Genomic DNA, 56,814 nt, shown 5'->3' with positions numbered 1-56,814 from the left:
GGTCCGCATGTTACCCAAGGTTCGCCGCGAAGCCCAAAGGCTAACACGTGACGGTCGCTTTACCGAACGCAGCCATGGGCCACCGGGCGAGCATGCTGTTCGCGCGGCGCGCGGCGAGCGTCACCGCGCCCGAGCCCGCGCCCCTGCGCCGCAGGGCATGGCGAACCGAGCGTGTGCGCGCGTCTCTCGTGATATGTTCGCGTCGACTGGAGAATGCGCCAGGATGGCTGTCCGGGACCACTTTCGCGTTCACGCGAGGCGACGCGTCGATCTTGGGGCGACGCTGCGCGATCGGCAGTCGGTCGAGGAGCACGGCGTTCGCATCCGCGATCTGGGGCTGGGCGGCGCCGGCATCGAGCTGTCCGAGGCCCAGCTCGCGTCGGAGCTCCTGGATCCCGAGGCGTCGGTGACGCTCGAGGTCACCGCCCCGAACCTGTGGGATCCGCTGAGCCTCCGCGGTCGTATCGCCTGGATCCGCCGCGGCGCGGCGGGCCGGCCGGCGCGCGCGGGCGTTCGCTTCGAGCACCACGACGCCGGGTCGCTCTACGGCCTCTACCAGTTGCTCGGCACCGAACACTTCGACCTCTAGCGCGGGGGGGCGCCCGCTTCGGATACGGGCCCATCTCGGCGCTTTCGGTGCTCGGCGTACGTGAGTACGCCTGCGCGCCGAAAACGCCGATCTGGGCCCGTCTCCTGTGCGGGCGACCCCCCGCGCAGCGGCTGGAACGGGGGAACGGGGGCGCAGGGGCTCGGCCTGCGTGAATGCGTCTGCGCGCCGAAATGCCGAGATGGGCCCGTCTCCTGTGCGGGTGGCCCCCGCGCTGCGGCGGCCGGGAGGGGGAGGGGCTCGGGTGTGCGGGAGACGGTGCTAGAAGGCGAACACGGGGCTGACGGTGGGGGCCAGGACGAGGCCGAGCGTTGGCCACATCAGCATCACCTTCATCTCGGCGGACACGCCGAAGTTCTGGGTGATGCCATAGACCACACCGGCGCCTAGCGCCGAGAAGTTCCGCCCGGTGATCTGGTAGGCATCGAGATTCTCGACGTAGCGGGTGTTCGCCGGACACCTGTTGCTGCTGCTGGTGCTCAGAGGATCCCCTTCCTCGGTGCGGCGATCGCACACATCCACAGGCACCGAGGCGTTCACCTGGGCCAGCCCGATGGGCGAGACGAAGGCGTAGGGGCGGAACCCGCCCTTCTCGACAATCCGATCCCCCAGGAGGAAATACGTGGCGCGGAGCTCCGCATGGAGCGGCAGGAAGCTGAGCGCCTGGAGATGCGGGTTCTGCAGCTCATTGCCCGCCCCGTCCGACCACGGGTTCGGACCGTTCTTGGAAGACGGCGAGCCGCCGAACGCGAATCCGACCCGTACGCCGAGGAGCAGCGACAGATCCGAGAACAGCTGCCGATCGTACGACAGCATCACCCGCCATCCAGCGAGGCTCAGGCCGCCCTTGACCCCGTTCGTTCCTTCGAGATCCGCGGGCTCGCCGTAGAACTGCCGGCCGTCGCCGCCCGGATAGAAGCAGGCGTAGGCGGCGTCGCTGCCCGAGCAGACGTAATCCGTGCCGCGCACCAGGAGCAGGTCGAGCTGGCCGGAGACGCCGACCACGTTGCGGTTGCCCTTGCTCTTGCCCTTCGACGCCCCGCCTCCCTCGTCGCTCCCCTGCTCGCAGGTCCCGTTCACGCAGGCGAGCCCCGACTGGCACTCCTCGGTCGCCTCGCAGGCCGCGCCCCAGGTCTTGTCCCCGCGCTTGCCGCCGGCCTCGGGGCAGCCAGGCAGGCCTGGCGGGCAATCCTCCTTCGCGGCGCACCGCTTCGGCGGCTCCTGGCCAGGCAGCGACGGCTCGTGCTCGATCTCGTTCTTGATCGGCACCCGGTGAGGGGCCTGCATCGAGCCGGCGGTGCCCACCGGATCGCCCGCCTCGTCCCTCAGGATGACGAAATACCGGATATCGCCGGTCGTCGTGACATCCTCGCAGGGGATCTCCACGCCGAAGCCGCTCTCGAGGCGCCTCATTTCGAGCGACTTCCACTTGGGCGAGCCGAACGGCTTGTAGCGGACCGTCGCCTTGGACGCGTCGATCTCGTCCGGGATCTCGACATACACGGGCACCGGCGTGTTCACCGCCTGCTCCGCCACCGGCGTGTGGGGAACGTCGCCCGCCGCAGCCTTCGTGGCCTTGCCGCCGCCGTCGCCCGAAGCCTTCCCGGCCTTCCCGGCGGCCTGCGCCTCCTTGAACGCCTGGGCCAGCTCGGTCGTCGTCAGCGCGTCGATGAGCGCCGCCTTCGGATCGGCCTGGAGCGCAAGCACGAACTCGGCCTTGGCCTGATCGAGCTTGTTGCCGCCGCCGTACACCGTGCCGAGCGCGATGTGCAGCTTGCCGACCACCGACTTCGAGCAGGCGTTCTTGTCGCACTTCTTTAGCGCGTCTTTGAGCTTCTTCTCCGCCTTGTCGAACTCGACAGAGAGGTAGTCATCGTCCATCGCCTGGTTGTGCAGCTTCATCGCCTCCGCGTCCTTTTCGCCGGCGGCGCCGGCGACCGCCGGCGCGCCGAGGATCCACAGCGAAGTCAGTGCAGACGCGAGGCGAGCGCGGCGTGAACGACGGAAAAACACGGGTTCTGACCTCCAGGGTGTGCTGGGGAGGGGCTCTTGCTTTCAGGATGAGGGGGCCGGGTCCGGCCCCCTGGACTGCGCGGTCGAGAGCGACCGTACCCCGACACGCCAGGCGGTGCCCCCGTGACGGCTGGACTACTGCGCGCCCTCCGTGCGGACGAACTGCACGCGCCGGTTCAGGGCGCGGTTCTGGTCGGACGTGTTCGGCACGATCGGCTGCTCCATGCCGTACCCCTTCGATGTCAGCCGGGCCTCGTCGATGCCCTTGGCCACCAGGTACTTCTTCACCGAGGCCGCACGCCGATCCGACAGCTTCTTGTTGTAGGCCGCGGCGCCCTTGTTGTCGGTGTGCCCCTGGATCTCGATCTTGATCTTCGGGTTCTGCTGGAGGACCTCCACCACGGCGTCGAGGATCGGGAAGCTCTCGGGCCGGATCTTGTCCTTGTCGAACTCGAAGTGGATCTGCTGCGTGATCTTGATCTCCTTCTCGGTGACGATGACAAGGCTCGGCTTCTTCGGGCAGCCCGGCTTGTCGCCGCCGACCACGCCCGGCTCGTTCGGGCACTGGTCCTCGAGATCGACCACGGTGTCCTGGTCGTTGTCCGGCTCGGGGCAGCCGTCGGCGTCCTCGTAGCCGTCCGGATCCTCCGGATCGTTCGCGCAGTTCTTGCCCGTGCTGTCCTTGTCGTTCGCGTCGAGGATCGTGTCGAGGTCGTTGTCGACCTCGGGGCAGCCGTCCTCGTCGAGGTAGCCGTCCTTGTCCTCGGGCAGGAGCACGCAGCTGTCCTTGCTGTCCGTCAGGCCGTCGCCGTCCGTGTCCGGATCGTCCGGGCAGCCGTCATCGTCCTGGAAGCCGTTCCAGGTCTCGGCGTCGCACGGACACTTCTTGTCGTCCGGATCGAGCAGCCCGTCGCCGTCGCAGTCTCCGGGCTTGGGCGGCGGCGCCTCCTCGACGAACCCGCGCTCGGCGCACTTCTGCGGCGGCGAGAGGTCGTACGCGGCGTGCGTGTTCGCCTTCGCGATGTCGAGGTGCTCCTTGGCCCGGACGAAGAAGCCCTGATCGAGCTCGACCGAGGCGAACGACAGGTGCGACTTCGCCATCGCCAGCTCGCGCGGCGCGCAGCGGAGCGCGCCGTTGCGCTCCGCCTGCTTCGCGATGGTGGTCAGCGCCTCGATGTCGCCGCGCATGACCGGCACCTGCGTGCACGAGAAGGCGGCCCCGGCGATCGCCACGAGAGCGACGGCGCCTGCGCGACGGGCGCGGCGGGAACTGCGGCGCGTCATTCCAATGCTCATCGACCCGCGCCCTCGTGCGCCTGTTTCGCTAGGGTGATCGCCTTGTCCGCGTACTCCTCTGCGACGTCGGCGAAGTCGATCGCGTCGCCGTAGTCGGCGGCCGCGGCCTCTTCCCGAGCCTTCCAGAGGTGCTCGCGCGCGGTGTAGTACTCGTACGGCGCATACTTCTCTGCGCCGAGCGCCTCGGCCGTCTCGAGCTTGCTCGAGGCCGAGTTCGCGGTGAACGCGTAGAGGGTACCGCCGCAGCCGCCCGTGAGGGCCGCCGCGAGCACCATGCCCGCGCCTGAAATCCAAGTCCCGAATCGCCGCCCGTGCGTCGTCACGATCGCGTTCTTTCTGGAGCGGGCACCTAAGACCGTCTGCCCGGCCGTCGCGACGCTATCAAGGCCGCTCGGCGCACGTCAACCGGCTCGGGGAAGGGAAGTGTGAGGTCAGAGCTTCCGGTAGACGCCGACGACCACGCCCAGGAGCATCGCGGGCTTGAAGTCGCTCGCCCGGACCAGGATCGGGGCCATCGCCGCGTTCGCCGGCTGGAAGCGCACGTAGTCCTTCTCGGGGAAGAAGTACTTCACGGTCGCCTCGTCGCCGATCAGCGCCACCACGATGTCGCCGCGCTGCGCGGTGAGCTGCCGGCGCACGAAGATGTAGTCGCCGCTGAAGATGCCCGCCTCGATCATCGAGTCGCCGGTGACGCGCAGGCCGAACACCTCGCGCCCGCCGCGCACGAGCGTGCGCTCGATCCGGACCGTATCGAGGACGTGCTCCTCGGCCAGGACGGGCAGGCCCGCGGCGATCCGGCCGACGACCGCGATCTCGACGAGGTCGTCCTCCTGGTCGTTCGCAGGGGCGTCGTTCCCACCGTTCACGAGCGCGCCGCGGAGATCGGCGCCGCCGCCGGGGCCCGCGCCGTCGAGATCCCGCGGGCGGAGCGCGCGCGACTTCATGTCCTCGCGCGTGAGGTAGCCCTTGCGTTCGAGCGCTCGGAGGTGATCGTTCACCCCGTTCGTCGAGCGAATCCCCATATGCGCGCCGATCTCGCGCAGCGTCGGCGGGTACCCGCGCTCGCTGATCGACTGCCGGATATAGTGAAGCACCTGCTGTTGTCGCTCGGTGAGCCCCTGCATCGGGCGGAACCTACTGAACGGTTGGGTAGATGTCAAAAAAGTGTGGAGCCCTCTCGCCAGGGGCTCGATTTTGCTGCGAATTTCTGGATGCCAGCGGCGCTCGTCCGTCCGTCCGTCCGCCTCCCGCCGCGCCGCGCCGTGAGCCCCGAGGCGCGTCGAGCGTGCAGGGTGAACCGAAGGGCAGGGGCCCGCTGTGGTCAAGGCTGCTTCGGGGCGTTGTTCCGTGAGCTCATCGCCTGACGGGGCTCCAGCATCGCCCGGATCTCGTCGGCGTCGGCGGCCGCGGCGAACGCCTCCTCCATCGTGATCATCCGGCGCTGGTAGAGGGACACGAGCGACTGGGCCATCGTCTGCATGCCGCTGCCGGCCTGCCCCACCTGCATCTGCGAGTAGATCTGGTGGAGCTTGTCCTCGCGGATGAGGTTCCGGATCGCCGCGTTCGGGATCATCACCTCCATCGCCATGACGCGCCCCGGGCCGTTCGCGCGCGGCAGGAGGAGCTGCGTCATCACGGCGACGAGCGTGAACGAGAGCTGCTGGCGCACCTGCGACTGCTGGTGCGGCGGGAAGACGTCGATGATGCGGTTGATCGTCGAGATCGCCGAGTTCGTGTGGAGCGTCGCGAAGACGAGGTGGCCGGTCTCGGCGATCGTCAGCGCCGACTCGACGGTCTCCAGGTCGCGCATCTCACCGACGAGCACGACGTCCGGATCCTGGCGCAGGGCGTACCGCAGGGCGTCCTTGAACGACGCGGTGTCGGAGCCGATCTCGCGCTGGTTCACGAGCGACAGCTTGTGCGGGTGCAGGTACTCGATCGGATCCTCGATCGTGAGGATGTGCAGCCGCTGCTCCGCGTTGATCTTGTCGATGATGCTCGCGAGCGTGGTCGTCTTGCCCGAGCCCGTCGGGCCCGTCACGAGCACGAGGCCGCGCGGCTTGGCCGTGATGTCGAGCACGACCGGCGGCAGGCCCAGCTCGTCGAAGTTCATGATCCGGAAGGGGATCTGCCGGAAGGCGGCCGCGACGGCGCCGCGCTGCATGTAGATGTTGGCGCGGAAGCGGGCGAGCCCCTTCATGCCGAACGAGAGATCGAGCTCGTTGCGCTGCTCGAACGCCGCCACCTGCTCCTCGCTCAGCACCGAGTAGCAGAGCTGCTTCGTGTCGCTCGGCATGAGCGGCGGGAGCTTCAGCGGCACCACCGTGCCGTCGATGCGCAGGAGCGGCGGCGTGCCGCTCGTGATGTGCATGTCGCTCGCGCCCTTCTCCACCATCGCGCGGAGGAGCTGCTGGAGCGTGTACCGGAGGCCTTCCTGCTGTCCGACGAGCTCGGTGGTCATGCGCTCAGTCCCCCATCGTCACGCGGCCGACCTCCTCGGTCGTGGTGACGCCCGCGAGCACCTTCTCGATCCCGCTCATCCGGAGGGTCAGCATCCCGCCCTTGATCGCGGCGGCCTTGAGCTCGGCCGTGGACGCGCCCTGGAGGACCATCTCCTTCAGCGCGTCGGTGAAGCGCATGACCTCGTAGAGCGCGACGCGGCCCTTGTAGCCCGAGCCGTTGCACGTCTTGCAGCCCGCGCCGCGGACGAGCTCCGCGCGCGCCACCTGCTGCTCGGTGAAGCCGAAGTCGAGGAGCACCCTCGCGTCGACCTTCAGCGGGACGCGGCAGTCGGGGCAGATCTTGCGCGCGAGGCGCTGGGCCAGCACGAGGTTCACGCTGGCGGTGATGAGGAACGGCTCCACGCCCATGTTGAGGAGGCGCGAGATCGTCGACGGCGCGTCGTTCGTGTGCAGCGTCGAGAGCACGAGGTGGCCGGTGAGCGCGGCCTTGACCGCGATCTCGGCCGTCTCGAAGTCGCGGATCTCGCCGACCATGATGATGTCCGGGTCCTGCCGGAGGAACGACCGCAGCGACATCGCGAAGTTCAGCCCGATGTCGTCGTGCATCTGCACCTGGTTGATGCCGTGCAGGTTGTACTCGACAGGGTCCTCGGCGGTGCTGATGTTCGAGCCGATCTGGTTGAGCTCCGAGAGCGCCGAGTAGAGGGTCGTCGTCTTGCCGGAGCCGGTCGGGCCGGTGACGAGGACCATGCCCCACGGCTGGCCGATCGCCCACTTGAAGTCCGCGAGCGGCTTCGCATCGAAGCCGAGCTTCGCCATGTCGAGCTGCAGGTTCGACTTGTCGAGGAGGCGGAGGACGATCTTCTCGCCCCAGAGCGTCGGGAGCACCGAGACGCGGAAGTCCATCTCCCGGCCCCTGCCCATCTTCAGCTTGATGCGGCCGTCCTGCGGGAGCCGCCGCTCGGCGATGTCGAGCGAGCTCATGATCTTGAGGCGGCTCGAGATCGCGTTCTTCAGCTTGATCGGCGGCTGCATCTCCTCCATCAGCACGCCGTCGATGCGGTAGCGCACGCGGAGCTTCTTCTCGTACGGCTCGACGTGGATGTCGCTCGCGCCCTTCTTGATGGCGTTCAGGAGGATCGCGTTGACGAGCCGGACCACGGGCGCGCCCTCGGCGGCCTTCTCCAGCTCGAGGACGTTCACGTCGTCGGCCTCGACCTGGAAGCCGACCTCCTCCTCCCCGAACTCGCTCAGCACCTCGTCGTAGGAGGGCCCGACGTTGTAGGCGCGCTCGATCGCCTCCGTGATGCCGGTCTCGGACGCGACGACGGGCTCGACGTTGAAGCCCGTGAGGAACTTGATGTCGTCGATCGCGTGGAGGTTCGTCGGATCGGCCATCGCCACGACGAGCGCCGTCCCCGACCTGGAGATGGGGATGATCTTGTGCTTCTCGCAGACGTCCCGCGAGACGAGGCGCGAGACCTCCGCGTCGATCTCGTACTCGTCGAGGGCGACGGCCGGGACGCGGTACTGCGTCGAGAGGAAGCTCGTGATCTCTCCGTCGGAGATGTACCCGAGCTTGGCGAGCGCGTACCCGAGGTTCTGACCTGTCTTGCGCTGCTCCTCTTGGGCTTGCCTGAGCTGCTGGAGGCTGATGAGCTTTTCGCGGACGAGCAGTTCGCCGAGGCGGTTCGTTGTCGACATCGAGGCGGCAAATCCTGCGGGTGACGAGGAAGGGAGTCAACGCTGGCGGTTGGGGCCGGCGCGCATCAAGGGTAGGATGTCGGATGGTGGCGAGGATGGCGCTGCGTGAGTCTCTTTGAGTGGTTCGGGCTCAGGCGGGGGGACAGCCGACGCAGGGCGGCCGAGGCCAAGGAACTCGCCGGCGATCTCGCGGGGGCGGTCGAGCTGTACCTCGACGCCGGGATGCCGGACGACGCGGCCCGGGTCCTCCTCCTCCGGGCGGACGCCGAGCGGAGCGTCGAGAAGCGGATCGCCTTCTGCGCGTCGGCGTCCCGCATGGCGGAGAGCCCGGAGCTCAAGCGCGCGGCGCTCGGGCGCAAGGCGCTGCTCGCGTTCGACCTGGTGCGCGCGCGGGGCGCGAGCGTGATGCGGAGCGAGGCGCTGGCCGTCGCGCGCGAGCTCGAGGAGGCGGGCGAGCTCGAGCGCGCGGCCGACGCGTACGCCCTGGTGGGCGACACCGAGTCCGAGACGCGGGTGCTGGCCGCGGCGGGCGCGATCGAGCGGCTCGAGGAGCGGCTCCGCTCCGCGATGACCGTCGAGAGGGACCAGCGAGAGCTCGCCGCGGTCCTGCGGTCGATCGCGGATCTCGACCGGATGGCGGAGCGCCGCGAGGCGATCGGGGTGGCCGAGGCCTGGATCGCGGGGAACCGCGGCGGCGAGCAGGTGGCCGACGCCCTGCGCGCGATCCGCGCGCGGCTCCTCTCGGGGCCGATCCTCTCGCTCGAGCTCGGCGGCGCCCTCCTGCGGTGCGCGCTCGGCGACGAGGTCACGATCGGCCGCGGCGAGGCGACCATCGTCATCGCGTCCCGCGCCGTCAGCAGGACGCACGTGCGGATCCGGCGCGGCCCGTCCGGCGTCGAGGTCGAGGATCTCGGGACGCGCAACGGCACGACGCTGGCGGGCGCGCGGCTCACGGGGCCGCTGCCCGTCGGCCGCGGCGTGCAGCTCCTGCTCGGCGGGGAGGTGCCGTGCGCGATCGCGCAGGGGACCGGGGAGGGGTGCGTGGTGGAGATCGCGGGCGATCGCTTCACGGCGCCGCTCGGAGATCTGCCGGTCGGCCCCTGGCGGATCCGCCTCGATCGGGCGGGGGCATCGTCCTTCGTCGCGCTGAAGACGCCGCCGGGGGCGCCGCCGCCGTTCCTCGGCGACTACCAGCTCGCGCCGTCGGTCGAGCTCTGCGCGGGCGACGCGATCGCCTCGGCGCGCGGGGGGACGGCGGTCTTCCGGCTGCCCCCCGCCGGCGAGGCGACGTCGATCCGGCGCGGCGGCGCCGAGGGCGGCCCGGCGTGAGCCTGTGGCGCCGGCTCAAGGAGCGCCTCGGCGGCGCCGCGGCGGACGGCGGTGCGCCGGCGGACGCGAGCGGCGGCGCCGCGCCGGGCGGGGCGGACGTCGGGGGCGGCGCGCATCCGGCGCGAGCGGAGCGGCCGCAGGCGCGCGCGTCGCGCGAAGGCGACGACATCGCGCGCCTGCGGAGCTCCGGCACGCGCGAAGGGCCCTCGACGGACGAGGTGATCGCGGTGCTCCGGCGGGCGCGCGGGACGCTCCGGGAGGCCGAGGCCGTGGCGCACCTCGTCGCGGCGATGGAGGAGCGGGTGCTGCCCGATCCGATCCGCGTGGCCTGCGCGGATCTGCTGGCGGCCCGGGGCGACGAGCAGGGCGCGCTCGCCGTGCTGGAGGGCGCCGCGTCGCGCGAGCGCGGGGGCGCGTCGCGCGCGCAGCCGGTGTCCTCGACCGAAGGCCTCGTCCTCGCGGCCGATCTCTACGCCTCGCTGGGGCAGCTCCCGCGCGCGGTCGGCGCGATCGAGCGGGTGCTCGTCCGGGAGATCGGCGCGCCGGGCGCGCGCGAGCGCCACCAGCGCTGGCGGGCGGCGCTCGGCGCGGATCGGCCCGCCGCGGTCGCCCGCGTGGACGACGCGACCGTGGTCGCGCCCTCGGCGGGCAAGAGCCCGTTCCGCCTGCTCCGCGAGGTGGCGCGCGGCGGCGCTGGCGCGGTGTACGAGGCCGAGGACGAGGCGCTCGGCCGGCGCATCGGGTTCAAGGTCTACCACGGGCGGGGCGGGGACCGGGCGCACCTCACCCGCGAGGTGCGGCTCGCCGCGGCGCTCGCGGGCCCCGGCGTCGTGCGGGTGTTCGACGCGGACCCCGAGGAGGGCTGGATCGCGCTCGAGTGGATCGCGCGGGGGTCGGTGAAAGACGTGCTCCGCGCGGGCGACGCGGCGGCGCTCGCGCCGATCGCGCGGTGGGCGCGTCCGCTCGCGCGCGCGCTCGCCCGCATCCATGAGCGCGGCTACGTCCACGCGGACGTGAAGCCGGCCAACGTGCTCCTGCGCAACCTCGGCGAGCCGGTGCTCACCGATTTCGGGCTGGCCAGGCCCCGTGGCGCGCCGTCGGCCGGCGGCAGCCCAGGGTACGTCTCGCCCGAGCGGCTCGCCGGGCGGGCGAGCGATCCGCGCGATGACGTCTACGGCTTCGGCCGCGTGCTCGAGGACGTCCTCCTCCACCTCGAGCCCCTCGGCGGCGAGGGGCTCGCCCCGTGGAAGGAGCTGTCGCTGCGGTGCCTCGGCCCGGACGACGACCGGCCGCCGGACGGCGCCGCGCTCGTCCGGGCCGCCCGCTGAGCGCAGCGGCGGGCTCAGCAATCTTCGAGGCAGCGCTGGTACCGATCGAACGCGGTCGCGTCGGTTCCATCGAACGCGCCGCAGGGAGCCTCCGCCGCGCACGCCGACGCGCACCGGACGCGGCCGTCGCACGACGCCTCGGCGGAGATGCCGCTGCCGTGGAAGCCGCACTCCTCGGTGTGCTCCGTCGCCTCGTCGCACACGCTCCCGCAGCCGGTCGCGAGGGCGACCGCGAGCGCAATTGACGCGGCTGACGCGGCGCGAGCTGCTCGTGCGCTGCCGGGTGCTTCCGTCCACCAACGACGCCTGCCTTCGCTCATGCCTGCTCTCTGCCGGGCCGATCTCTCGTTCGGGGGACCTCACGCCGCGGCGTGGTGCGGCGCAGGATGGCAACCCGCTTCGCTTCGGGCGCGGCCCTGGGTAGATTGCTCGCCTGCATGCGCGTACGCAACGGGAAGAGGGCGCCCTGATGCGCTTGGCCATCGTCGCCACGCCCAGCCTGCACCGCGATCAGCGGCCGGCGCCCGGCTCGCTGGACGGAGATCTCATCCGGGCCCGCCTCTCGCTGGACGACGCGGGCTTCCGGGTGATCGACGTCGATCCCGCCCGGGATCTCGCGGAGCAGCTCGACGCGCTGTTCGACGAGGTGGTCGCGACGCGGAGGACCCTGGTCGACGCGGAGGACGCCGCGCGCGACGATGCATCCACCCTGTTCCTCTTCTACGCCTCCAGCGCGGTCGCGCTGTCGCCGGACGGGGAGCTCTTCCTCTGCCTCGATCCCGAGAACCCCGGCCTGGGCGACGCGCTGGGCGACATCGCCGCGGTGTTCCGCGATCGCGCGCGCGGCGAGGTGCTGTTCGTCCTCGAGTGCCACCACGGCCCCGGGGCGACCTCGCGCGCCGTCGTCGCCGCCGCGGAGCAGGCGGTGGCGTCTTCCGTGACGGGGGTCGAGCTCCTCGTGGCGGCGCACCCGATCGGCTCGCTCGACGCGGATCTGCCGTCGGTGCTCACCCGCGCCTTCGTCGAGCACCTCGACGAGGCCGAGCCGGAGCGCGGCCTCACCGCGGAGGCGATCTTCCGCCGCGTGGAGGGGAACACCGAGCTCGCCGGCGCCATCCCGTGCTTCGCGCGGACGGGCGGGCAGGGCTCCTTCTCGGTGCTCGTCCCTCGCGGCGGCGCCCCGGGCGCGCCCCCGGCGGAGGGGACCGAGGCCGCGCCGCTGGACATCGCGGACGAGCGGGACGCCGCCACCACGCCGGCGCCGGCGCCGGACGATCCGGTCGCGCAGTACCTCGCGGCCGGCGACATGCTCGCGGCCGCCGGGGACCTGGAGGGCGCGCTCACGGCGTACAGGAAGGCGCTCGCGCTCGTCGGCGTAGCGCACCGGGACGCGCGCGCGGAGGTGCATCTGCGCATCGCCCAGACCAGGTGGCGCCAGGAGCGGCACCGCGAGGCGATCGAGAGCTTCGACAAGGCGCTCGCGCTCGCGCCGGAGCACCGGCCCGCGCTCGAGGCCCTGGTCGAGCTCCACCTCACCGGGCGCGACTTCGTCCGGCTGCGCATCGCGGAGGAGCGGCTGCTCACGCGCGTCGAGGGGGACGGCGATCGCTTCGGGTTCCTCGTCCAGTTCGCAGAGCGCTGGGAGAGCATCGCCGGAGAGCCGGCGCGCGCGCTGGAGCTCCTCGAGCGGGCGCGGGAGCTCCGCCCCGACGACGCCGCTGTCTTGCGCAGCCTGGGCCGGCTCTACCAGGGCGCGGGCGACGTCGATGCGTCGATCGAGGCGCGCCGCTGCCTCATCGAGAGGATAGAGGAGCCGAGGCAGCGGGCGGTCGCGCTCCTGGAGCTCGCGCGCGCCGCGATGCAAGGCGAGGCCCGCGCGACCTTGACCGAGGTCACGCGGGAGCGGGACGGGATCGAGCTGCTCGAGCGCGCGCTGGACGCAGATCCCACGTTCCTCGATCCGCTCTCGCTCATCGCGATCCTCCTCTCGGCGCGGCAGGAGTGGGGCGAGCTTGAGCTCGCGTACCGGCGCATGCTCGATCGGGCGCAGCGCATCCCCGACCTGCGCGTCCGGAGCGACGTCACCTGGGAGCTCTGCCGCCGCCTCGGCATGCTCTTCCGCGATCACCTCGAGGATCCCACCTCCGCGCTGGAGGCGTTCGAGGGCGCGGTGGACGAGCGACCGGACGATGTCCCGGGGCGGCTCAGCGCGGCGTCGCTCGCGCGGACCGCCGGCCGGCTCGAGCGCGCCGCCGCGCACCTCCAGGCCGCTGCGGTGCTCGATCCCGGCAACGTCCAGGTGTTTCACGACCTGTTCGACACGTTCCAGAAGCTGAGGCGGGTCGACCAGGCCTGGTCCGCGGCGAGCGTGGCTGTTTACCTCGGCGCGGCCGAGGCGCGGGAGCGCTTCATCTTCGAGGAGCACCGCCCGGCGGGCCTCGTCCAGCCTGCGCGCGGGCTGAGCGTCGGGACGTGGGACCTCCTGCGAGCGGACGATCGCGATCGCGCCCTTGAGGAGGTCCTCGCGTCGGTCGCCGGCGCGGCGATCCGCGCGCGGTTCGCCCAGCGCGTGCGGGAGAAGCGGGTCCCCCAGCTCGATCCGGCCGCGCGCGCCGACGCGGAGCGGAACGCGGCGGGCGTGGTTCGCCTGTTCTCGTGGGCGAGCCGGTGTCTCGGGATCGCCTCGCCGGCGGTCTACCTCCGCAAGGACGCGCCGATCGCGGTCGCCGCGGTGGCGGTCGAAGAGCCGAGCGTCCTCGTCGGCGGCGAGGCGCTCCGCGGGAGGACGGCGGCCGAGCTCGCGTTCCTGGTGGGCAGCCACGTCGCGTACCACGTCGGCCCGCACCGGCTGCTGCTCCATTTCCCGTCGCTAGAGGAGCTCGGCGTCTGCCTGGCGGCGGCCGTCAAGGTGGCGAGGCCGTCGGAGCTCGTCCCCGCCGATCTCGAGGGCGCGGTGCTCGCGCTGGTGCCCCTCCTCGACGAGCGCCTGACGGAGAGCGAGCGCGACGCCCTGGAGGCCGCTGTGTTCGAGCTCTACGAGATCCGCGCGCCGCTTGATCTCGCGCACTGGGTGGGATCGGTCGAGCGGTGCGCGGCCCGGGTCGGCTATCTGCTGACCGGCGATCTCTCGGTGGCGGCGTCGTCGCTTTCGCGGGGAGACGCGCCGGGCGTGCTGACGGCCGAGGAGAAGATCGGCGATCTCCTCTCGTTCACGGTCTCGGACGCCTACCACGCCTTGCGCGAGGAGCTCGGCGTCGCGATCGAGCCCTGAGCTTTCCCGTCAGGCCTCCGGTCACGGATGGCCGGACCCCTGCGCCGCTCCGCGGCCGAGCCGCCGCTCCGTGGCCGAGCGCTCAGCGCAGGCCTTGGCGTCGCCGAGCCCTGCGTCCGCCCCGCGGCTGGCCCGTTTACTCCTTGCCCTGGAGGTAAGCGAGGTACGCGTCGTGGCTCGGCGGTCGACCGAGGAAGCGGGCGACGAGCGCTCCCGCCTCGACGCCGCCGCCCTTCGCGAGCACCTCGTCGCGGAAGGCGCGCGCGACGGCGGGGTTCAGCAGGCCTTCCTTCTTGAAGCGGGTGAGCACGTCGCGCGAGAGCGACAGCGCCCACTGGTAGCCGTAGTAGCCCGCGTCGTAGGTGATGAGGTGTCCGAAGCTCGACTGGAGGTGCGTCCCCTTCACGAAGGCGAAGGACTCGTTCGCGCGCTGCGCCTGCTCCACGACCAGGGTCGCGTCGAAGCCAGGATCGCGGGTGTGGAGCTCCAGATCGATCGACGCGAGCGTGAGCTGCCGCTGCGTCGCGAGCGCTCGACCGAAGCCTCGCGCGCGGGTCATCGCCTGGAAGAGGGCGTCCGGGATCTTCTCGCCGGTCGCGTGGTGCTTCGCGAACAGATCGAGCACCTCGCGCGACCAAGCCCACTCCTCGAACATCTGGCTCGGCGCCTCGACGAAGTCGCGCACCGTCGCCGTCCCTGAATAGGAGGCCAGCTCCGAGCGCGTCAGGAGGTGGTGCAGCACGTGCCCGAACTCGTGGAAGAACGTCACCACGTCCTCGTGGGACATCAGCGCAGGCTGCGCCCCCGGCTTCGGGAAGTTGCACTCGAGCGCCGCGACGGGGGTCTGCCACGACCCGTCGTCGAGCAGCTTCGCCGTCCGCACGGCGAACATCGCCGCATGTTTGTACTTGTCGGGCCTGCTGTAGAGGTCGAGGTAGAACTTGCCGATCAGCTTGCCCTCGGAGCGCACCTCGTACGCCGTCACGTCGGGGTGCCACGCCTTCGCGGGGACCTCCTTGTACTCGAGGGCGTACATCCTCGCGGTGATGTCCATGAGCCCCTGCTTCACCGCGCCGAGCTCGAGGTAGTCCGAGAGCGCCTGCGAGTCGAACTGGTACGTGGACGCGCGGACACGGTCCTCGAGGAAGTAGCGATCCGAGGGGGGGAGCTTGTCGGTCGGCTTTCCCCCGAGCCGCGCGTGCTCCTTCATCAGCGCGGCGAACTCGGCCTTGGCGGGCTCTTTCAGCGCGGCCCTGACCTGGTCGAGGAAGCCGCGCACGGCGCCGCTCGTCTTGGCCATTCGCGGCTCGATGGCGTAGTCGGCCCAGCTCTTGTAGCCGAGCATCTTCGCCTTCTCGGAGCGGAGCGCGAGGAGGCGATCGATCAGCTTCACGTTCTTCTCGCCGCCGCGGTTGGTGAACAGGACGTAGAGATCGAGCGCGGACTTGCGGTCCTTGGCGTAGGTGACGAACGGGAAGAAGTCGGGGTAGTCGGTGGTGATCTCGACCTTGCCGTTCGCCTTCGGCGCGTGCTTCGCCACGTACTCCTTGGGCAGCCCCTGGAGGGACGCGGGCGCGATCTCGATCGATGCGGTCGACGCGGACAGGTTCGACATGAACTCCTGTCCGATGCGGGTGATCTGCTCGTTCACGTCGCGGAGGCGCTGCTGTCGGTCGACCGGCAGCGACAGCCCGTTGCGGCGGAAGTCGCGGAGGACGTCGGCGAGCAGCCGGGCGCGCTCACCGTTCAACGCCTCGCGCGCGTCGCCTCTCTCGGCGTACGCCTCGATGACGGCGGCGAGATCGGCGTCCAGCCACATCGCGGTCGTGAACCTGTCGACCTTCGGCTCGCAGAGCCTCGCGGCCTCTCGCACCGCCGCGTCCGGGTGCGCGACCCCCATCAAGTATGGGAACTCGCCCGCGCTGTTCACCTCGAGCGCGGCGTCGTCGAACCGCCCGAGCGTCGCGGCGTAGGTGAGCTTCTCCGGCGGCGCGCCTCGGAGCGCCCGGATCGCGGCGAGGTGCCCCTCTGCTGCGCGCAGGTGCTCGTCGCAGAGCTGCTTCACTCCCTCCACGGTGAGCCCCTGCGCCACGGGATCGAACTCGGCGCGCGGCGTCGGCTCGGGCGGCGCGGTCGTCGCCGGCGTCGACGTCGCCCCCTGCGGCGCGGCGCCGCCGGTCCTGGCCGGCGAGGAGACCTCACCGGTCTGGGTGCCAGCGTTGCAGGCGACGAGCAGGAGAAGGGAGAGGAGCCCTGAGCGCGCGGGTGTGGTGCCGACCTTCATGTCGGTCGGGCTATACCACGGGGAGCGCGGAGGCCCGGGGGGAGCCGCCGGCGATCTGCTCCCGCGGGTGTGCCGACGACGGAGCGCGCGGTGCCGGCCTTCGAGCGTGGTCTTGCGCCGCGAGCTGCAGAGCACCCGGTGTGAGCGCCCGGTGGACGGGCGCTCACGCCGCGAGGTGCTTCAGACCCTCAGTTGGTCTCCGGCGGCAGGTAAGCGAAGAGGCAGTTGTACCCTCGGCTCGTCACGTCGGCGGCGGGCGTTCCGGCCGATACCTTGACGAGCAACCGGTCGTTCGCTGCGCCCTCCGGGATCGCGACCCGCTCGACGTACAGGTTTTCGTCTTCGGTCTCCGTGGCCGAGTAGGTGGCGGTGTCGATCGGTGTGCCGTCTCCGTTCAGCACCTCGGCGCTGAGCTCGCGGACCCCGGACCCGTTGCGCTGCGCTTCGCAGATGACCGAGAACGTCCAGTCCGCCTCCACGTCGTCGAGGGGGACCGCATAGATGTCGACGTCTGCGGTCTCTCCATCGGCGATCTTCCCCTCGATCGCGTAGCTGACGCCGCCTCCCCCGTTGGGGAAGGAGACCAAGCCGGCTTCCGGCGTCTCGATGACGCCGTTGGTCTCGTCCTCGGCCTCGAGGGGATCGGAGTTCGTGCGGTTGTGCAGCAGGATGTAGAAGTCGTTCTTTCCTACCTCGCCCGCAGGGCGCTTGACGAAGACGAAGTACTCTTGCCCGGCTTCCACCGGGAGGGCGATATCGCCGCCCGTCGACGGATCCACCTTCGCGTAGGCGTTGGTCAGATCGGTCGAAGCGAACACGGCGATCTCGCTGACGTCCACCGTCGCGCCGTTGCCCTCGATCCCTGTCGGCTGGTCGGCGATCAGCTGGGCGAGGATGGCGTTGTCGACCGCCGGGGTCTCCGGCGGGGTGAACGAATACACATCGACGTCGGTCGCGCTCTCGAAATTGCCGAACGCGAAAGTGGTGAAGTGGCCCGACTCGTCGTCGTTCAGCTCATAGTGCAGCTGCACGGCCTGCTCGGCGTCATTGTTGGGCTCGGTGTCGCCGATGAGGCTATCGGTGTCGCTCTCCGCCACATCGAGCGGGATGAGCCGCAGCCCATAGTCGAAGCTCAGGACGTCCGCCGGGTTGAAGCAACCGTCCGGGAAGGCGAACTGCGGGAAGGCCGCGTTGCAATCCTGGACGACGATGAAGTACTCGCCGTCCGCTGGCAGGACGGTGAGGAGCTCGCTGTCGTTGGTGAAGCCCCGGGCCGGGTCGTCGTTTTGCGCGAGCTGGTTCCCGTCGGCGTCAAGCAACGTGATGACTGTATCGGGGTATGTCGGATCCCGCTCATCATCCTTAGGCCTCGCGTCGCTCAGGATATACACGGGCTGACCCTTGGCTCCAGTGAAGCTGTAGTAGTCAGCGTCCGTGTCCAGCGGCTCGAGCGTCCCCGAAAGCCAATTGTCCTCGGGTCGGATCGGCTCTGCTTCTTCGAGGCTGTCGTTCCCGTCGTCCACTTCGCCTGAGCCCGTGGAGGTGCTGCCGGCGACGGGGCCGGTGGTCGCGGAGGACGTTGTGGTGCTCCCGGCTCCTCCCTCGCCGCCGCCGCCGTCGCCCTCGTTGTCTCCGCCGCAGCCTGCGGCGGTCGCCGCGATCGTGCCGAGCACGAAGAAACCCAGAAAATGCATCGACTTCATGGCACCTCCAACGTTTTCTATCCCACAGCGACCCCTGGTGTAGCGGCGTGGGAAATATACACCTACGCTTCTGCTCGTCCTGCGCGCCATGGGAGCGCACGCTTTTGACGGGCGGAGATCTGGAGCATACGTAATGGTCGGGTGCTGCTCCACAACCGAATGGTCGAGGTCGGATCGGCCTGTAGAGCTCGGTGGCTGGCGAGTCGGATGGCAATGACTCCGGGCATGACTCCCTGAGAAGAGACCCCCATCTTCGCTGGTGCGTTTAACGACTCGGGCGGAACACGAAGTTCGCGGGTGGGCTCACCGGCTCGATTCGCCTCCGGCGGCGCGCGCTTCCAGGAGGGATCCAGGGCAGGGGCGAGCCGGCGCCCCGCGGCCGCCCTCTGCTCGCCTCTCGCCGCCGGCTCGGCCGCGTGCTCCGATGGCCGTCGGAGCTTTCGTTATGCCCCGTCCCGCGCTCGTCTTGGCCCTGCTGCTCTTCGCTCCCATCCCTGGCTGCTCGCCGGACATCGACGCGTGCGACGTCGTCTGCACCAAGAACGCCGAGTGCCAGACCGACAGCCCTGGAAAGGACACGTGCGTCGCGCTGTGCCTCGAGCTGTCCGACCGCGCGTCCTATGCCACGGCCATCGAGCGCACGGCCGAGTGTTACGAGGAGGAGGACCGGCCCTGCGCCGACCTCGCGGGCGGCGTCTGCGACTACTCGCCGGAGGATTGATCGACGAGGCCCGCCGCCTCGTCGGCGCGCGGCGCGCTTCCTACTCGGCCGCCATGAACGGATAGGCGACCGCGCGCGGCGGGGAGAACGTCTCCTTCACGACCCGGGGGGAGACCCAGCGGAGCAGGTTGAACAGGCTGCCCGCCTTGTCGTTCGTGCCGGAGGCGCGCGCGCCGCCGAACGGCTGCTGCCCGACGACGGCGCCGGTCGGCTTGTCGTTGATGTAGAAATTGCCCGCGGCGAAGCGGAGCGCGTCGCTCGCCGCCTCGATGAACGCCCGATCGCGCGCGAACACGGCGCCGGTCAGGCCATACGGCGACGTCTCGTCGCAGAGCGCGAGCGCCTTGTGCTCCTCGCCGTCGGGGTAGACCCAGACCGTGAGCACCGGCCCGAACAGCTCCTCCGCCATCAGCGGGTGGCGCGGATCCGTGGTCTCGATCAGCGTCGGCTCGACGAACCAGCCGTCGCTCCCGTCGTGCGCGCGCGCGCCGCCGCCGCACACGATCGAGCACGCCGCGTCCGCCTTCGCCGCGGCGATCCGCCCCGTGAGCCGCGCGTGCGCTCGCTCGTCGATCACCGCGCCCATGAAGTTGCGGAAGTCGGCGACGTCCCCCACGCGGATCGCCCGGATGTGGCCCACGAGCCGGTCCTTGAGGGCCGGCCAGAGCGAGCGGGGGATGTACGCGCGCGACGCGGCCGAGCACTTCTGCCCCTGGAATTCGTAGGCGCCCCGGACGAGCGCCACGGCGAGCGCGTCGACGTCGGCGCTCGCGTGCGCGAAGACGAAGTCCTTCCCGCCGGTCTCGCCCACGATCCGCGGGTAGCTGCGGTAGCGCCCGATGTTCTCCCCGATGCGGCGCCAGATCGACTGGAAGACCGCGGTCGAGCCGGTGAAGTGGATGCCGGCGAAGTCCGGATGATCGAGGCACGCGTTCGAGACCAGCTCGGGCGGGCCCATGACGAGGTTGATGACGCCGCGCGGGAGGCCCGCCTCGATCATCAGCTCCATCACGAAGTGCGCGGAGTACAGCGCGTTCGCGGACGGCTTCCAGACCACGGTGTTGCCCATCAGCGCCGGGGCCGCGCACAGGTTGCCCGCGATCGCGGTGAAGTTGAACGGCGTCGCCGCGAAGACGAAGCCCTCCAGCGGGCGAGGCTCCGCGAGGTTCCAGACGCCGGGCGCGCTCGCCGGCTGCTCCGCCGCGATCCGGTGGGCGAAGTGGACGTTGTAGCGGAAGAAGTCGATGAGCTCGCAGGCCGAGTCGATCTCGGCCTGGTACGCCGTCTTGCTCTGCCCGAGCATCGTCGCCGCGTTGAGCGTGGGGCGGTACCGGGTCGCGAGCAGCTCGGCCGCCTTGAGGAACACGGCGGCGCGCTCGGTCCACGGCGTCCTCGACCAGGCCGGGTGCGCCCGCCGGGCGGCCTCGATCGCGCGCGCGACGTGCTCGGCGCCACCTTGGTGAGCCCGGGCGAGGAGGAGGTCGCGCCGGTGCGGCGCGCGGACCTCGTCGAGCGCTCCGGTCCGGATCGCCTCGCCGTCGATCACCATCGGGATCTCGATCGTCTCCCGCGCCCGGCGGTCGAGCTCCGCCTTGAGGGCCGCGCGCTCCGGGCTGCCAGGCGCGTACGTGAGGACGGGCTCGTTCAGAGGGCTCGGGGGCGTGGCGATGGCGTCGATCATGACGCGAGTCTAGCGGGGGAGCCGAGGGCGCGCAGGCTCCGGCGCCGCTGCTCTCCGCCGCGGCGTGAGCCAGATGGCCGCGGTGGAGAGCGCTCGGCGCAATCACGCGATTCACGCGATTCACGCGATTCTAACGATGTCAGGTTTCCGGCGTCCCTCGCCTTGGGCAACGACGACGTCGCCGCTACTCTCGTCCGATGCGCGAGCTCATCACGCCGCCCGATGCGATCCTCGACCCGATCACGGGAGCTGCGCGCGTCGGATCGTACCGGGGCGATCTCCCCCGCGTCGACCCGGTGCTCCTCGCGCCGCGCAGGCTCGATCGGCTGCTCAAGCACAAGCGATGGGTCTACGTGGCGATCGCGTCCGACGAGGTCTTCGTCGCCGTCGCGGTCGTGCACCTCGGCTACCTGTCGATCGCGTTCAGCGTCGTCTTCGACAAGGCAGGCCGGCGGCTGCTCGTGGATCGCGCGGCGTTCGGGCCGCCCTTCGCGGCGAGCGTGGGCGAGGCGAGCGGCGAAGGCTGCTCCGCGCGCGTGTGGCTCCCCCGCGCGCGCGTGCGGATCGAGCGGCCGCGCAGGGACGCGACGACCGCGGTGACCGCCGCGCTGCGCGGCATCGAGCTCGAGGCGCGGCTCGACGGTCGCGGGGCCCCGCCGGCGCTCTCGGCGATCGCGCAGCCCTCGGATGGCGTCCTGATCACCAGCGAGAAGCGCCTGCTCCTCGGCGTCGAAGGCGAGGCGTCGGTGCTCGGTCGCCGCATCTCTCTCGACGGAGCGATCGCCAGCTACGACTACACGGGCGGCCTCCTGCGGCGCCGCACGACCTGGCGCTGGGCCCTCGCGCTGGGCCGCGCGGAGAGCGGCGAGCGCGTCGGCCTGAACCTGGGCGAAGGCTTCGTCGGCGACGCCGAGTGCGCGATCTGGATCGACGGCGAGCTCATCCCGCTCGCCGAAGGCCGGTTCACCTTCGATGCGGCGCGGCCGCTCGACCCGTGGCGCGTCCGGACCGCGGACGGCGCCGTGGATCTACGCTTCGCCCCCGGCGCGGCGCACTCGAACCACACGAACCTCGGCTTGCTCGCGTCGGAGTTCATGCAGCCGATCGGCCTCTATTCGGGCACGATCCGCCTCCCGGACGGGCGGCGCCTCGAGCTCCGGGACGTCCTTGGCGTCACGGAGGACCAGGACATCACCTGGTAGGGGCCGACGGATCGAGCCGGGCGTTCACCTCGGTCAGCCGCCGCGGCGCTCGGCGATGAGCCTGTCCAGATCGTCCTCGGTGATGAGCTTCGTGCCGTACTTGCGCGCCTTCACCGCCTTGCTCGACGTGGACGCCACGTCGGCGATGACGAGGTAGTGGAGCTCCTTCGTGACGCTGTTCAGCACCCGGCCGCCGTTCGACTCGACGAGGTGGGTGAGCTCGCCGCGGGGACGCGCGCCCGCGCCGGTGAAGCAGAACGTCAGTCCGGCGAGCGGGCCTTCGGCCTCGGGCGCGACCGGCACGATGCCGGCGGCGAGCAGCCGCGCGATCTCGTCGCTGCGCGCGCGCAGCCCTCGAATGATGCTCGCGGCCTTGATCGCGCCGAGGCCCGGGATGCTGGCGAGCTCGTCCTCGCCGGCGGCGAGCAGCTTCTCGATCGTCGTGTACCCCGCCGACACGAGCAGCCGCGCGGTCTGGATCGCGAACCCCTCGATGCCGAGCGCCGCGAGGAACACCGGCAGCGCGAGCGGGAGGCGGCTCTTCAGCTGCTCCAGGCACTTCGTTGCGCTCTTCTCGCCGCGCCGATCGAGGTCGGCGATGCTCTTGACCGTGAGCTTGTAGAGGTCGAGCGGCTCTCGCACGAGGCCCGCGGCCACCACCTGCTCGATCAGCTTGTCGCCCCACTCCAGCGCGCCGATGGCGTCGATCCAGTTGTGGATGCGCCCCTCGATGAGGGCGCGGCACGAGGTGTTCCGGCAGAGGAGGTACTCTCCCTCGACGACGAGCGGCGCGCTGCAGACAGGGCAGACCGATGGAGGGACGGCGACGGGGCCGCGCTTCTCGACGACCTCCTCGACGTACGGGATCACGTCGTTGCGGCGCGAGACAAGCACCTCGTCGCCCACGCCGATGCCGAGGCTCCGCACGTTGGCCGAGTTGTGCAGGGAAGCGCGCCGGACGTTCGCGCCGGCGAGCTCCACCGGCTCGACGATCGCCACCGGGGTGACGCGGCCGCTCGGCCCGGTGTCCCACTGGATCGCCACGACCGTCGTCACCTTGGCGGGCGACGCGAATTTGAAGGCGACCGCGCCGCGCGGCCGGCGGTTGACGTCGCCGAGCAGGCCCTGGACGTGGAGCGAGTCCACGTAGACGACGAGCCCGTCGATCTCGTAGTCGAGGCCCGCGCGGAGCTCGCTCGAGTAGCGCCGGTAGAGCTTCACGACGTCATCGACGCTGCCGTACGCGGTCTGCGGCGTCGCGAAGCCGAGCTCGCGCAGCCAGGCGAAGCGCGCCCGGCACGTCGGGATCTCGAGGTGATCGGCGACATCGTAGAAGAGCACGGTGCAGTGCTCCGCCCCCTGGCCGTCGAACCGCTTGGCCGCGCCCGCGGCCATGTTGCGCGGGCTGGTGACGCCGGGGAAGTGGCGCTTCATGTCCGAGAGGCGAAGGATGATCTCTCCGCGCACGGACAGCCGGCCCTTCTCCCGGATCCGCGAGGGGATCCCCTTCATCCGCGCGACGTTCGCGGTGATCCGCTCGCCCCACTCGCCGTCGCCGCGGGTGATGGCGTCGACGAGCTTGCCGCCCTTGTAGATGACCTCGATGGAGATGCCGTCGAGCTTCTCCGCCACGAAGAGGTCACCCGCGACGCTCGAGGTGGATCCCGGCGCCGGCGGCGCGGCGCCCGTGCCGCCGTCGCCATGCCCGTCCTTCACGAGGATCTCGTCGCACCGGGCGACCCAGCCCAGAAGTTCGTCCTCGGAGACGACCTTGTTGAGCGAGCCCATCGGGATCTCGTGCCGCGCCTTCTCCCACTCGGTGATCAGCGAGGCCGAGCCGACCCGGGCGAGCACCGGGTGCGCCGGATCGAGGGCGCGGAGCTCGTCCTCGAGGGCGTCGAACGCCGCGTCCGAGATCTCGGGGCGCCCCGCGTAGTAGCTCGCCCTGTATTTCTCGATGCGCTCGGCGAGCTCCTCGATCCTCGCCTTGTGCTTCGGATCCGTCGCGAGCCCGCCCTGCAGCGCATCGCGCGCTCCGGCGTCGTCGTGGTGTGCCTGCGTCATCGCTTGCCTCGGCTCACTCGAGCTCCGTGTCGCCGGCGCGCCGGGCGGCGGCGAAGAGATCCCCCATGTCCATCGCGAGCTCGGACGGGAGCTCGTCTTCCCGGAACAGCCTTGCCTCGCGGATCTCGAGCGGGTTTTGCGGGGGGCGCGTCGGCGCGGCGATCCGGGCGGTGACGACGACCGTCACGGCGTGGAAGCGGATGTCGCGATCAGGCCGCGAGTACACGCCCACGACCCGCCCGAGCTCGACCTCGGTGACGCCGGCCTCCTCGGCGAGCTCCCGCACGATGCTGTCGCGGAGCGTCTCTCCCCATTCCAGGGTGCCTCCCGGGAGCGCCCAGGTTCCGGTGTCGCTGCGGCGAACGAGCAGCCACCGGCCGTCGGCGGTCTGAGCGGCGGCGGCGATCCCGACGACAGGCCGCCGGAGCAGCGCGCGGGCGACCTCCTTGGCGAGGGCGAGCACGGAGCGCGGCAACAGCGACAGGGGAGCGATTTCCATGAGAATTTTTGTGACGTGCGGGCAAAGCATAGGAGCGATCGGGCGCCGCCGGGAGAGGGTTCCGTGCGGCCTCGGCGGATCCTGCGGACGTCCATGAGCCGTGCGGCTCAGGCTCGGTCGCGGGAGAGAGGCAGGCTACGCTCGTCCCCATCATGGCGATCGTGCGGAGGGCGATGCGTGCTCCTGTCGGGTTGTACGGCTGCGCTGTCCGCTACGGCGTGGTGGCCTTCGGGGCGGCGCTTGCGCTCGCGTCGCTCCCGAGCTGCTCCGACGAGCGGCCCCCGCCGCCGCGCCCCCAGGCGGGCAGCTCCACCAGCGCAGGCGCCTCGGGGGGAGCGCCGCCCGATGTGGGCGCCGACGAGGGGCCCGCGAATGTCTGCGAGTGCCTCGCGGCCTATGGCGGCGAGGCCGGGCGCTGCGGCGATTGCTTCAACGAGCATGCGTCCCCCGGTGGGCGCTGCGAGGCGGAGCTCGCGGCGTGCGACGGGGAGCCCGAGTGCAGGCCGATCAGCCTGTGCCTCAAGGGGTGCGGCCACAACAAAGCCTGCCAGACGGCGTGCGTGTTCCCGGACGATGCGGGCGCCGCTCACCGGATGTTCCAGCGGGTGCTCGCCTGTGTGTGCGCTGCGTGCGGCGCCAGGTGCGCCTACTCCGGCGCGCCGCTCGAGTGCGCGGCGCCCGACGAGGTGGACGGCAGCGGTGGAGCCGCGGGCGCCGGCGGCGCAGGTAGCGCTGGCGCCGGCGGGGCCGCGGGTGTCGGCGGGGTAGGTGGCGCTGGTGTCGGCGGGGTAGGTGGCGCTGATGCCGGCGGGGCAGATGGCGCTGGCACCGGCGGGGCTGCGGGAGCGTCCGGAGATCCAGGAATCTGATGAGCCCTCCGCTCCCCTCCGGCGCGTGGTCCGCTCCGGTTCCCCGTGCGGTAGGCTTGCCGCATGGAGAAACCGGTGATCTGGGCGGCCCTTCAGCTCTCCAGCCAGGAGAACGTGAGCGAGAACCTGGCGCGGGTCGAGGTGCTCGTCGTGGAGGCGGCGCGCCGTGGGGCGACGACGGTCGTGCTGCCCGAGAACTTCGCGTACATGGGCAACGAGGAGGGGAAGCGTAACATCGCGGAGGACCTCGACGCCGGTGGCGGTCCGATCGCGCGTCGTCTCGCCGACGCGGCGCGCTCCGCCCGGGTGACCATCGTGGCCGGCGGCTTCCCTGAGCGCGCGCACGATCCGGCGCGGCCATACAACACCTGCGCGGTCTTCGGGCCCGACGGCCGGCTCACCGCGCGCTACCGGAAGATTCACCTCTTCGACGTCGAGATCGCCGACGGAACGAAGTACCGCGAGTCGGCGTCGACGACCGCCGGGGAGCGCCCCGTCGTCACCGAGATCGACGGCGTGAAGCTCGGGCTGTCGATCTGCTACGACGTCCGGTTTCCGGAGCTCTACCGCGCGCTCTCGTCCGCGGGCGCAGAGGCGATCGCCGTCCCTGCGGCGTTCACCCTGCTCACCGGCAAGGACCACTGGCTGGTCTTGCTCCGCGCCCGGGCCATCGAGGCTCAGGCGTACGTGGTGGCTGCGGCGCAGTGGGGCAAGCATCCAGGCGGGCGGGCGACGTTCGGGAAATCGTGCGTCATCGATCCGTGGGGTGAGGTGATCGCGCAGGCCTCGGAAGGGGAGGGGATCGCGATGGCGATGCTCGACCCCTCCTACCTCGATCGCGTCAGGGCGAACCTACCTTCGCTCACGCACCGGAGGCTCTGATCGTCATGTCATGGGGGTAAGCACTTTGTCCTCGCACAGGAGGTCGCGGTGCCGGCGCTTCCCATGGCCGATCTCTGCCGTCTGCTCACTCGGCAGAGGCGTCGCTCGGCTCCGTCTCTCCGGCCGAGGGCGGCGTGCTGCCGCGCTTGGACAGGAGGGCGCGGAGCTCTGCAGGCCTGCGGAAGCCGATGCGGCGGGCGACCTCTCCCTCGGTTAGCCCCTCATGCAGGAGCGCTCGCGCGCGCTCCGCACGCACCTCATCGTAATAGACGTGGGGCGATGACCCGAAGGCGGCGCGGAAGAGCCGTGCGAAGTGAAACTCGGACAGATCGAGGTCCAGCGCGACCTCGTAGGAACGGATCCTCTGGCCTGCTTCCGCGGCGCTGCGGATGCGGTCGCGGCCGAGCAGGATCCGCTCCGAGGTACTCCGCGGGAGCGGGGCTGCGGAGCGCAGTGGTGGCGAGGATCGCGAGGCGCCGGTCGCTGCAGCGCGCTCGCGCGGCGGCTGCGCGCTGAGGCTCGGCGCAGCGACGCCAGGCGTGGGGAGCGACGCCGGCCGGACGGCAGGCGCGCCGCTCGGAACCGACAGGGAACATGCGGCCGGCATGCTGTGGGACGAGGAGGGTGCGATCGGAGTCGAGATGGGAAGCGCAGTCGTCACGAGTACCTCTCCAGCGGTGTAAGGACGGTGTCTCGCGGTCATCGCGGCCACCGGCGCGACGTATTGCAACCAGCAGGCCGCAAGCTGACGCAGCGCTCTCGGCTCACGCGGTTCGGCATTCAGCAGCACAAAATGCCGCGATTGCCCGGCAACCTGCTCGCGACGTCCGACGGGGTGTGGCCTGCCGTTCACGTGGCACAGGCGCCAGAGATCACCCGCGGTTGGCACATTGTGTCTTCACGACGTGCGCGCCGTGGCGGTCGCCTGCAGCGCGACATCCTCGCGGCGAGCTCATGACGGTCATTGGAAATGAATGCGGGAGCGCGCTCCCGCATCCAACGACGTCCGCGCGAGGCGCGGAGTCTCCGCGACATCTCGAACGAAGGATCGATGTCAGACGTCGATCTCGGCGTTCGGCGCGCGCTCCATGATGAAGCGGAAGCGCGCCTGGGCGTCCTTGCCCATCAGCTCGTTCAGGATGCGATCGGTCTCGATCTCTCCCTCGATCACGACGCGCAGCGCGCGCCGGCGCCGGATGTCGAGCGTGGTCGCCTTGAGGTCCTCCGCGGGCATCTCGCCGAGCCCCTTGAACCGCGAGATATCCGCCTTGGCCGTCTTGGGGAGCTTCGCGAGGACCCGGTCGCGCTCCGCATCGTCGAGCGCCCAGTGCGTCTCCTTGGCGACATCGATCCTGTAGAGCGGCGGCTGCGCGAGGAACACGTGCCCGCCGCGGAGCAGGCCGGGCAGGTGCCGGTAGAAGAACGTCAGCAGCAGCGTCGCGATGTGCTGGCCGTCGCTGTCGGCGTCCATGAGTAGAAAAATCCTTCCGTAGCGCAACTTGGAGGCATCAAAGTCCTTTCCAAAGCCGCAGCCCAGCGCGCTCACGATGTCCTGGAGCTCCTTGTTGCCGAGCACCTTCGATGTCGAGGCCTGCTCCGCGTTGAGCACCTTGCCGCGGAGCGGGAGGATCGCCTGGGTCCGGCGATCGCGGCCCTGCTTGGCCGAGCCACCGGCGCTGTCGCCCTCGACGATGAAGAGCTCGCTCTCGCTCGGATCGGTCGAGGCGCAATCGGCGAGCTTCCCCGGCAGGTTGAGCCGGTGCGACACCGGCGTCTTGCGCAGGACCTGCTGGGTCGCCTCGCGTCGCGCCTCCCTGGCGCGCGCCGCCAGGATCGCGCGGGCCACGATCGACTCACCGGCCGTGCCGTTGTGGAGCATCCACTGCTCGAGCGCCGGCCGGACCATGCCCTCGACCGCCGGTCCAGCCTCCGCGTTGTTGAGTCGATCCTTCGTCTGTCCCTGGAACTGCGGGTCCTGGATGTAGATGGACAGGACACCCACGATCCCCTCGCGGATGTCGTCGGCCGTCAGCGTCACCCCCTTCGGCTGGACCTTCTTCGCGTCCATGAACGCGCGGACCGCCTTCACGATCGCGGCGCCGAAGCCGGACTCGTGCGCCCCGCCCGCGTGCGTGGGGATGCCGTTGACGTACGACTTCACGTACTCGTCGGTCGACTCGGTCCACTGGAGCGCGGCCTCCAGGCGGATCTCGCCCTCGCGCGCGACGTAGAAGATGGTCGGGTGCGTCACCGCCTTGCCGCGCTGGGCGATCAGCTTCGGCAAGAAGTCCGCGATGCCGTTCGGGTGGAGGAGCTCGATCGACTCTCCGGACGAGAGATCGCGGAACGCGATCTCGAGCCCTCCATGAAGGTACGCCTTGGCCTCCAGGCGCTCGCGGATGGTCTCGGGATCGAAGCGCCGGCCCTGCCCGAAGATCTCCGGATCGGGCCGGAAATGGACGCTCGTGCCGTGCTTGCGGGTGGGCGCGCCCTTCTTGAGCTTGCTGGTCGGCGCGCCGCGCGAGAACGTCTGCTGGTGCTCGAAGCCGTCGCGCAGCACCCGGACCTCGACGAGCTCGGAGAGCGCGTTGACGACGCTCGAGCCGACGCCGTGGAGCCCGCCTGAGACCTTGTAGTTGTCGCTCCCGAACTTCCCGCCCGCGTGCAGCGTGCAGAGGATGAGCTCGAGCGCGGGGCGCTTGTACCTGGGATGGATGTCCACGGGGAAGCCGCGCCCGTCGTCGGTCACGGTGGCGCCCTGGAGGTCGGCGTCGAGCGTCACCTCGATCCGCTTCGCGTGCCCGTTGATGGCCTCGTCGACGGCGTTGTCGACGATCTCCCAGAGCAGGTGGTGGTAGCCCCTGACGTCCGTGCCGCCGATGTACATGGCGGGGCGCTTGCGGACGGGCTCCAGCCCCTCGAGCACCTCGATATCAGCGGCCGTGTAACGTGCGCCCGAAGCGGCGCGGACCGGGGGATTCGTGGCGGCCATGTTCAGCTCACCTCCAGCGTCGGTACGACGACGGCCGGCGGCACCACGCGGACGAAGCGGTCGCGTCGTGCGACCGGCTCGCCCTGCGTGCCGCGCTGGCCGGCGATTTTGCTCGCGGCGATCTCGAGCGTCTTGCCCTTCTCCGTCTCGACCGTGATCGCGTCGTTCGGCCCGAGGGCGAGCGCGGCGCCGACCAGGCGCTCCCCCTCGGCGACCCGCATCACGACCGAGCCCTTGCCCGGGCCCGAGAGCAGCGCGAGCTCCTCCACGGCCACGCTGAGCGCCCAGGCGTCGCTCGACGCGCAGAGCACCCGATCGGCGCCGTCCACCGCATGGACGAAGAGCACCTCGTCGCCCTCGTTCAGCTTGGCGAAGCGGCGCCCGGAGCGCGTCGACGGATCGCGGTGCGGCCGCAGCGAGAACCTGAAGCCGAGGCCTCCTCGGGTGATCGCCAGCGCGAAGGGCGGCTCTGGCTCGGCGGAGTCCGGGGTCTGCGCCGGGACGTCGAGCGCCCTCGGATCAAAGGACATCAGCGCGATCAGCCGCTCGCCGTCGGCCAGCTTGAACAGCTTCTGCACGGGATCGCCGTAGCCGGTCGACTGCGGCACGTCGTGGATGCGGCACACGTAGCACGCGCCGAGGTTCGAGAAGAACGCGACCGTCGACCGCGTCGAGCCGGCGACGACCGCGAGGACGCTGTCTCCCTCGCGGATGCGCGTCGAGGCGAGATCCTTCACCTCGCGGACCCGCTTCACCCAGCCCTGCGCCGAGAGGATCACGTTCGCGTCCTCGGCCACGATGAAGTCCTCGGCCTGGTACTCGGGCTCGTCGATCGAGCCGACCACCTTCGTGCGGCGCTTCTCGCCGTAGGATCCCTTGATCTCGACGAGCTCGTCGCGGACGATCCCCCAGCGCTTCGCGTCGCTCCGGAGCAGCCCTTCGATCCGCTTGGCCTCGGCGCGCTTCTCGCCGAGATCCTTCTGCACGAGCAGGATCTCGAGCCGCGCCAGCCTGTAGAGCTTGAGCTCGAGGATCGCGTCCGTCTGCTCCTCGTTGAGGGTGAAGCGCTTCATCAGCTTCTCGGCCGCGTCGGCCTTGCCCTCGCTCTTGCGGATGATCCGGATCACCTCGTCGAGCGCGTCGAAGATCTTCTCGAACCCCTCGAGGATCGTGATCCGCCGCCTCAGCTCGCCGAGCTCGAACTCGAGCCGCCGCGTCACCGTCGCGTAGCGGAAGTCGAGGAACTTCGTCAGGATCTCGTGCAGGCCGAGCCGCCGCGGCGCGGCGATCTCCGCGTTGTCGGTGGGCACGAGGCAGGTGAGGTTCACCTGCACGTTGATCGCGAGCGGCGTCTGTTTGTAGAGGTACGCCATCACGAGCTGCGCGTCGGCGCCGCGCTTGAGCTCCATCACGATGCGCACCTCGCCGGTCGACTCGTCGCGCACGTCCACGAGCGTCGGCAGCTTCTTGGAGAGGATCACCTCGGCGATCTTCTCGACGATGGCCTTCCGCTCGACGCCGTACGGGATGGAGGTGATCACGATCTGCGGAGCGGCGCCGCGCTTGCCGTCGCCCTCTTCCAGCTGCCACTCGCCGCGGAGCTTCAGCGAGCCCTGGCCAGCCGTGTAGACGGCCTCGAGCTCCTTCTTGGTCGCGTGCAGCTGACCTCCGGTCGGGAAATCCGGCCCCTTCACGTACGACAGCAGCCGGTGCGTGGTGAGCTCGCGGTTCTCGATCAGCGCGACGCACGCGTCGATCACCTCGCCCAGGTTGTGCGGCGGGATGCTCGTCGCCATCCCGACCGCGATCCCCTGCGAGCCGTTCACGAGGAGGTTGGGGAAGCGCGACGGGAGGACGATCGGCTCGAAGCGGGTCCCGTCGTAGTTGGGACGAAAGTCCACGGTGCGCTGGCCGAGCTCGCTGAGAAGCTCCAGCGCGAGGGGCCGGAGCTTCGCCTCGGTGTAACGCATCGCGGCGGGCGCATCGCCGTCCACGGAGCCGAAGTTCCCGTGGCCGGCGATGAGCGGCGCCCGCATCACGAAGTCCTGCGCGAGCCGGACCATCGCGTCGTAGATCGCGACGTCGCCGTGCGGGTGGTACTTGCCCATCACGTCACCGACGACCGCGGCGCTCTTCCGGTACTTCGCGTCCGGACCGAGGTGCAGGTCGTGCAGCATCGCGTAGAGGATGCGGCGCTGCACCGGCTTCAACCCGTCGCGGACATCGGGCAGCGCGCGCGACGTGATGACGCTGAGCGCATAGTTCAGGTACCGGCGCTGCGCCTCTTCGGCGAGCGAGGTGTCGGGCGCCGGGGGCGGCGGCGGCTCGCTGTCACCGGGCCGGCCGCCACGGCGGCCCTTGCGGGACGCGTCACCGTCGGACGGAAGGGAGGGGGTTCGAGACACGCGATGCTCCAGGGAGTGCGCGGGCACCGACGAACAGGTGCTCCGATGTTCAGGTGAACGCTAGCGAGCCTCGGCAATTACCCAGGGGCTCGCGCTCGGTCAAGGCTGCCTCGCGGGAATTTCTGGCGGCGAGTGCTCGCCTGCGCTCGTGCGGACCCTGGCATAGCGTCAGACGGCCGCGAGATCGACCCGAACACAGAGCAGCGGAGCGCGACCTGACGGCGGCGCCTTGATTTCGGCGTCCGCCCTTGAGACTCACGGCGCGCTGGGCTACGGGGTGGCGCCTTGTACGCGACAGGCACCCGTCCCATGCTTCGCCTTCTCGGCCGCAGGCTGCGGCTCGTCTGGCTCGGCCTCTTCCTGGTGTTCGTTGCAGTGGCGGCGATACGGCCCCGGCTCGCGGCAGCCCAGGTGCCAGGAGGTGCTCCTGGCGCGCAGCCGCCTCGGGGCGGCGCCGCGCCGCCCCCCGCCCCGGCCGGCGCTGCGCAGCCGTCCGCGCCGACCGACGCGGCCGCGGGAGCCCAGCCTGGCGCCGGTACACCTGCGCAGGTCGCCGCCGACGCCGTCGAGCCGACGATCCACCTGGCGCCCACGGAGGCCGAGCTCGCTCGGGGGCAGCCGGTCGTCCAGGTCGCCATCGCTGGCAACCGGCGTGTCTCGACCGAGGACGTGCTCGTCTACCTGGGGCAGACGCGGGTCGGCAGGCCGTTCACCCCCGAGGGGCTGGCGCGCGACGTGCGCGAGCTCTGGGACTCCGGCCTGTTCGACGACGTCGAGGTCGACCTCACCCGCCGCGACGACGGCGTGAGCCTGAGGGTGCTGGTCCGCGAGCGCCCGAGCATCAAGGCGATCGAGTTCTCCGGCAACAAGGAGATCGACAGCGAGGATCTCACCGAGGCGCTCTCGGTCGAGATCAAGACCGGCACGATCCTGAGCTACGCGGCGATCCGGCGCGGCGTGCAGAAGCTCCGCGACAAGTACGCCGAGGAGGGCTTCTTCCTCGCCGAGGTCAGCTACGAGGTCAAACCGGAGCGAGAGAACCAGGTCACCCTCAAGTTCACGATCAAGGAGCACTCGCCGGTCACCGTCCGGCGCATCACGTTCATCGGCAACCACAACATCTCGGACGAGGAGCTCCGGGAGGTCATGATCACGGGGCAGGGGGGCTTCTTCGCCTTCGGCACCGGCGGTCCGTTCCGCCAGGACGCGTTCGAGCGCGACGTCCTCGTGATCAACGCGCTCTACTACGATCGTGGCTTCCTCGCGGTGCAGGTCGCGACGCCCAGGGTGATGCTCACGCCCGACCGCACGGGCATCGAGGTCACGATCACGATCAACGAGGGGCCGCGCTTCCGCATCCGCTCGCTCCGCGTCTACGAGCGCGACGCCGACGGCCGCGAGATCGAGCCGCTCGGCGGGCGCCGCGCGCTGCGCGAGATGGTGCGGGCCAAGCCGGGCGACTGGTTCAACCGCGCCGAGCTGGCGAAGGATATCGGCGCGATCCAGACGCTCTACCGGGACGCCGGCTACGCCAACGTCGAGGCGGCGCCCGACACCCAGCTCGACCCGGACAGGCGCGAGGTCGACATCACCGTCGGCATCCGCAGAAATCAGCTCGTCCACTTCGGGCGCATCGAGATCCGCGGCAACACGAAGACGCGGGACAAGGTGATCCGCCGCGAGATGGAGGTGGAGGAGCAGCAGCTGTTCAGCGAGACGAAGCTGGAGCGCTCGAAGCAGCGCATCACGGCGCTCGGCTACTTCGAGCGGGTCGACATCTCCACCGAGCAGGGCGACGACCCCCAGCACATCAACGTCAACGTCGACATCGGCGAGAAGCCGACGGGCACCTTCCAGATCGGCGCGGGCTTCTCGAGCGTCGAGAACTTCATCGCGACGGCGCAGGTCCAGCAGGCGAACCTGCTCGGGAGCGGCCAGTCGCTGTCGCTCCAGGCGCAGATCTCCGGATCGCGGCGCCTCATCGACGTCCGCTTCTTCGAGCCGTACCTGTTCGACAGCCCGTTCTCCGCGGCGGTGAGCGTCTACAACCAGCTGCGGACCTACACGGAGTTCTCGCAGACCTCCACCGGCGGCTCGCTCACGCTCGGCTACCCGCTCATCGAGCCGGAGCTGCGCGCGCAGCTGACCTACACGCTGGAGAACGACGTGATCTCGTCGGCCACGAATACCGGCCTCGGCACGGCAGAGGAGCGAGCCTCATTCCAGCGGCTCCCGCTCTACAACCTCTTCAACGCCGGGCTCACGTCGAGCATCCGCCCTGCGCTCACCTTCGACACGCGCAACAACCAGCTCTTCCCGACCTCGGGCATTTACCTGCAGGGCTCGGTGGAGCTCGCCCACAGCGCGTTCGGCAGCGAGAACGAGTTCCTGCGGTACCGCGCCACGGGGCGGTTCTACTACCCGATCACGGACAGCCTGGTCCTCAAGCTGAACACCGAGGCCGGCATGGTGACGAGCCCCAACCCGCAGGGCGTGCCGATCTTCGCCCGCTTCTTCCTGGGCGGCATCCTCGATGTGCGCGGCTTCGAGATCCGGGACATCGGCCCGCGCCTTCCGCTCCGCGAGTCGCTCGATCCGAACTCGCTGCCTATCGCGAACGGCGCGAACATCGGCGGCAACCTGATGTACTACCAGAACCTCGAGCTGGAGTTCCCGATCCTCGAGGCTGTGCAGATCAAGGGCGTCGTCTTCACGGATCTGGGCAACGCCTGGAATCTCGAGAAGCTCTACTGCAACGCCGCCCCCGCATCGCCGCACGACGTCACGAATCCGTGCTTCTCGGCCGAGCGCCTCCTCGACGTCCGCACCTCGTGGGGATTCGGGCTCCGGTGGTTCTCCCCGCTCGGACCGCTGCGCTTCGAGTGGGGCTTCCCGTTCAAGCGGCTGCCCTACGAAGAGACGTACAAGTTCGAGTTCAACATCGGCAACTTCTTCTGAGCGACTGGCCAGCGGGCACAGCAGGGACGTGCCCGCTCCCCGGGGGGCTGGCGTGCGGTCGGGCGGACCCTACCCCAGAGCGTCCTGGATGGCGCGCAGCGGCGTCGTGGCCGCTGGAGGGCGGTCGGCGCGGGGCGGATCGCCGTGGAGTCCGGGGGGCAGCGGTTGCTCGTCGGGGGCGCCGCTGTTAGGTGGAGATCCATGCGCCCGGAGCACAGCTCGATGGGGTTCCCCAAGCCAGGCAAGGCCCTGCTGGGGATGATGATCGCGATCGGCTGTATCTGGGTGATGTTCACCCTGGGCCTGAACTGGGGGGGCGCCGGCGAAGGCGTGCTCGAGCCGTTCCTCGGCATCAGCGAGAAGGTGCTCCACGGTCAGGTGTGGCGGCTGCTCACCGCGCCGCTCGTCCACAACCCGAGCGATCCCTGGCACTTCGTCACGACGCTGCTCGGCCTGTATTTCCTGGGTCCCTCGCTCGAAGAGCGCTGGGGAGCCAGGCGCACGCTGGCGTTCCTGTTCGGCTCCGCCGCCTTCGCGTTCGCGCTCCAGGTGGCGGTGGGCGCGCTCCTCCCGAAGATGGCGCGGCCCGTGTTCTACGGCGGGCTCGGGATGATCGAGGCGGTCGCCGTCGCGTGGGCGCTCGCGCACCGACATGCCACTGTCCGCCTCTTCTTCGTCCTCCCCGTGACGGGCACCATGCTGCTCGTCTTCATCTTCGGGATCTCGGTGCTCAACGTCATCGCCATGCGCGCGCTGCCCGAGGGGCTGATCACGCCGTTCGGCGGCATGCTCGCGGGTTATCTCTTCGGCGACTTCTCCCCGCTGCGCCGCTTCTATCTACGGATGCGCTTCCGTCAGCTGCAGGCGCAGTCCGCCGCGCTCCGCCGTGTCCCCGCGGCGCGCGGCCGCTCCGGGGGCGTCCCTCTGCGGGTCATCCCCGGCGGCCAGAAGGACCCCCCGAAGGACAAGCGCTATCTCAACTGAACGGGCCACGGGGCGCCCCGCCCCGGCCACGCTCCCGGGTGTTCAGGGCGTGGCGCACCGGCGGAGCTCTTCGAGCGTCTTCGCGCGGGTAAGGCAGCCGAGCTCGCCGGGGTCGACCTTGCCCCCGGCAAGCTCCCGCTTGCAGTCGAATGTCCACTCCGACGAGAGCCTCTCGCCCTCGCTGTCGATCACCACGGAGGCTTTCCCCGGGCCCCCTGGAGCGGTGGACCCCACCCGCTTTGCCTCCGCTGCCCATGCGGTGCGCATGCCCTCGCCGATCGTGCGGCAGTCTTCTTCGGACATCGTCTTGCTGCAGCCGCCGAGGACCGCGCTCGCGAGCACGAGGAGGGCCACGGCGGCGCGCTGCTCGCCAGGCGAACGCCTACCCACGCGAGCGAGTGACTGGCGAGCGCGAGGCCAGCAGCGCGGCCTGCGCGGGAGAGCTGTCTTCGGTTGGCGAGCAGGACAGCCCACGGACTAGCTGTCGATGAAGCTCTTGAGCTGCTTCGAGCGGCTGGGGTGCCGGAGCTTGCGGAGCGCCTTCGCCTCGATCTGCCGGATGCGCTCGCGGGTGACCTCGAAGTCCTGACCCACCTCTTCGAGCGTATGATCGCTCTTCTCGCCGATGCCGAAGCGCATCCGGAGCACCTTCTCCTCGCGCGGCGTCAGCGTCTTCAGGACCTTACGGGTCTGCTCCGCGAGGTTCATGTTGATCACGGCCTCCGCGGGCGAGATCACGCTCTTGTCCTCGATGAAGTCGCCAAGGTGCGAGTCCTCTTCCTCGCCGATGGGGGTCTCGAGCGAGATCGGCTCCTTCGCGATCTTCAGGACCTTGCGCACCTTGTCGAGCGGGAGCTCCATCTTCTCGGCGATCTCCTCGGGGGTCGGCTCGCGGCCGTACTCCTGCACGAGGTAGCGCGAGGTGCGGATCAGCTTGTTGATCGTCTCGATCATGTGGACCGGGATGCGGATCGTCCGCGCCTGGTCCGCGATCGCGCGGGTGATCGCCTGCCGGATCCACCACGTCGCGTACGTCGAGAACTTGTAGCCGCGCTTGTACTCGAACTTGTCGACGGCCTTCATGAGGCCGATGTTCCCTTCCTGGATGAGGTCCAGGAACTGGAGGCCGCGGTTCGTGTACTTCTTCGCGATGGAGACCACGAGGCGGAGGTTGGCCTCGACCAGCTCCGCCTTGGCGCGCTCCGCCATCCGCTCCCCCTCGCGGATGTTCTCGTAGGTATCGCGGATCGCCGCGACGTCGATGTTGAGCTCTTCCTCGACCTTCTTCAGGCCCTTCTGGGCGTTCTTGATGGTCGATTCGAAGTCGTTGAGCTCCTCGCGGTTGACGTTGAGCTTCTTGGCGAGCCGCCCCTCGAGGGCGCGGTTGCCCTTCACCTTGATGAGCTCGCGCTTGAGCTCGCCCTTCGAGAGCCCGGTGCGCCGCTCCAGCTCCGTCGCCCCCGCCTCCGCCTTCTCGACCTTCGAGATGAGGCTCTTCAGCTTCTGGACGATCTTGTCGATCGTCCGCTTGTTGAGGCGCATCTCCTCGAGCGTCGTCACGAGCTCGGCTGTCGACTGCGTCACCTCGACGTCGATCTGCTTGCGGCGGACCTCCGTCTTCACCTCTTTGCGCTCCTCCAGGAGCTCCGCCTTCTTCTTGTCGACGCGCTTCACCTTGTCGATGAGGCGGATGATGCGCCGGTCGGCCTCCTCCTCATCGAACTCCTGGTCGTCGTTCTCGGCGTCCTTGATGAGCTCCTTCACCCGGATCTTGTGCTTCCGGAGCTTCTCTCCGAGATCGATGATCTCGCGGACGGCGATGGGGGAGTCGAGGATGGCGGCGTTGACCTTCTGCTCGCCGATCTCGATCCGCTTCGCGATCTCGACCTCGCCCTCGCGGGTGAGCAGCGAGACGCTGCCCATCTTCCGGAGATACATCCGGACGGGGTCGTTCGACTTCGAGTAGTAGTCGACGTCCTCTTCCTCGCGGTCGGGCGTGACGACGAGCTTCTTCTCGCCCGCCTCCTCGTCCGCGATGCGCTTCGGCGCGATCTTCACCTGGGTCGCGCCGTCGACGATCTCGATGTCCTCGTCGCCGAGGGCGCCCACCACGTCGTCGAGCTGATCGGGCGCGACGTCCGCGGGGAGCGCGTCGTTCACCTCGTCATAGGTGAGAAAGCCTTTGCTCTTGCCGGTTTCTACGAGCTTTTCGAGCGTCTTCCGGTCCTTCTCCGACCGCTCGGCCCGGATGCCCGCGTCTCCTTTGTTGCTAGGGCGCGCCCCCCCCTCGGCGTGCCCGCGTGTCGATGCGTGCCGCGCGCCGTTCAGCGCGCCGCCCCCCGCCGCCCTCGCGACCCCGCCTGCCCGACCGGAAGATTGCTTGGCCTTGCTCGCCATTACCTCATGCTCCACTTACGGCGACCAGCTCGCCGCGACCGACAAGACACCCAATGACTCCGATAAACTCTAGGGATCACGCACGTCGGGCCGCCACGGCGAGGCGACCCGGAACGCATCAAGGAAGACCGAGACCCCCCGCTCTTCGCTGGAATAGCTCACGCAGCAAAGCGTTTTCAGCATCAGCGTCGACCGCGCTCTTCTGGAGCTGGCTCACGACGGCTGCTTTTTGGCGCGCCAGGGCTTGTCTGCTCAACTTTTGTGAATTCTCCAAGAGCGTCGCCTTGGCCGTTGAGGCCGCTTCGAAGACAGGCGAGACCAGCCGTCCAGCCGCGAATGAATGGATCGGAGCCGGGACTTGCGCAAGAAATTCGCTGGCGGCAAGACCCATTTCAAAAGTGAAATTTTGACGCGCCGCAACAATCGCTAGGGCGACGTCGCCTTCGAGGCACTCCAGCGCTGTCTGGAGATCGTCGTCGGCCAGAAGCTCAGGGAAATCGAGGATCGCGCCCAGGATCTCCAGGCTTACCTCCTGGATTTGAGCGCGTGATCGCGCGCGCTCCCACGTCTCGGTTGTCTGTCCGGACGGGATCACCTCGCGGGTTGGCTGGTTCCGCGGGCGGGATAGGGATTCCTCGACGACGCGCTCCAGCTGCCGGAGGTCGTCCGGTGAGCGGCCGCCGATCACGAGCTTCGAGGAGAGGCGATCGGCGTAGAGCTTCGCCATCATCCTGAGGTTCGGGTCGTCTTCGTCGGCGAGCAGCGCGGTCACGGCGCGCACGCGGGCGAGCTGCTCGGGCAGCGACGAGCCTCCGAAGGTGTCGCCGTCGAGCGCCTCGTCGATGAGGTGCTCGAGCAGGCCGCGCGCCGCTTTGACGATGCGCGCGATCGCCTCCGGGCCGTGCTTGCGCGCGAGGTCGTCCGGATCGACGCCGGAAGGCAGCACGGCGACGCGCGCGCTCAGCCCCGCCTCGCGGCACGGGGCGCGCGCCGCGCGCGTGGCCTTCTTGCCGGCCGCGTCGCCGTCGAACAGCAGGATGACCGCGGGCGCGAAGCGCTTGATGAGCTTCGCCTGTCCGGGCGTGAAGGCGGTCCCGAGCGGAGCGATCGCCTGGCCGATGCCGCGCGCGTGGAGCGCGACGACGTCGAAGTTGCCCTCCACGAGGATCGCCTCGCCGCGCTGGCGGATCGACTGGCGCGCCTGGTGCAGCCCGAAGAGGTGCTCGCCCTTCGTGTAGATGGGCGACTCGGGGCTGTTGATGTACTTCGCCGGCGCGCCGTCGGCCTGCGGTGCAGGGCCGGTGAGGCCGAGCGACGAGAGCTCGGAAGGGCTGGGATCGGGCAGCGCGCGTCCGCTGAACGCGATCACCCGGCCCATCACGTCGGTGACGGCGAACATGAGCCGGTGGCGGAAGCGGTCGTAGTGTCCGCTCCCCGATGAGCGCGGCACGAGGAGCCCGACGCGCTCCGCGAGGACCGGGGAGACGCCTTGCTGTCGCAGGTACGTGGAGAGCCCGTCCCAGCCGAACGGGGCGTAGCCGATCCGGAACGCCTGGAGGGCGTCGGCGATCGGATCAACGGCTCCATCGCCGTCGCGGAGGGGCAGGCCGCGCCGCTGGAGCTCCTCGTGAGCGTAGCGCGCGAGCGGGTGAGGAGCGCTGCCCGGCCCCCCGCGGAGGCTGTGCTCGAAGAACGTCGCGGCGAGGTGGTTGACGGCGTAGAGGTCGTCCTTCGACCTGCGCGCCGCCTGCGCCTCGCGCCGCTCGGCCTCGGTCAGCGACTCCGCCACCTCGATGCCGGCGCGCTCGGCGAGCGCGCGGACCGCCTCGCCGAACGTCCGGCCTTCGAGCTTCATCACGAAGTCGATGGCGCTGCCGGTCTCCTTGCAGCCGAAGCAGTGATAGAACCCGCGGTTCGGGCTCACGTGGAAGCTGGGCGTCTTCTCCTTGTGAAAGGGGCAGAGCCCGGTGAAGGAGTGCCCTCGGCGGGCGAGGCGCACGCTTTCGCCGATGAGCGCTACGAGATCCGTGCGCTCTTTCACGAGCGCGATCGTCTCCGGAGAGATCATGGGCTGCCTTGGGGGCTCCGTGCGTGCGGGGCCCGCAGATCATCACGGGTGGACTCAGACGGCGTGGCGGCGTCCGCGCCAGCGCCTCGGCGGTACGGGCAGCTCGCGAAGCGGGAGACCCCCCAGTCCCTCGCGGCCTGTGTGGAGACAAGTGTCCTGTGCGGCGGCCGCACGTGCAAGGCGGTAGCCGCCAGAGACGTCACTTCGGATCGGGGAACGGAGAGCCGGGCTTCTTGTGGTCCGTGAGGCTCTCGTCGGGCTGGGAAGCCTCGACCATCTCGTCAACAGGCGGCGCCTCGGCGTGCTCGGCCAAGAAGCGCGTGTCTTCGCGTACCATCGGAGGGGGCGGATCGCCGATGAGCTCGAGCTCGGTGGCGAGCCACTGCTCCTCTTCGATGAGCGCCCGGCGGCGCGGATCAGTCAGGTCGCCTTGCCAGTGGTCGAGCTCGGTGTCGACCTCCTTGAGCCGGAGGCGTACCCTCACGACGTCGACGTCATCCTTCACCGCGAAGCGCTCGGTGAGGAGCAGCGCGGTGTCGTTGGCGACCTCGACGAAGCCGTGATGGACGGCCAGGCGGTGCTCCTGGCCGTTCTGGTGGTAGGTCACGAGGCCGGTCCGGAGGGCGGCGAGCAGCGGGAGGTGACCCGGGAGCACACCGAACTCGCCGGCGACGCTCGGCGCGGTCACGTCCGTGACCTGCTCGCGCAGAGCGACGCCGGTCGGCGTCACGATCTCGAGGAGGATTGTGTCGGCCATGGCTGCGTCAGGACGCCCTCTGCGAAGCGCGAGCCTTCACGTCCTCGATGCCGCCCACCAGGTAGAAGTCCTGCTCCGCGACATGGTCGAGCTTGCCGTCGAGGATCTCCTCGAAGCCCGCGATCGTGTCCTTCAGCGGCACGAGCTTGCCCTCGAGGCCGGTGAACTGGGCGGCGACGAAGAACGGCTGCGACAGGAACTTCTGGATCTTGCGGGCGCGCGCCACGACGAGCTTGTCGTCCTCGCTGAGCTCGTCCATGCCGAGGATGGCGATGATGTCCTGGAGGTCCTTGTAGCGCTGCAGCGTCTGCTGGACGCGCCGCGCGACGGAGTAGTGCTTCTCGCCGACGATCTGGGGATCGAGCATCGTCGAGTTCGAGTCGAGCGGATCGACGGCCGGGTAGATGCCGAGCTCCGAGATCGCGCGCGAGAGGACGGTGGTGGCGTCGAGGTGGGCGAAGGCCGTGGCCGGCGCGGGGTCGGTCAGGTCGTCGGCAGGGACGTAGATCGCCTGGACGCTGGTGACGGAGCCCTTGGTCGTCGAGGTGATGCGCTCCTGGAAGGCGCCCATCTCCGTCGAGAGGGTCGGCTGGTAACCGACGGCGCTCGGGATGCGCCCGAGGAGCGCGCTGACCTCGGAGCCCGCCTGGGTGAACCGGAAGATGTTGTCCACGAACAGGAGGACGTCCTGCCCCTCCTCGTCGCGGAAGTGCTCGGCCACGGCGAGCGCCGAGAGCGCGACGCGAGCGCGAGCGCCCGGGGGCTCGTTCATCTGGCCGTAGATCAGCGCGGCCTTCGAGATGACGGGGCTCCCGTCCGCGAGCTTCGACTCGCTCATCTCGAGGAAGAGGTCGTTGCCCTCGCGCGTCCGCTCGCCGACGCCGGCGAAGACGGACACGCCGCCGTGCGCCTTCGCGACGTTGTTGATGAGCTCCAGGATGAGCACCGTCTTGCCGACGCCAGCGCCGCCGAAGAGGCCGATCTTGCCGCCCTTGCGGTAGGGGGCGATCAGGTCGATGACCTTGATGCCCGTCTCGAAGACCTCGACCTTGGTCGACTGCTCGATGAACGGGGGCGGCTCCCGGTGGATCGGCGCCAGCTTCTTCGCATGAACGGGGCCGGCTTCGTCGATCGGCACACCGACGACGTTCAGGATCCGGCCGAGGCACTCGTTGCCGACCGGCACCATGATGGGCTTGCCCGTGTCGCGGACTTCCATTCCGCGCACGAGGCCGTCGGTGGAGTCCATCGCGATCGTGCGCACCGACGACTCGCCGAGGTGCTGGGCGACCTCGAGCACGAGGTTGTCCGGCTCAGCCGAGATGCTCGGGTTGCTCAGCTTGAGCGCGTTCAGAATCTTGGGCAGCTGGCCAGCCGGGAAATCGACATCGACGACCGGTCCGATGACCTGGGTGATCTTTCCAACAACCATGGAGCGGGAGTCCTCCTCGTACGTGCTTTGACGAGTCGCGGGGCCCACTAGCACGGACCTGCGCGTCCGACTAGTGCCGTCTGCCAGAAATTCTGCGGGATTTTTGACAGCGCTTCGCTGCGGACGCGCGGCATCGGGCGTGTTTTCCGGAGGCTTGGCTTCACACGGGACGTCCGGGGGCGACGTCCATTCGCGGTCGTTCTCCGGCTCCAGCGAGAGGGAGCCGGCGCGCGGTGGGCGCTCAGCGTCCTGTGGAAGCGGCGATCCGCGCAAACGCCTCCACGCTGAGCGTCTCGCCGCGCGCGTCGAGCGAGATGCCGGCGTCCTTCGCGTGCCGCTCGAGCTCCTGGGCGGACCAGCCGTAGAGGTTCTTCCAGGCGTTCCGGAGCGTCTTGCGGCGCGCCGAGAACGCGGCGCGCACGGCCGCGCGGAAGGTGTCCGTCTCCTCGGCGCGCCGCGGGCGCCACGGCGTCAGCACGACGACCGCCGAGTCGACCTCGGGCCTCGGGTAGAACGCGCCGGCGCGCGCGATCAGGAGGCGGCGCACGTCGAACGCGGCCTGCACGAAGACCGAGAGCGCGCCGTAGTCGGCGCTGCCCGGGGCGGCGACGAGGCGCTCCGCGACCTCGAGCTGCACCATGAACACCGCGCGATCGATCTGATGCGCGACGGTGGTCGCCTGCTCGAGGAGCCGGCCCGTGATGTGGTACGGGAGGTTGCCCGCCACCGCGTGCGGCCGCGCGTGGCCGGAGAGCGCGCCCACCCAGTCGACCTGCGCTGCGTCGGCCTCGAGCAGCGTCAAGCGGCCTTCCTCGATCGGCCCAGCGAGCTGCTCGCGCAAGATCGGGACGAGGTCGCGATCGCGCTCGATGGCGACGACGTGCGTGGCGCGATCGAGGAGCGGCCGCGTGAGCGCGCCGAGCCCTGCTCCGATCTCGATCACCGCGCCGCCCTCCGTCGTCGTGGCCGCCTCGGCGATCCGGCGCGCCGCATCGACGTCGACGAGGAAGTTCTGCCCGAACCCCTTCTTCGGGGAGAGACCGCGTGTGCGCAAGAGCTCTGCGATGGCCATCTCTCGTCCTCAGATCTGCGGCGGGTGCGCCCCGTCGTGGGCTGCTTCTGCGGCTCTGCTGGGCGCGGCCGCCGCGCGCAGCCGCACCACGCGCACGCCGACCCTGCGGAGAACGGCTTCGCGGCGCGTCTGAGCTACCCGCGCGCGGATGAGCACCGCCTCGGCCGCGATCGGCGCGAGCTCCTGGAAGGCCTTGTTGGCGGGCGTGGGGCCGCTCTGCCCCTCGTCGCCGTCGCTCTCCTGCGGTCGCGGCGCCTCCCAGGGAGGGCCGAGCCCTGGCTCGAGATCCGGGAGCGTCCACACCACGTGCACAGCCTTCCGCGAGAGCCGACGCACGGCCTCCGAGAGCTGGCTCAGCTGTGCGTCGGCGGGAGGCGACGCGAGGACGTAGACCATGCTCGCGCGCGGCTTGACGCGCGCGATGTGCGTGAGCGACTCGGCGACCGCCACGGCGGGATCGCGCCGATCCGGCTCGGCGCGCGCGGGCGACTCGATGCCGTAGCTCGCGAGGTAGCGGCGCAGGGTCCGTTCGCGCTGCGAGCGCCCGAGCGGCGCCGGAGCCGAGAAAGGCGCACGCGCGCGCATCGACTCCGCGCGGGCCGCCAGCCGATCGATGTCGCCGCGGCGCAGATCGTCGAGGCCGCGCGCGTCGAGCGGCCTGAGGTGCTCGATGACGCGCGCCGCGACGTCCGGCTCGTCGAGCTCGCTCCGCTCCGCGTCGTACGTGCCGCACCCGACGGTGAGCGCTTGCGCGATCTTCTGGCCATGCCCAGGGCCGTGATCGGGCGCGATCGTCACGCGCGGGCCTGGCGCCAGGATGATGAGCCCGACGCGGTCGCCGCGCCCGAGGTGCCTCGTCGCGATGGCCGCGGCCTCGTCGATCATGAGATCGAGCGGAGCTCGGCCGAGCGGGCCCGCCCAGAGCTCCACGGCCGCGTCGACGAGGATCCAGACCACATCCCGCTCCTCGCGCTCGAACTCCCGCACGAGCAGTGTGCCCCGGCGCGCGCTCGCCTTCCACGCGATCTTCCGGAACGGGTCCCCCGGCTGGTGCTCTCGCAGCTCGCGCAGGTCGTCTCCTTCGCCGCGTACGCGCCCGGGCTTGCCTGAGGCAGCGAGGAGGTGACTGCGTCCTCCGCGCGGCTGCGTCAGGTAGGGCATGAAGGGCCGCGGGAGCACCTCGATGCCGTACGGGTTCGCGAAGGTCAGGGGTACCTCGAAGAGGCCCGGGGCGCCGTGCACCTCGAGCGCGAGCCCGTGGAGCCCGTGCTGCCCGACGCGCGGCGTTCGCACGATGACCTTCACCTTGAGCCGACCCGAGGCGGAGACTTCGCCGCGGTTCGGCTCGATGCGCACGTCGAGCTGCGACGACGCGATGGTGCGCAGCTTGACGTAGCGCGCCGCGAGGGTGTCGCGGTTCCTAACCTCGGCCTCGATCTCCACGGTGCCTCCCCGCGCGGAGCGGAGGATTCGCCGCGAGCCGCCCCAGAGCATCTCGAACCCGGCCGCGCGGATGCGCGCCACCGACACCAGCGTCACGCCGCGGGCGAGCGCGATCGCGACAAGGATCGCCCCGCCCCAGCCGACGATCGCTGGCTCGCGCGCGATGAGCCCGGCGCCCATGACCGCGACGCCGGCGATGGCCAGGTGGGCGGCGGTGCGCGTGGGGTAGAGCTGCATGCGGATCTACGCCGGCCGCGCCGCGCGCCTGTACCCCACGCGCTGAACCGCCTCGTCGATGACCGTGTCGCGCGCCTTGGGGTCCACGTCGGCCTCGGGTACCAGCACGAGGCGATGGGCCAGCGTCGCTTGTGCCATGCCGCGCACGTCGTCCGGCGTGACGAACGGGCGCCCGCCGATCACCGCCGCCGCCTTGGCGGCCTGGACCAGCGCGAGCGTGGCCCGCGGCGATGCGCCGAGCAGCACGCGAGGGTGCGTGCGCGTGAACGCGGTGAGGTTCACCGCGTACTCGTACAGATCCTCCTCGACGTGGATCCTTCGCGCGACACCCTGCAGCATGAGGAGGTCCTGGACGGAGAGCGTCGCCCGCGCCCGCGGCGCCTCGACGTTGTGCGCGCGGAGCATCGCCACCTCGTCCTTGTGCTGCGGGTAGCCGAGGCTCACGCGGATGAGGAACCTGTCGATCTGCGCCTCGGGCAACGGGTAGGTACCCTCCAGATCGATCGGGTTCTGTGTCGCGAGCACCATGAAGGGCGACGGCAACTCGAAGCGATCGCCTTCGATCGTCACCTGTCGCTCCTGCATCGCCTCGAGGAGGGCCGACTGGGTCTTCGCCGGGGCGCGGTTGATCTCGTCGGCGAGGACGAGGTTCGCGAAGATCGGACCGGGGCGCAGCGTGAAGGTCCCTTCCTTGGGCGACAGGACATAGGTTCCCGTGATGTCGGCGGGCAGGAGGTCGGGCGTGAACTGGATCCGCCGGACCGACGCGCCCAGCGCGGCCGCGAACGCCTTGACCAGCGTGGTCTTCGCGACGCCGGGGACGCCCTCCAGCAGCACGTGCCCCTGCGCGAGCAGGGCGGTGAGCATCAGATCGATCGCGCGCGACGATCCGATGTAAACGCGCGTGATCTCTCGCCGGACCGCCTCGATCCGCTCCTTGGCCGCGGAGATTTCGTCGACGGCGACGGCCTGCACCTGGTTCATCGAGCGCCTTTGTCTGAGTGGGGGGTGGCGAGCTTCGCGTCTGTCGGCGACGGGGGCGCCGTCGCAGGATCAGGGGGCGCGCCGGCGTGACGTCCGCGCGACGGTTTCCGGCCGTCGGCGCCGCAAGCGGCGAGGACGTTCCGCACGACGTCGGCGGCGTGCATGAGCGTGGGCCTGGACACGTTCGCCGGTTTGCCGGCGACGACGGACGCTTCGACTCGGTACATGGTGCCCAGAACATCCTTGAAGGCCGAGAGGGCTCGCTCGTCAAGAGATCCCTCTCGCGCGACCAGCCGCGCGACCGTCTCCTGCGCCGGATTCGCATCCAGGCCGAACCGCAAGGACAGCGCCTCGAACAGGGCGCTCTTCAGCTCGAGGAACGCGAGCCCTCGCGGGGAAGAGGGGGCGGCGAGGACGGCGACGCGCCCGGCTGCGCCTCCCTGCGCGACGAGCGGCGTCGGGCGGGCGTACCGGGGGAGCGGGCTCCGGTAGGGCCGCGCGGAGGCGCGCGCGGTCCAGATCGCGAGGCCGAGGCCGGCGAGCGCCGAGAGCGCGAGGAGGGCGCCGCCTGGAAGCCCGTCGCGGCGGGCGTCCTCGACGGCGCTCGCGAGCGCCTTGACCTGCGCGTCGAAGTCCTTGCGGAGCGACGTCTCGCCGCCGAACGAGCTCTCTTCATCGAACCGGTTCGCGACGATGTGGAGCCGCCCTCGGCGCGGCTCCGCCCCATCCTCGTCGACCAGGTAGCGGGTCAGGCCCGAGGCGAAGGCGCGGTTGCCCGGGTACCTGAGCATCATGTTCATCAGCGCGGACGGGTCGCCCATCGCGAAGAGCCGTCCCTTGCCGACCTGCCCGGCGACGGCGAGGATCACGTCCGGCTCGCTGACGGCGCGGATCCGCAGCACGGGCGAGAGGTTCGGATGCCGGAGGCCGGTCGCGTGGTTCGTGACGAGCCGCTCCACGTGGCTGACGACGGGGTGCCTGCCGACAGAGTGGCCCCCGACGGTGTCGGCGACCGGCTCCGCGATCGCGAGGGAGGGTCGGTTCCGGAGCGCGGCGAGCGGCCGGGCCGGCGTGGGGATGCGCTCGATCTGGAACCGCCTGAGCGTGTCGTCGCCGCGGCCGAAATCGTCGATGATGGCGAGCCGCCCCCCGGCCTTCATGAAGGCGGTCGTCTCGTCAGCGTCGAGCGTTTGCAGCGGGTGGAGGACCAGGATGCCGTCCTCGGGGCCGACCTGGCTCCAGTCGAGCACAGCGACGGGGTGGACCCTCGCGGCCCCCAGCTCCGCGCGCGCGATCTCGAGAAGCTCCGAACAACCCTCCCAGCTCGGGTCGTTCACGTCGAAGGCGGCGCCTGCTGCTCGGGCGGGCGCGAGCAGCGCCATCAGTGCGACGAGCGCCGCCAGGAAGGAGCAGGATGTGACCTGCGAGCGCACCGGGCGACGCCGATCTTCCCGAACAAGTTCGGGAACGGAGCCGGAACCGGAACTGGAACTGGAACTGGAACTGGAACTGGAACTGGCTCCAGGACCAGAAGCAGAACCCGACCCTGAGCCTGAGGAGCATGCGTGCGCAAACCACGCGCCGTGCCGCGTCATGAGCGCCGCGAACATACCACTGTCGGCTCGACCGATAACCTTGACCCGCCATCCCACATTGCTAGATTCGCTTCTAAGAGCGGGGTGCTTTCTCGCAGACCTCGTTCCACCAACTCAGCCGAGCACTCTACGAGGTGGAGGGGTTAGTCGATGCTTCCTCCGTTCATCATCGAGCAAATACGGCAGCGCGAAGAAGAGAAGGATCGGTCCAGAAGAGAAGAAATTCGACCGCGCCTCGAGCTGCCGATCGAACGCTACCCTGCACCTCGTCGTCTTCCGGACTCGGAAGAGGACGATCCCAACCGGGGCGTCATCATCCTCGATCTGGGCTGACGCCACGGGTAGCACGCGCTCCCGCGTGAACCTCCCGGAGACGCTGCTCCAGCAAACGCGTCCTGGACGACGTACTTCCCCGACACTCATCGTTTTTCGCGAATTCCACGAAGTTGATGACCGTGCATGCACGCGGATCTCGGCTCCGCGCTCGCACCGGGCTCGTCCGGCGAGGACGGTCGGCGACGGGCAAGAGCGGCCTTGCGCTGGCTGCGGTGGCCCCAAAGTTGTCCTCCGCGGACGTGCCCTGCGCGTGCGGGGTTGACCCCCACCAGGATCTTCGCCTAGGTTGCGCCCCCACTTCTGGCGCCTAGCACTGAACGAGCTACGCTCGGGCGCCTCCAGAGCAGGCCGTGCACAACGTGCGCACGGGCTCTTCCATATCGATCGAGGTTCTACAGATGGCCGTTCATATTCGCCTCGCCCGCGCGGGCACCAAGAAGACGCCCTTCTACCGCATCGTCGTCGCCGACCAGCGCAGCCCGCGCGGCGGCAGGTTCATCGAGCGGCTGGGCACGTACGACCCGCGCAGGACCGAGATCCGCCTCGATGTTCCCCGCGTGAGGCACTGGATCTCGAACGGCGCCCAGCCGACGCACACGGTGGCGCTGCTCCTGAAGCACCCTGGGCTGGCCCAGGCGGCCGCCCCCGCGGACGCCGCGAAGTAGCATGGCCTCGTCGACGTCTCCGCTGGTCGATCTCGTCGCGCTCGTTGCCCGCGCGCTCGTCGATCAGCCGGACCGGGTCGTCGTGCGCGAGGTCGCGGGAGATCGCTTCCCCCGCATCGAGCTGACGGTCGCGCGCGAGGATATCGGCAAGGTGATCGGCAAGGACGGGCGCACTGCGCAGTCGATCAGGACGTTGCTGAGCGCCGCCGCGAGCAAGTCGGGGCGCCGCGCGCACCTCGACATCCTCGACTGAGGCGAGCCCGACGTGGAGCGACGCTACGTTCCCGTCGCGGATGTCGCCCGTCCGCATGGCGTCCAGGGGGAGCTGCGGCTGCGCCTCTACAACGAGGCGTCCGACCTGCTCCTCACACGCCCTCCGATCAGGCTGCGCCTTCCCGACGGCTCTGCGCGGGACGCGAAGATCGTCGCGACGCGGCCCGTCGATAAGGCGCTGCTCGTGCGGATCGCCGGGATCGACGATCGGGACGCGGCCGAGGCCCTGCGCGGAGCGACGGTGTGCGTGCCGCGGGATGCGTTCGCGCCGCTCTCCGAGGGCGAGTTCTACGCCTGCGACGTCGAGGGGGCGCGCGTGATGACGCCCGATGGCGGCTTGCTCGGGCACGTGAAGTCGCTCCAGTCGTACCCGACCTGCGACGTGCTCGTCGTGGAGAGGCAGGGCGCAGATTCCATCGAGATCCCGCTGACCGAGAGCTTCGTCAGCAGCGTGGACGCGGAGCGGCAGGTCGTCCAACTGGCGACGCTGGAAGGCCTCGTCTGAGCCGCCGCTCCACGCAAGGGAGCCCGCCTCGGCAAGTTTGATGCGCATCGACGTAGTCACCCTGTTTCCGGAGCTCTTCGAGGGGTTCCTGGCGATCGGCATGGTCGGGCGCGCGCTCGCGTCGGGCGCGCTTGCCGTGCGGACGCGCAGCCCGCGTGAGTTTGGCATCGGCCGGCACCGGAGCGTGGATGACACGCCTTACGGCGGCGGCTCAGGCATGGTGATGCGCGTCGACTGCATCGTCCGCTGCATGGAGGCGCTCGACGAGGCCGCCGCCGAAGGCGACGCGACGAACCCGCCTCCCGAGGCCGAGGCGGGAGGGGCCTCGGTGCCTCTGCCGCGCGCGCACCGGGTGCTGCTCACGCCGCAGGGGCAGCCTTTCCGTCAGGAGAAGGCCATCGAGCTCGCGGCGCGCCCTGCCGTCGCGCTCGTTTGCGGTCGCTACGAGGGGTTCGACGAGCGGGTCCGCGCGTTCGTCGACGAGGAGATCTCGCTCGGCGACTTCGTGATGACCGGCGGCGAGGTTGCGGCGATGGCGGTGATCGATGCGTGCGTGCGCTTGCTCCCAGGGGTGCTCGGAAACGCTGTGTCGGCGGAGCACGAGTCGCACAGCCCGGCGCTTTCAGGGCTCCTAGAGTACCCGCAGTACACCCGTCCCGTGGAGTTCCGTGGGCACAAGGTGCCCGACGTGCTGCAGCAAGGAAACCACGCGGCCATCGCGCGCTGGCGACGAGCGGAGGCCGAGCTGCGCACCGCCCAGCGCAGGCCCGACCTCTGGCGCAAGGCGCGGGGGGGAGAGCCGCCCCCGGATGAGAGCGGCGAGGTCCGGCGATGAGGCTCGCGCTGGCGCTCGTTCACTACCCCGTGCTCGACCGGTCCGGGGAGACGGTGACCACGGCGATCACGAACCTCGACCTGCACGACATGGCGCGGAGCGCGCGCACGTACGGGGCCGAGCGGCTCTTCGTCGTTCATCCGGTCGCCGCTCAGCGCGCGCTGGCAGAGCGCATCAAGGAACACTGGGTGATCGGCTCCGGCAAGCGCCGGATCCCGGATCGCGCTGTCGCGCTCGATGTGCTGAGCGTGGTCTCCAGCCTGGACGACGTGTACTCCGCGCTGAGCAGCTCGGGTCGGGGCGGCGTCGAGGTCTGGACGACCGCGGCGGCCTCGCGAGGGCTTCCGGTGACGAGCTACGCAGCGACCCGCGCGCGCCTCGCGCAGGCGAGCGATCCGGTGGTGATCCTGTTCGGCACAGGCTGGGGCCTCGCGCCCGAGGTCATCGCCGATGCCGACGTCCGCATCGAGCCGATCAGGGCGGAGGCGAGCACCGGCTACAACCACCTGAGCGTGCGCGCCGCGTGCGCGATCACGCTCGATCGGCTCCTCGGCGACCGGAACGCCGGGTGATCCCGCGTGGCGCGCGGTCGTCGAGCGTGGATCCAGCACCGCCGCGCGCCCTTCCGGTCCATCCTCCTGCGATGAGCGAGCGCGATGCCCATCGTGCCGCCGGGGAGGCGAGCGCGGCGCGAACGACGCCCGACCGGCTGGTGCGCGAGCAGGCGTTCGCGCTCGGCTTCGATGTCGTGGGCGTCGCGCGCGCCGACGAGCCGCTCGGGATCGAGCACGCGCGGTACCTGGAGTTCGTCGCGCGCGGCATGCACGGGGAGATGGGTTACCTCGCGGACTACGCGGAGCAGCGGCGCCGCCTGGACACCGGCGCGATCCTCGAAGGAGCGCGCTCGGTCGTGTGCGTCGGCCGCAGGTATGCCCGGCCCAAGGAGAGCGAGCGGCGCGACCCGTCGCTCGCGCAGAGCGTCGCGCGGTACGCGCGCGGGCAGGACTACCACAACCACCTGAAGCGGCGGCTCCGGCGGCTCGCAGCGTTCATCCGATCGCTCGCGCCATCCGTGTTCGCGCGGCCGCTCTGCGACGTCGAGCCGGTGATGGAGCGCGTCTGGGCGGCGCGCTCCGGCATCGGCTTCGTCGGCAAGAACGGGCTGATCATCACGCCGGGGCAGGGGAGTTACCAGCTGCTCGGCGAGGTGGTCACAACGCTGGCGCTCGTCCCCGACGTGCCCATCGCGGAGCGCTGCGGCTCGTGCACGCGCTGCCTCGACGCGTGCCCGACACAGGCGTTCGACGCGCCCTTTGTCCTCGATCCGCGGCGCTGCGTCGCGTACCTGACGATCGAACAGAGGAGCGCGCCGGCCGAGGCGCTGCGGTCCGGCATGGGTGAGCACCTCTTCGGCTGCGACGTCTGCCAGGAGGTCTGCCCCTTCAACAGGACCGCGCCTCCGCCGCTCGAGCGCACCGCGCCGTTCCATCCTCTGGCCCGATGGGAAGCGCGGGACGTCGACGACCTCGTGTCGCTCGACGAGCAAGCGTTCGACGCGCTGACCGTCGGGACGCCGGTCCGGCGCGCGCGACGCGGCGGGCTCGCCCGAAACGCGACGATCGTCGCTGCGAACCGGCTGGCGAGCGGCGCGGAGGGCGCGGCCGCAGCGAGCGCGAAGCGCGCGCTCGTCGCGGCGCTCGCCCATGACGACGCCTCGGTGCGCGCCGTCGCCGCGTGGGGGATGAGCCACGCAGGGGGCGGCGAGCCGGCGAGCCCGGGCATGCCGAGGCCTGATGGGCCGATCGAGGATCCCGGTGCAGGTTGAGGCGCGCCGCCCGCCGCGATCGAGCGCGGCGCTGAAGCGCGGCGCTGCTCGGGCGCTCTTCGCGGGCGCGCGATGATCCGCTACGGTGTCCGCCGGCAAGGCGCCGCGCGCACGAGCACCAACGTGGATCTCCCCTCCAGGCTCCGAGCGCTCCTCGACGATCTACGCCGGCACGATTCCGTCCTCTGGCGGCGGGCAGTCGACGCTGGGGTGACCTACGGCCCGGACCTCCTCGTCCGGCACAGCCCTGCGTTGTTCGGGCTCGTCGTCGGGGCGGTGTTGCCCGAGCAGCGGCGGGCCGTCCGCAGGAACCTGCGGCTGGCGCTGGGCGAGCGGGGGACGCTCGACGAGTACCGCGACGTCGCCCGGGTGTTCATCAACTTCGCCAGCTGTCTGACGGACGCGTTCATCGCGGGCAGCAGCCGGCCCGATCGGCTCACCGGTCTGTGCGTGAACGACGAGCACTTCACGAACGCGTTCCGGCGGGGCCTCGGCGTGATCGTCGTCACGGCGCACACCGGCGGCTGGCAGGCCGCCGCGCCGCTGCTGCGATCGGTGCACGCCGCCGACGTGCTCATCGTGATGCAGCGCGAGCGCGACCAGCGAGCGCAGGCCATCCAGGACGGCACGCGAGATCGGGTCGGCGTACGGATGCAGCACGTCGCCGACGATCCGCTCGCGGTGCTCCCGCTGCTCGCGCACCTCAGGCGGCAGGGCGTCGTGGCCATCCAGATCGATCGGCTTCCGTCCGGGATGCGCGGGCGCGACGTCGAGCTCTTCGGGCGGCCCTGGCGCGTCCCGGAGGGCCCGCTTCAGCTCGCGGCGGCCAGCGGCGCGCCGATCGTCCCCGTGTTCACGCGGCGGACCGGCTTCATGGAGTACGAGATCTGCATCGCGCCGCCCATCTCGCTCCCCCGCAAGCCAGGATCGTCCGAGCTCGACGTGGCAGCGCGGCAGATCACGGCGGAGATGGAGCGTTTCCTCCGGGACAACCCGACGCAGTGGTTCCACTTCGAATAAATCAAGGATTTTGCTCCTCAAATGAGAAATCGCGCCGCCGTCGGGCACGCGCTGCATCGGCGCGCAAGCTGGGTTAAGAGTCCGCGCTGATGGCCCGCCTCCTCGTCGGACTGCCCTCGCTCAAGGGCGATATCCAGAAGTACAAAGATCGCTTCGATCTGGTCGAGCTCCGCCCGCTCGATACGTCGCTGCCTCGCGCGACGACCCTGCGCAAATGGCGCAAGGCGGTGCCGCCGGGCTTCGTCTTCAGCGTGGTGCTGCCGCGCGTGGTCGGCGAGCTCGCCGGCGGGCGCGAACTCGACGAGGCGCTCTCGGCCTCGCTCGAGGTGGCGGCCGTGCTCGAGGCGCGGTGCGTCCTGCTCCAGACGCCGGCGTCGCTCCGGCCGACGGCGAGCAACCGCAAGAAGCTCGCGGCGCTCTTCGAGCGCCTGCCCGCCGAAGGGGTCGTGCGCTGTTGGGAGCCCTCCGGGATCTGGGAGCGCGACGACATCGTCGCGACCGCGCGCGCCGCGAAGGTCATCCCTGTGCTCGACGTCGCCCGCGACGCGCCGCCGCCCGGGCCGATCGTCTATACGCGGCTGCGCGCGCTCGGGCGGTCCTCGTCGATGGGAGCGGCCGCGCTCGAGCGGGTCGCCGAGCGTCTACGAGGACGGCGTGAGGTGTTCCTGGTCGTCGAGGGCGACCGCGCGCCGCAGATCAAGTCGCTGCTCGCGGCGGCGCTCGCGCGCACGCCCGATCGCTCCACGGCTTCGGCTGTGGTAAGGCCGACCATGCCCATGCCCAGCACCCTCGTCGCCGAGGACGAGGAGCAGTGATCCGCGGCGCGGCAGCCACCGCGAGCGACGCCTTTGCGGCTTCGGCCGCTCGGGCCGCGCTCGAGTCCTCCGGCAGCGCGATCGACGCGATCGTCGCCGGCTTCTTCGCAGCGGCTGGAGCGCAGCCCGACGTGCTGCTGGCGCCCGCCGTCGCGCTGGCGGCCGGTGTCGGCGTGGGCGCGAGGGCGTTCGATGGACGGGCGATCCAGCCTGGGCGCGGCGCGCCGCGGCCGCGCGGGTTCGTCGACGGGCAGAGCGTCCCGGAGGCCGCGCACGTCGCCGTTCCGCGCTCGCTCGGCATGCTGGTCCTGCTGCACGGCTACCTCGGACGCGCGCGGCTCCGTGAGCTGGTTCGCTCCGGTGTGGCCGCGGCCGAGCGCGCGGGCGCGAGCGGGCGCGCTGCGCTGCTCCGCGAGGTCGGCTCGCTGGGCGCGGTGGCGCTCCGGGCGCGCGATGTGGAGCGGGCGCTGCTGGCCGTCGGAGGGTCGGTCGCAGGGGGAACGCTGACCGCCGAAGACATCGCTGAAGCGATACCCGCCGAGGTGGAGGCCGTGTCGACCACGATCGCGGAGGGCGCGACCGCGCTCCAGGCGCCCTGGCCGGTCGGGGACGTGGCGCGACCCACGGACGCCATCGTCGCCTGCGACGGCTGGGGCACGGTCGCAGCGCTCGCCTACACGCGCACCGACGATGGCATCACCGTCCCCGAGCTCGAGATCGTGCTCGGCCGCGACGCCGTCCCGGTGCGCCGCGGGATCACGCGCCTCGCTCCCGGTACGCCCCTGCCCGCGGCCGCGCCGATCGGGATCCTGCAGCGCGGCGCCTTCGCGGCTGCGATCGCGCTCGCAGGCAAGCCCACGATCGAGGTGAACGTCCTCACCGCGCTCCTCGGCGGCACCGCGCTCGAGGCTGCCCTTCATGACGTCCGCACGCGGCAGGGAGCCAGCGCCGCCATCGCCGTCCTGCGCGACGAGCGCGACGCGCGCTCGGCCAACCTCGCAGCCGGCTTCATGGCGGGGACAGGGACGCAGCCGGCAGAGGGGTGAGACGCAGCGGGCGTCGGTCGGCCGAAGCGGAGATCGGCCGGCCACGTGGCTGCCGTAAGCCGACGCGGCGCGGGCCATCGAGGGCGCCGTGGAGGAGCGCTGAGGCTGCAGCGAGGCGCATCGAGCCGCTGCGCAACGTGCGCTGCGCCCGACGCCTGCCAGCTCGCGCCGGCTGCAGACGCCGCGTGCCGTCATGCACGAGGCGCTTCTAGGGCTGGAGATGGATGGAGGCGAACCCCGAGAGGGGGAGAACAGAGCGCGGCGCGCATCCAGCCGCGAAGCGGCGGCCGACATTCAGGTCGGCCGGCGCGCCGACGCTGGGCCTAGAGCGCGACGCCGTAGCGCTTTGCGTAGGCGACAACGCCGATCTTGTCGATCGTGCGGATGTCGCGCGTCGTGAGGTTGAGCTTCACGAAGCGGTTGAGCTCGGGGACCCAGACGCGCCGGGTCTGGATGTTCACGAGCTGCCAGCGCTTGGTCTTGATGTTGGAGTGGGAGACATTCTGCGCCAGAAGCTTCCGCTTCCCAGTGATGTCGCTCTTCGCCATGACGTCCTCGGTTGGAAGGGGCCCTGCCTCGGTGCCCCGACCGTAAATCGAACTAGCCGGCCGGGCGCACGCCCTGCGCGGGGGAGCAGGGGGGCTCGGGAGCGCGGGAAAGTGAAGGAAGCCGGGGGACATGTCAAGCGTCCTCCGGGGGGCATTGCCGCAGCGGAGTGGAAATCTCCATCGGTGAGGTCGAGCGCGCGCTGTTGCCGGCCGGACGCAGGAGGGGATGGGGGAGGGCTCGGGTCGCAACCCGGCCCGGACGAGCCTCTCCCCTCGGTGTCCCCGACGCCTTACGCGTCTCCCGACGCGCGGCCTAGGTCAGCCACTCGCCGCCCGACGGCGGACGCCGATCGCGCCCGTCCTTCTCGTTCTCGGGACGGCGTGAGTGCAGATCGATACGCCGGGCGTCGGCTGCCAGGCGCCAGGCCAGGATCTGGAACAGGCCGAGGCTCGTGATCGCGGACGTCGCCGCGAACGCAAGGCCCGCGGAGAGCACAATGACGATGTCCCGGGGCGAGAACGCGTCGACATGCGCGAGCCGACCAACGACGAGGTCGGCCGTGAAGGCGAGCACCACAGCGACCGCAAGGAACGACCCGGCGCCCGTCGTCTCCGCACCCATGAACCCGGTAAGACTGGACAGGACCGCCAGGATTACCAGCAGGGAGCCGAGATGGCCCAGGTGTGGATCGTGCAGAGCGAGCTGTACGACCGCATGCCCGAACGATGGGAGCGTGACGAGGAAGGCGGCGACGAGCAGCCACCGCGCGCCGCTGTAGGCCCTGTAGCGAGACCGGAAGACGAGCGCCGCCGGGAGCGCTATCGCCGCGACGGCCCGGGCGGTCCCCCAGCCCACCGCGGTCCCCGAGCTCTGGAGGCCGATGACGGTCGCGATCGCCCCGAGCACCACCATGGCGACGGCGCGCTGCCGGTAGCTCACCGACGTGAGCGCGGTGAACAGCGCGACGATGCCCAGGACGAACGCAGGCGGCCCCGCGACAACGCCGTCCGGGCGGAGCCCAGCGATCGACAGGCCGCCGAGCAGAAGGAAGCCGGCGCCCACCGCGGCACACCAGATCCGCGCCGCGTCCTGCGCTGGACGCATCGGCGCCAGGTCCTCCATGAGCGCTTCGGACGCGAGCAGCGGCTTGGTGACGTGCTCACGCGTGCTCGGGGGCGCCGCCTCGACCTGGATGGCCGGGTTCGACTCGAGGCGCCGATCGACCGGAGCGACGCTGATCGACGCCGCAGCGGGTTCTTCCTGGGCGCGGTCGGCCGGGCTGTCGCCGGCTGTGGCGCCCTCCGGCTGGGCTGGTGCTGCCTTTTCCCGTTCGGCGATCGCGCGACGGCTCGCTGGCGGGCGGTCGCGGCTCGCCTCTCCGAAAGGCTTTTCCATTGATGGAGCTGGATCAGATCTCACGGGCGTCGAAGGGAGTGCTGCGGAGCTGACCGAGCAGCTCGGCTGAGGTGAGCCGCGCGACCAGGGTGCGCCCGAAGTCTCGCACGGCAGGGAATCCTTGCCCATCCATGGCAAGGGATTGCTCGTCCATGTACAGCCGGCGTGCAATCTCGATTTGCACGGCGTGGACGGCACGGTGCGGTTGGCCGTAGTGCGCGGTGCTGAAGCCCCCTTTATAGGGGTCATCATGGCGCACGGAGAAGCCGCAGGCGCGCGCGTGCTGATCGACCGCGTCGATCACCGCGCTC

The 56,814-nt window shown here is 70.5% G+C and carries 47 protein-coding genes (1 of these 47 cut by a window edge); 20 read left to right on the top strand and 27 right to left on the bottom strand.

All coding sequences use genetic code 11. The features are described from left to right. The first annotated feature begins 223 nt into the window (after positions 1-223). Complete coding sequence (locus WMF19_RS25720) at positions 224-589, top strand: PilZ domain-containing protein (RefSeq protein WP_437322524.1); 366 nt, start codon at positions 224-226, stop codon at positions 587-589. 279 nt (positions 590-868) lie between these two features. Here the strand turns inward: WMF19_RS25720 and WMF19_RS25715 are convergent, their stop codons facing one another. The 6 genes from WMF19_RS25715 to pilB form a co-directional block, all read right to left on the bottom strand. Beyond that, on the bottom strand, positions 869-2,509 hold the full coding sequence (locus WMF19_RS25715; protein WP_437901532.1) for a hypothetical protein: 1,641 nt from the start codon (positions 2,507-2,509) through the stop codon (positions 869-871). A 246-nt stretch (positions 2,510-2,755) separates the two neighbouring features. Next, positions 2,756-3,904 (bottom strand): OmpA family protein, encoded by a 1,149-nt coding sequence (locus tag WMF19_RS25710; RefSeq protein WP_272093390.1) that lies wholly within the window; start codon positions 3,902-3,904, stop codon positions 2,756-2,758. A gap of 8 nt (positions 3,905-3,912) precedes the next feature. Continuing rightward, positions 3,913-4,239 carry a DUF4398 domain-containing protein gene (locus tag WMF19_RS25705; protein ID WP_012237102.1) on the bottom strand — a complete coding sequence of 109 codons (327 nt, stop codon included), beginning with the start codon at positions 4,237-4,239 and terminating at the stop codon, positions 3,913-3,915. Positions 4,240-4,347: 108 nt separating this feature from the next. Next, positions 4,348-5,040 (bottom strand): transcriptional repressor LexA, encoded by a 693-nt coding sequence (gene lexA / locus WMF19_RS25700; protein ID WP_437901531.1) that lies wholly within the window; start codon positions 5,038-5,040, stop codon positions 4,348-4,350. A 197-nt stretch (positions 5,041-5,237) separates the two neighbouring features. Continuing rightward, positions 5,238-6,377, bottom strand: a complete 1,140-nt coding sequence (locus WMF19_RS25695) for a type IV pilus twitching motility protein PilT (RefSeq protein WP_437901530.1) — start codon at positions 6,375-6,377, stop codon at positions 5,238-5,240. 4 nt (positions 6,378-6,381) lie between these two features. Next, a complete protein-coding gene (gene pilB, locus WMF19_RS25690; RefSeq protein WP_272093387.1) occupies positions 6,382-8,082 on the bottom strand; it encodes a type IV-A pilus assembly ATPase PilB in 1,701 nt (566 codons plus the stop codon). Between the two features lie 105 nt (positions 8,083-8,187). Between pilB and WMF19_RS25685 the strand changes: the two genes are divergently transcribed. Together WMF19_RS25685 and WMF19_RS25680 are read left to right on the top strand one after the other, a co-directional pair. Further along, positions 8,188-9,411 carry an FHA domain-containing protein gene (locus WMF19_RS25685; protein WP_437322519.1) on the top strand — a complete coding sequence of 408 codons (1,224 nt, stop codon included), beginning with the start codon at positions 8,188-8,190 and terminating at the stop codon, positions 9,409-9,411. After that, on the top strand, positions 9,408-10,739 hold the full coding sequence (locus tag WMF19_RS25680) for a serine/threonine-protein kinase (RefSeq protein WP_437322518.1): 1,332 nt from the start codon (positions 9,408-9,410) through the stop codon (positions 10,737-10,739). The genes WMF19_RS25685 and WMF19_RS25680 overlap by 4 nt, the downstream gene beginning before the upstream one ends. Positions 10,740-10,753: 14 nt before the next feature. Here the strand turns inward: WMF19_RS25680 and WMF19_RS25675 are convergent, their stop codons facing one another. After that, complete coding sequence (locus WMF19_RS25675) at positions 10,754-11,059, bottom strand: hypothetical protein (RefSeq protein WP_437901529.1); 306 nt, start codon at positions 11,057-11,059, stop codon at positions 10,754-10,756. Between the two features lie 149 nt (positions 11,060-11,208). Between WMF19_RS25675 and WMF19_RS25670 the strand changes: the two genes are divergently transcribed. After that, a complete protein-coding gene (locus WMF19_RS25670; RefSeq protein WP_437901528.1) occupies positions 11,209-14,010 on the top strand; it encodes a tetratricopeptide repeat protein in 2,802 nt (933 codons plus the stop codon). A 136-nt stretch (positions 14,011-14,146) separates the two neighbouring features. Here WMF19_RS25670 and WMF19_RS25665 read toward each other — a convergent pair whose 3' ends face one another. Together WMF19_RS25665 and WMF19_RS25660 are read right to left on the bottom strand one after the other, a co-directional pair. Next, positions 14,147-16,294: a M3 family metallopeptidase gene (locus WMF19_RS25665; protein WP_437901527.1), complete on the bottom strand. Its 2,148-nt coding sequence runs from the start codon at positions 16,292-16,294 to the stop codon at positions 14,147-14,149. 188 nt (positions 16,295-16,482) lie between these two features. Continuing rightward, positions 16,483-17,997, bottom strand: coding sequence for a pre-peptidase C-terminal domain-containing protein (locus WMF19_RS25660; RefSeq protein ID WP_437901526.1), 1,515 nt, complete (start codon positions 17,995-17,997; stop codon positions 16,483-16,485). 445 nt (positions 17,998-18,442) lie between these two features. Between WMF19_RS25660 and WMF19_RS25655 the strand changes: the two genes are divergently transcribed. After that, entirely contained in the window at positions 18,443-18,718 is a 276-nt protein-coding gene (locus tag WMF19_RS25655; protein ID WP_437901525.1) for a hypothetical protein, read from the top strand. Positions 18,719-18,758: 40 nt separating this feature from the next. Here the strand turns inward: WMF19_RS25655 and pruA are convergent, their stop codons facing one another. Beyond that, positions 18,759-20,399 (bottom strand): L-glutamate gamma-semialdehyde dehydrogenase, encoded by a 1,641-nt coding sequence (pruA, locus tag WMF19_RS25650; protein WP_437901524.1) that lies wholly within the window; start codon positions 20,397-20,399, stop codon positions 18,759-18,761. 197 nt (positions 20,400-20,596) lie between these two features. Between pruA and WMF19_RS25645 the strand changes: the two genes are divergently transcribed. Next, entirely contained in the window at positions 20,597-21,601 is a 1,005-nt protein-coding gene (locus WMF19_RS25645; RefSeq protein ID WP_437901523.1) for a DUF2804 domain-containing protein, read from the top strand. Positions 21,602-21,634: 33 nt separating this feature from the next. Here the strand turns inward: WMF19_RS25645 and ligA are convergent, their stop codons facing one another. Both ligA and WMF19_RS25635 read right to left on the bottom strand, forming a co-directional pair. Further along, positions 21,635-23,665: an NAD-dependent DNA ligase LigA gene (gene ligA, locus WMF19_RS25640; RefSeq protein ID WP_437901522.1), complete on the bottom strand. Its 2,031-nt coding sequence runs from the start codon at positions 23,663-23,665 to the stop codon at positions 21,635-21,637. Positions 23,666-23,678: 13 nt separating this feature from the next. Further along, positions 23,679-24,164 (bottom strand): NUDIX hydrolase, encoded by a 486-nt coding sequence (locus WMF19_RS25635; protein WP_231865014.1) that lies wholly within the window; start codon positions 24,162-24,164, stop codon positions 23,679-23,681. A gap of 173 nt (positions 24,165-24,337) precedes the next feature. Between WMF19_RS25635 and WMF19_RS25630 the strand changes: the two genes are divergently transcribed. Next, positions 24,338-25,033, top strand: coding sequence for a hypothetical protein (locus WMF19_RS25630; protein WP_437901521.1), 696 nt, complete (start codon positions 24,338-24,340; stop codon positions 25,031-25,033). 63 nt (positions 25,034-25,096) lie between these two features. Then, positions 25,097-25,915, top strand: a complete 819-nt coding sequence (locus WMF19_RS25625) for a carbon-nitrogen hydrolase family protein (protein ID WP_437322507.1) — start codon at positions 25,097-25,099, stop codon at positions 25,913-25,915. Positions 25,916-26,000: 85 nt separating this feature from the next. On the opposite strand, the gene WMF19_RS25620 is transcribed toward WMF19_RS25625, so the two are convergent. The 3 genes from WMF19_RS25620 to WMF19_RS25610 all read right to left on the bottom strand — a co-directional run bounded on the left by WMF19_RS25620 (position 26,001) and on the right by WMF19_RS25610 (position 31,312). After that, the gene (locus WMF19_RS25620; RefSeq protein WP_437901520.1) at positions 26,001-26,576 is read right to left on the bottom strand and encodes a helix-turn-helix domain-containing protein; all 576 of its coding nucleotides are present in this window, start codon (positions 26,574-26,576) and stop codon (positions 26,001-26,003) included. Between the two features lie 393 nt (positions 26,577-26,969). After that, positions 26,970-28,907 (bottom strand): DNA gyrase/topoisomerase IV subunit B, encoded by a 1,938-nt coding sequence (locus WMF19_RS25615; protein ID WP_272093373.1) that lies wholly within the window; start codon positions 28,905-28,907, stop codon positions 26,970-26,972. A 2-nt stretch (positions 28,908-28,909) separates the two neighbouring features. Then, a complete protein-coding gene (locus WMF19_RS25610; protein ID WP_437901519.1) occupies positions 28,910-31,312 on the bottom strand; it encodes a DNA gyrase/topoisomerase IV subunit A in 2,403 nt (800 codons plus the stop codon). Positions 31,313-31,621: 309 nt separating this feature from the next. Between WMF19_RS25610 and bamA the strand changes: the two genes are divergently transcribed. Continuing rightward, the gene (bamA, locus tag WMF19_RS25605) at positions 31,622-34,270 is read left to right on the top strand and encodes an outer membrane protein assembly factor BamA (RefSeq protein ID WP_437901518.1); all 2,649 of its coding nucleotides are present in this window, start codon (positions 31,622-31,624) and stop codon (positions 34,268-34,270) included. Between the two features lie 201 nt (positions 34,271-34,471). After that, positions 34,472-35,254 carry a rhomboid family intramembrane serine protease gene (locus WMF19_RS25600; protein ID WP_437901517.1) on the top strand — a complete coding sequence of 261 codons (783 nt, stop codon included), beginning with the start codon at positions 34,472-34,474 and terminating at the stop codon, positions 35,252-35,254. Positions 35,255-35,296: 42 nt separating this feature from the next. Here WMF19_RS25600 and WMF19_RS25595 read toward each other — a convergent pair whose 3' ends face one another. The 9 genes from WMF19_RS25595 to WMF19_RS25555 all read right to left on the bottom strand — a co-directional run bounded on the left by WMF19_RS25595 (position 35,297) and on the right by WMF19_RS25555 (position 47,077). Further along, positions 35,297-35,608 carry a hypothetical protein gene (locus WMF19_RS25595; RefSeq protein WP_437901516.1) on the bottom strand — a complete coding sequence of 104 codons (312 nt, stop codon included), beginning with the start codon at positions 35,606-35,608 and terminating at the stop codon, positions 35,297-35,299. A gap of 123 nt (positions 35,609-35,731) precedes the next feature. Next, a complete protein-coding gene (gene rpoD, locus WMF19_RS25590; protein WP_437322500.1) occupies positions 35,732-37,651 on the bottom strand; it encodes an RNA polymerase sigma factor RpoD in 1,920 nt (639 codons plus the stop codon). A 118-nt stretch (positions 37,652-37,769) separates the two neighbouring features. After that, positions 37,770-39,719 (bottom strand): DNA primase, encoded by a 1,950-nt coding sequence (dnaG, locus tag WMF19_RS25585; RefSeq protein WP_437901515.1) that lies wholly within the window; start codon positions 39,717-39,719, stop codon positions 37,770-37,772. 199 nt (positions 39,720-39,918) lie between these two features. Next, positions 39,919-40,476, bottom strand: a complete 558-nt coding sequence (gene atpC, locus WMF19_RS25580) for an ATP synthase F1 subunit epsilon (RefSeq protein ID WP_437901514.1) — start codon at positions 40,474-40,476, stop codon at positions 39,919-39,921. Between the two features lie 7 nt (positions 40,477-40,483). Next, entirely contained in the window at positions 40,484-41,908 is a 1,425-nt protein-coding gene (gene atpD / locus WMF19_RS25575; RefSeq protein ID WP_272093366.1) for a F0F1 ATP synthase subunit beta, read from the bottom strand. 241 nt (positions 41,909-42,149) lie between these two features. Beyond that, a complete protein-coding gene (gene rsmA, locus WMF19_RS25570; protein WP_437901513.1) occupies positions 42,150-42,980 on the bottom strand; it encodes a 16S rRNA (adenine(1518)-N(6)/adenine(1519)-N(6))-dimethyltransferase RsmA in 831 nt (276 codons plus the stop codon). 9 nt (positions 42,981-42,989) lie between these two features. Further along, positions 42,990-44,660 carry a DUF58 domain-containing protein gene (locus tag WMF19_RS25565; RefSeq protein WP_437322496.1) on the bottom strand — a complete coding sequence of 557 codons (1,671 nt, stop codon included), beginning with the start codon at positions 44,658-44,660 and terminating at the stop codon, positions 42,990-42,992. Positions 44,661-44,666: 6 nt separating this feature from the next. Continuing rightward, positions 44,667-45,644: an AAA family ATPase gene (locus WMF19_RS25560; RefSeq protein WP_437322495.1), complete on the bottom strand. Its 978-nt coding sequence runs from the start codon at positions 45,642-45,644 to the stop codon at positions 44,667-44,669. Then, entirely contained in the window at positions 45,641-47,077 is a 1,437-nt protein-coding gene (locus tag WMF19_RS25555; RefSeq protein WP_437901512.1) for a DUF4350 domain-containing protein, read from the bottom strand. Before WMF19_RS25555 ends, WMF19_RS25560 begins: the two co-directional genes overlap by 4 nt. A 312-nt stretch (positions 47,078-47,389) precedes the next feature. On the opposite strand from WMF19_RS25555, the gene WMF19_RS25550 reads away from it, so the two are divergent. The 10 genes from WMF19_RS25550 to WMF19_RS25505 all read left to right on the top strand — a co-directional run bounded on the left by WMF19_RS25550 (position 47,390) and on the right by WMF19_RS25505 (position 54,559). Continuing rightward, a complete protein-coding gene (locus tag WMF19_RS25550) occupies positions 47,390-47,572 on the top strand; it encodes a hypothetical protein (protein ID WP_157906850.1) in 183 nt (60 codons plus the stop codon). A 401-nt stretch (positions 47,573-47,973) separates the two neighbouring features. Continuing rightward, the gene (gene rpsP / locus WMF19_RS25545) at positions 47,974-48,240 is read left to right on the top strand and encodes a 30S ribosomal protein S16 (RefSeq protein ID WP_012237071.1); all 267 of its coding nucleotides are present in this window, start codon (positions 47,974-47,976) and stop codon (positions 48,238-48,240) included. A gap of 1 nt (position 48,241) precedes the next feature. Next, positions 48,242-48,493 (top strand): KH domain-containing protein, encoded by a 252-nt coding sequence (locus WMF19_RS25540; protein ID WP_012237070.1) that lies wholly within the window; start codon positions 48,242-48,244, stop codon positions 48,491-48,493. A 12-nt stretch (positions 48,494-48,505) separates the two neighbouring features. Beyond that, the gene (rimM, locus tag WMF19_RS25535) at positions 48,506-49,018 is read left to right on the top strand and encodes a ribosome maturation factor RimM (protein WP_272093361.1); all 513 of its coding nucleotides are present in this window, start codon (positions 48,506-48,508) and stop codon (positions 49,016-49,018) included. A 40-nt stretch (positions 49,019-49,058) separates the two neighbouring features. Then, complete coding sequence (gene trmD / locus WMF19_RS25530) at positions 49,059-49,853, top strand: tRNA (guanosine(37)-N1)-methyltransferase TrmD (protein WP_437901511.1); 795 nt, start codon at positions 49,059-49,061, stop codon at positions 49,851-49,853. Continuing rightward, the gene (locus tag WMF19_RS25525) at positions 49,850-50,425 is read left to right on the top strand and encodes an RNA methyltransferase (protein ID WP_437901510.1); all 576 of its coding nucleotides are present in this window, start codon (positions 49,850-49,852) and stop codon (positions 50,423-50,425) included. Before trmD ends, WMF19_RS25525 begins: the two co-directional genes overlap by 4 nt. Before the next feature lie 71 nt (positions 50,426-50,496). Next, positions 50,497-51,678: a tRNA epoxyqueuosine(34) reductase QueG gene (gene queG, locus WMF19_RS25520; protein ID WP_437901509.1), complete on the top strand. Its 1,182-nt coding sequence runs from the start codon at positions 50,497-50,499 to the stop codon at positions 51,676-51,678. A gap of 72 nt (positions 51,679-51,750) precedes the next feature. Beyond that, entirely contained in the window at positions 51,751-52,698 is a 948-nt protein-coding gene (locus WMF19_RS25515; protein ID WP_272093357.1) for a lysophospholipid acyltransferase family protein, read from the top strand. An 89-nt stretch (positions 52,699-52,787) separates the two neighbouring features. After that, a complete protein-coding gene (locus WMF19_RS25510) occupies positions 52,788-53,513 on the top strand; it encodes a DUF72 domain-containing protein (RefSeq protein ID WP_272093356.1) in 726 nt (241 codons plus the stop codon). Beyond that, a complete protein-coding gene (locus tag WMF19_RS25505; protein WP_437901508.1) occupies positions 53,510-54,559 on the top strand; it encodes a hypothetical protein in 1,050 nt (349 codons plus the stop codon). Before WMF19_RS25510 ends, WMF19_RS25505 begins: the two co-directional genes overlap by 4 nt. A gap of 323 nt (positions 54,560-54,882) precedes the next feature. Here the strand turns inward: WMF19_RS25505 and rpmB are convergent, their stop codons facing one another. The 3 genes from rpmB to WMF19_RS25490 form a co-directional block, all read right to left on the bottom strand. Further along, on the bottom strand, positions 54,883-55,107 hold the full coding sequence (rpmB, locus tag WMF19_RS25500) for a 50S ribosomal protein L28 (protein WP_012237062.1): 225 nt from the start codon (positions 55,105-55,107) through the stop codon (positions 54,883-54,885). Positions 55,108-55,420: 313 nt separating this feature from the next. After that, complete coding sequence (locus WMF19_RS25495) at positions 55,421-56,503, bottom strand: hypothetical protein (protein WP_437901507.1); 1,083 nt, start codon at positions 56,501-56,503, stop codon at positions 55,421-55,423. 13 nt (positions 56,504-56,516) lie between these two features. Next, positions 56,517-56,814: the 3' end of an N-formylglutamate amidohydrolase gene (locus WMF19_RS25490; protein WP_437901506.1), read on the bottom strand. The gene runs 563 nt beyond the window's last position; only the last 298 of its 861 coding nucleotides appear in the window; its start codon lies beyond the right edge, outside the window; it ends in the stop codon at positions 56,517-56,519.

This window comes from Sorangium sp. So ce124 (genome assembly GCF_051525235.1).
Classification (GTDB): domain Bacteria; phylum Myxococcota_A; class Polyangia; order Polyangiales; family Polyangiaceae; genus Sorangium; species Sorangium atrum.
The sequence above is the reverse complement of the archived record's forward strand: the minus strand, read 5'-3'. Positions and strand labels throughout refer to the sequence as shown.

What these genes read in the sequence shown, in the direction of transcription:
- WMF19_RS25720 (WP_437322524.1), top strand. Translation starts at nt 224, where the DNA reads ATGGCTGTCCGGGACCACTTTCGCGTTCACGCGAGGCGACGCGTCGAT.
- WMF19_RS25715 (WP_437901532.1), bottom strand. Translation starts at nt 2,509, where the DNA reads ATGAAGCTGCACAACCAGGCGATGGACGATGACTACCTCTCTGTCGAG.
- WMF19_RS25710 (WP_272093390.1), bottom strand. Translation starts at nt 3,904, where the DNA reads ATGACGCGCCGCAGTTCCCGCCGCGCCCGTCGCGCAGGCGCCGTCGCT.
- lexA (WP_437901531.1), bottom strand. Translation starts at nt 5,040, where the DNA reads ATGCAGGGGCTCACCGAGCGACAACAGCAGGTGCTTCACTATATCCGG.
- WMF19_RS25695 (WP_437901530.1), bottom strand. Translation starts at nt 6,377, where the DNA reads ATGACCACCGAGCTCGTCGGACAGCAGGAAGGCCTCCGGTACACGCTC.
- pilB (WP_272093387.1), bottom strand. Translation starts at nt 8,082, where the DNA reads ATGTCGACAACGAACCGCCTCGGCGAACTGCTCGTCCGCGAAAAGCTC.
- WMF19_RS25675 (WP_437901529.1), bottom strand. Translation starts at nt 11,059, where the DNA reads ATGAGCGAAGGCAGGCGTCGTTGGTGGACGGAAGCACCCGGCAGCGCA.
- WMF19_RS25670 (WP_437901528.1), top strand. Translation starts at nt 11,209, where the DNA reads ATGCGCTTGGCCATCGTCGCCACGCCCAGCCTGCACCGCGATCAGCGG.
- WMF19_RS25665 (WP_437901527.1), bottom strand. Translation starts at nt 16,294, where the DNA reads ATGAAGGTCGGCACCACACCCGCGCGCTCAGGGCTCCTCTCCCTTCTC.
- WMF19_RS25660 (WP_437901526.1), bottom strand. Translation starts at nt 17,997, where the DNA reads ATGAAGTCGATGCATTTTCTGGGTTTCTTCGTGCTCGGCACGATCGCG.
- WMF19_RS25655 (WP_437901525.1), top strand. Translation starts at nt 18,443, where the DNA reads ATGCCCCGTCCCGCGCTCGTCTTGGCCCTGCTGCTCTTCGCTCCCATC.
- pruA (WP_437901524.1), bottom strand. Translation starts at nt 20,399, where the DNA reads ATGATCGACGCCATCGCCACGCCCCCGAGCCCTCTGAACGAGCCCGTC.
- WMF19_RS25645 (WP_437901523.1), top strand. Translation starts at nt 20,597, where the DNA reads ATGCGCGAGCTCATCACGCCGCCCGATGCGATCCTCGACCCGATCACG.
- ligA (WP_437901522.1), bottom strand. Translation starts at nt 23,665, where the DNA reads ATGACGCAGGCACACCACGACGACGCCGGAGCGCGCGATGCGCTGCAG.
- WMF19_RS25635 (WP_231865014.1), bottom strand. Translation starts at nt 24,164, where the DNA reads ATGGAAATCGCTCCCCTGTCGCTGTTGCCGCGCTCCGTGCTCGCCCTC.
- WMF19_RS25630 (WP_437901521.1), top strand. Translation starts at nt 24,338, where the DNA reads ATGCGTGCTCCTGTCGGGTTGTACGGCTGCGCTGTCCGCTACGGCGTG.
- WMF19_RS25625 (WP_437322507.1), top strand. Translation starts at nt 25,097, where the DNA reads ATGGAGAAACCGGTGATCTGGGCGGCCCTTCAGCTCTCCAGCCAGGAG.
- WMF19_RS25615 (WP_272093373.1), bottom strand. Translation starts at nt 28,907, where the DNA reads ATGGCCGCCACGAATCCCCCGGTCCGCGCCGCTTCGGGCGCACGTTAC.
- bamA (WP_437901518.1), top strand. Translation starts at nt 31,622, where the DNA reads ATGCTTCGCCTTCTCGGCCGCAGGCTGCGGCTCGTCTGGCTCGGCCTC.
- WMF19_RS25600 (WP_437901517.1), top strand. Translation starts at nt 34,472, where the DNA reads ATGCGCCCGGAGCACAGCTCGATGGGGTTCCCCAAGCCAGGCAAGGCC.
- rpoD (WP_437322500.1), bottom strand. Translation starts at nt 37,651, where the DNA reads ATGGCGAGCAAGGCCAAGCAATCTTCCGGTCGGGCAGGCGGGGTCGCG.
- dnaG (WP_437901515.1), bottom strand. Translation starts at nt 39,719, where the DNA reads ATGATCTCTCCGGAGACGATCGCGCTCGTGAAAGAGCGCACGGATCTC.
- atpC (WP_437901514.1), bottom strand. Translation starts at nt 40,476, where the DNA reads ATGGCCGACACAATCCTCCTCGAGATCGTGACGCCGACCGGCGTCGCT.
- atpD (WP_272093366.1), bottom strand. Translation starts at nt 41,908, where the DNA reads ATGGTTGTTGGAAAGATCACCCAGGTCATCGGACCGGTCGTCGATGTC.
- rsmA (WP_437901513.1), bottom strand. Translation starts at nt 42,980, where the DNA reads ATGGCCATCGCAGAGCTCTTGCGCACACGCGGTCTCTCCCCGAAGAAG.
- WMF19_RS25565 (WP_437322496.1), bottom strand. Translation starts at nt 44,660, where the DNA reads ATGCAGCTCTACCCCACGCGCACCGCCGCCCACCTGGCCATCGCCGGC.
- WMF19_RS25560 (WP_437322495.1), bottom strand. Translation starts at nt 45,644, where the DNA reads ATGAACCAGGTGCAGGCCGTCGCCGTCGACGAAATCTCCGCGGCCAAG.
- WMF19_RS25550 (WP_157906850.1), top strand. Translation starts at nt 47,390, where the DNA reads ATGCTTCCTCCGTTCATCATCGAGCAAATACGGCAGCGCGAAGAAGAG.
- rpsP (WP_012237071.1), top strand. Translation starts at nt 47,974, where the DNA reads ATGGCCGTTCATATTCGCCTCGCCCGCGCGGGCACCAAGAAGACGCCC.
- WMF19_RS25540 (WP_012237070.1), top strand. Translation starts at nt 48,242, where the DNA reads ATGGCCTCGTCGACGTCTCCGCTGGTCGATCTCGTCGCGCTCGTTGCC.
- trmD (WP_437901511.1), top strand. Translation starts at nt 49,059, where the DNA reads ATGCGCATCGACGTAGTCACCCTGTTTCCGGAGCTCTTCGAGGGGTTC.
- WMF19_RS25525 (WP_437901510.1), top strand. Translation starts at nt 49,850, where the DNA reads ATGAGGCTCGCGCTGGCGCTCGTTCACTACCCCGTGCTCGACCGGTCC.
- queG (WP_437901509.1), top strand. Translation starts at nt 50,497, where the DNA reads ATGAGCGAGCGCGATGCCCATCGTGCCGCCGGGGAGGCGAGCGCGGCG.
- WMF19_RS25515 (WP_272093357.1), top strand. Translation starts at nt 51,751, where the DNA reads ATGATCCGCTACGGTGTCCGCCGGCAAGGCGCCGCGCGCACGAGCACC.
- WMF19_RS25510 (WP_272093356.1), top strand. Translation starts at nt 52,788, where the DNA reads ATGGCCCGCCTCCTCGTCGGACTGCCCTCGCTCAAGGGCGATATCCAG.
- rpmB (WP_012237062.1), bottom strand. Translation starts at nt 55,107, where the DNA reads ATGGCGAAGAGCGACATCACTGGGAAGCGGAAGCTTCTGGCGCAGAAT.
- WMF19_RS25495 (WP_437901507.1), bottom strand. Translation starts at nt 56,503, where the DNA reads ATGGAAAAGCCTTTCGGAGAGGCGAGCCGCGACCGCCCGCCAGCGAGC.